Annotated in this window: 51 protein-coding genes (2 of these 51 running past the window's edge); 7 read left to right on the top strand and 44 right to left on the bottom strand. The window is 61.9% G+C overall.

Going from position 1 to position 57,510, the window contains the following annotated elements; genetic code table 11:
• A protein-coding gene (guaB, locus tag IMX17_RS21275; protein ID WP_004941460.1) for an IMP dehydrogenase crosses the window boundary here: on the bottom strand, positions 1-3 show its 5' end (the start). 1,461 nt of this gene lie to the left of the window's left edge; only the first 3 of its 1,464 coding nucleotides appear in the window; its start codon is at positions 1-3; its stop codon lies beyond the left edge, outside the window.
• Between the two features lie 170 nt (positions 4-173).
• On the opposite strand from guaB, the gene xseA reads away from it, so the two are divergent.
• Positions 174-1,550 carry an exodeoxyribonuclease VII large subunit gene (xseA, locus tag IMX17_RS21280; protein ID WP_193550201.1) on the top strand — a complete coding sequence of 459 codons (1,377 nt, stop codon included), beginning with the start codon at positions 174-176 and terminating at the stop codon, positions 1,548-1,550.
• Between the two features lie 3 nt (positions 1,551-1,553).
• Here the strand turns inward: xseA and IMX17_RS21285 are convergent, their stop codons facing one another.
• Positions 1,554-3,920: a TIM-barrel domain-containing protein gene (locus IMX17_RS21285; RefSeq protein WP_046897745.1), complete on the bottom strand. Its 2,367-nt coding sequence runs from the start codon at positions 3,918-3,920 to the stop codon at positions 1,554-1,556.
• 11 nt (positions 3,921-3,931) lie between these two features.
• Positions 3,932-5,242, bottom strand: a complete 1,311-nt coding sequence (locus IMX17_RS21290) for an MFS transporter (protein WP_046897746.1) — start codon at positions 5,240-5,242, stop codon at positions 3,932-3,934.
• Positions 5,243-5,601: 359 nt separating this feature from the next.
• On the opposite strand from IMX17_RS21290, the gene IMX17_RS21295 reads away from it, so the two are divergent.
• The 3 genes from IMX17_RS21295 to IMX17_RS21305 all read left to right on the top strand — a co-directional run bounded on the left by IMX17_RS21295 (position 5,602) and on the right by IMX17_RS21305 (position 8,101).
• Complete coding sequence (locus IMX17_RS21295; RefSeq protein ID WP_193550202.1) at positions 5,602-6,672, top strand: LacI family DNA-binding transcriptional regulator; 1,071 nt, start codon at positions 5,602-5,604, stop codon at positions 6,670-6,672.
• A gap of 62 nt (positions 6,673-6,734) precedes the next feature.
• Complete coding sequence (locus IMX17_RS21300) at positions 6,735-7,760, top strand: M4 family metallopeptidase (protein ID WP_046897748.1); 1,026 nt, start codon at positions 6,735-6,737, stop codon at positions 7,758-7,760.
• Complete coding sequence (locus IMX17_RS21305) at positions 7,760-8,101, top strand: protealysin inhibitor emfourin (RefSeq protein ID WP_016929750.1); 342 nt, start codon at positions 7,760-7,762, stop codon at positions 8,099-8,101. Before IMX17_RS21300 ends, IMX17_RS21305 begins: the two co-directional genes overlap by 1 nt.
• A 4-nt stretch (positions 8,102-8,105) precedes the next feature.
• On the opposite strand, the gene IMX17_RS21310 is transcribed toward IMX17_RS21305, so the two are convergent.
• The 22 genes from IMX17_RS21310 to trmJ all read right to left on the bottom strand — a co-directional run bounded on the left by IMX17_RS21310 (position 8,106) and on the right by trmJ (position 28,219).
• The gene (locus IMX17_RS21310; RefSeq protein ID WP_004941446.1) at positions 8,106-8,327 is read right to left on the bottom strand and encodes a zinc ribbon domain-containing protein; all 222 of its coding nucleotides are present in this window, start codon (positions 8,325-8,327) and stop codon (positions 8,106-8,108) included.
• A gap of 13 nt (positions 8,328-8,340) precedes the next feature.
• Positions 8,341-9,297 carry an AEC family transporter gene (locus IMX17_RS21315; protein ID WP_193550203.1) on the bottom strand — a complete coding sequence of 319 codons (957 nt, stop codon included), beginning with the start codon at positions 9,295-9,297 and terminating at the stop codon, positions 8,341-8,343.
• 99 nt (positions 9,298-9,396) lie between these two features.
• Positions 9,397-10,887 (bottom strand): ribosome biogenesis GTPase Der, encoded by a 1,491-nt coding sequence (gene der, locus IMX17_RS21320; protein WP_046897750.1) that lies wholly within the window; start codon positions 10,885-10,887, stop codon positions 9,397-9,399.
• Between the two features lie 131 nt (positions 10,888-11,018).
• On the bottom strand, positions 11,019-12,200 hold the full coding sequence (bamB, locus tag IMX17_RS21325) for an outer membrane protein assembly factor BamB (protein WP_046897751.1): 1,182 nt from the start codon (positions 12,198-12,200) through the stop codon (positions 11,019-11,021).
• Positions 12,201-12,211: 11 nt separating this feature from the next.
• A complete protein-coding gene (locus IMX17_RS21330; RefSeq protein WP_033635592.1) occupies positions 12,212-12,832 on the bottom strand; it encodes a YfgM family protein in 621 nt (206 codons plus the stop codon).
• Between the two features lie 13 nt (positions 12,833-12,845).
• Positions 12,846-14,120 carry a histidine--tRNA ligase gene (gene hisS / locus IMX17_RS21335; RefSeq protein ID WP_004941437.1) on the bottom strand — a complete coding sequence of 425 codons (1,275 nt, stop codon included), beginning with the start codon at positions 14,118-14,120 and terminating at the stop codon, positions 12,846-12,848.
• Between the two features lie 139 nt (positions 14,121-14,259).
• Positions 14,260-15,381 (bottom strand): flavodoxin-dependent (E)-4-hydroxy-3-methylbut-2-enyl-diphosphate synthase, encoded by a 1,122-nt coding sequence (ispG, locus tag IMX17_RS21340; protein ID WP_016929756.1) that lies wholly within the window; start codon positions 15,379-15,381, stop codon positions 14,260-14,262.
• A gap of 47 nt (positions 15,382-15,428) precedes the next feature.
• Entirely contained in the window at positions 15,429-16,409 is a 981-nt protein-coding gene (rodZ, locus tag IMX17_RS21345; RefSeq protein ID WP_046897752.1) for a cytoskeleton protein RodZ, read from the bottom strand.
• Complete coding sequence (gene pilW, locus IMX17_RS21350) at positions 16,399-17,148, bottom strand: type IV pilus biogenesis/stability protein PilW (protein ID WP_046897868.1); 750 nt, start codon at positions 17,146-17,148, stop codon at positions 16,399-16,401. Before pilW ends, rodZ begins: the two co-directional genes overlap by 11 nt.
• 97 nt (positions 17,149-17,245) lie before the next feature.
• Positions 17,246-18,442, bottom strand: a complete 1,197-nt coding sequence (locus IMX17_RS21355; protein ID WP_004941426.1) for a bifunctional tRNA (adenosine(37)-C2)-methyltransferase TrmG/ribosomal RNA large subunit methyltransferase RlmN — start codon at positions 18,440-18,442, stop codon at positions 17,246-17,248.
• A gap of 232 nt (positions 18,443-18,674) precedes the next feature.
• Positions 18,675-19,100, bottom strand: a complete 426-nt coding sequence (gene ndk, locus IMX17_RS21360; protein WP_004941424.1) for a nucleoside-diphosphate kinase — start codon at positions 19,098-19,100, stop codon at positions 18,675-18,677.
• Positions 19,101-19,261: 161 nt separating this feature from the next.
• Positions 19,262-20,092, bottom strand: coding sequence for an enhanced serine sensitivity protein SseB (gene sseB, locus IMX17_RS21365; RefSeq protein WP_033644091.1), 831 nt, complete (start codon positions 20,090-20,092; stop codon positions 19,262-19,264).
• Positions 20,093-20,181: 89 nt separating this feature from the next.
• The gene (gene pepB / locus IMX17_RS21370) at positions 20,182-21,477 is read right to left on the bottom strand and encodes an aminopeptidase PepB (RefSeq protein ID WP_046897753.1); all 1,296 of its coding nucleotides are present in this window, start codon (positions 21,475-21,477) and stop codon (positions 20,182-20,184) included.
• A 223-nt stretch (positions 21,478-21,700) separates the two neighbouring features.
• Positions 21,701-21,901, bottom strand: coding sequence for a Fe-S cluster assembly protein IscX (iscX, locus tag IMX17_RS21375; protein WP_006327336.1), 201 nt, complete (start codon positions 21,899-21,901; stop codon positions 21,701-21,703).
• A 32-nt stretch (positions 21,902-21,933) separates the two neighbouring features.
• Positions 21,934-22,269 carry an ISC system 2Fe-2S type ferredoxin gene (fdx, locus tag IMX17_RS21380; RefSeq protein WP_046897754.1) on the bottom strand — a complete coding sequence of 112 codons (336 nt, stop codon included), beginning with the start codon at positions 22,267-22,269 and terminating at the stop codon, positions 21,934-21,936.
• A 2-nt stretch (positions 22,270-22,271) separates the two neighbouring features.
• Entirely contained in the window at positions 22,272-24,122 is a 1,851-nt protein-coding gene (hscA, locus tag IMX17_RS21385) for a Fe-S protein assembly chaperone HscA (RefSeq protein ID WP_193550204.1), read from the bottom strand.
• Positions 24,123-24,154: 32 nt separating this feature from the next.
• Positions 24,155-24,676: a co-chaperone HscB gene (gene hscB / locus IMX17_RS21390; protein ID WP_033644094.1), complete on the bottom strand. Its 522-nt coding sequence runs from the start codon at positions 24,674-24,676 to the stop codon at positions 24,155-24,157.
• A gap of 62 nt (positions 24,677-24,738) precedes the next feature.
• Positions 24,739-25,062, bottom strand: a complete 324-nt coding sequence (gene iscA, locus IMX17_RS21395; RefSeq protein WP_004941410.1) for an iron-sulfur cluster assembly protein IscA — start codon at positions 25,060-25,062, stop codon at positions 24,739-24,741.
• Positions 25,063-25,116: 54 nt separating this feature from the next.
• Positions 25,117-25,503: a Fe-S cluster assembly scaffold IscU gene (gene iscU, locus IMX17_RS21400; RefSeq protein WP_004941408.1), complete on the bottom strand. Its 387-nt coding sequence runs from the start codon at positions 25,501-25,503 to the stop codon at positions 25,117-25,119.
• A 24-nt stretch (positions 25,504-25,527) separates the two neighbouring features.
• The gene (iscS, locus tag IMX17_RS21405) at positions 25,528-26,742 is read right to left on the bottom strand and encodes a cysteine desulfurase (RefSeq protein WP_046897756.1); all 1,215 of its coding nucleotides are present in this window, start codon (positions 26,740-26,742) and stop codon (positions 25,528-25,530) included.
• Positions 26,743-26,796: 54 nt separating this feature from the next.
• Positions 26,797-27,291: a Fe-S cluster assembly transcriptional regulator IscR gene (gene iscR, locus IMX17_RS21410; protein WP_004941404.1), complete on the bottom strand. Its 495-nt coding sequence runs from the start codon at positions 27,289-27,291 to the stop codon at positions 26,797-26,799.
• A gap of 193 nt (positions 27,292-27,484) precedes the next feature.
• Complete coding sequence (gene trmJ / locus IMX17_RS21415; RefSeq protein WP_025303916.1) at positions 27,485-28,219, bottom strand: tRNA (cytosine(32)/uridine(32)-2'-O)-methyltransferase TrmJ; 735 nt, start codon at positions 28,217-28,219, stop codon at positions 27,485-27,487.
• Positions 28,220-28,338: 119 nt separating this feature from the next.
• Here trmJ and suhB point away from each other — a divergent pair, with 119 nt between their 5' ends.
• Complete coding sequence (gene suhB / locus IMX17_RS21420) at positions 28,339-29,142, top strand: inositol-1-monophosphatase (protein ID WP_033644096.1); 804 nt, start codon at positions 28,339-28,341, stop codon at positions 29,140-29,142.
• Between the two features lie 57 nt (positions 29,143-29,199).
• Here the strand turns inward: suhB and IMX17_RS21425 are convergent, their stop codons facing one another.
• On the bottom strand, positions 29,200-30,222 hold the full coding sequence (locus IMX17_RS21425) for a nickel/cobalt transporter (RefSeq protein WP_193550205.1): 1,023 nt from the start codon (positions 30,220-30,222) through the stop codon (positions 29,200-29,202).
• Positions 30,213-30,848: a DUF1007 family protein gene (locus IMX17_RS21430; RefSeq protein ID WP_193550206.1), complete on the bottom strand. Its 636-nt coding sequence runs from the start codon at positions 30,846-30,848 to the stop codon at positions 30,213-30,215. The genes IMX17_RS21425 and IMX17_RS21430 overlap by 10 nt, the downstream gene beginning before the upstream one ends.
• Positions 30,849-31,029: 181 nt before the next feature.
• Here IMX17_RS21430 and csiE point away from each other — a divergent pair, with 181 nt between their 5' ends.
• The gene (gene csiE / locus IMX17_RS21435) at positions 31,030-32,295 is read left to right on the top strand and encodes a stationary phase inducible protein CsiE (RefSeq protein ID WP_046897759.1); all 1,266 of its coding nucleotides are present in this window, start codon (positions 31,030-31,032) and stop codon (positions 32,293-32,295) included.
• On the opposite strand, the gene IMX17_RS21440 is transcribed toward csiE, so the two are convergent.
• Together IMX17_RS21440 and glyA are read right to left on the bottom strand one after the other, a co-directional pair.
• Complete coding sequence (locus IMX17_RS21440; RefSeq protein ID WP_046897760.1) at positions 32,296-33,441, bottom strand: 3-phenylpropionate MFS transporter; 1,146 nt, start codon at positions 33,439-33,441, stop codon at positions 32,296-32,298.
• Positions 33,442-33,597: 156 nt separating this feature from the next.
• Complete coding sequence (glyA, locus tag IMX17_RS21445) at positions 33,598-34,851, bottom strand: serine hydroxymethyltransferase (RefSeq protein WP_025303922.1); 1,254 nt, start codon at positions 34,849-34,851, stop codon at positions 33,598-33,600.
• A gap of 357 nt (positions 34,852-35,208) precedes the next feature.
• On the opposite strand from glyA, the gene hmpA reads away from it, so the two are divergent.
• Positions 35,209-36,399, top strand: a complete 1,191-nt coding sequence (gene hmpA, locus IMX17_RS21450; protein ID WP_193550207.1) for an NO-inducible flavohemoprotein — start codon at positions 35,209-35,211, stop codon at positions 36,397-36,399.
• A 37-nt stretch (positions 36,400-36,436) separates the two neighbouring features.
• Here the strand turns inward: hmpA and IMX17_RS21455 are convergent, their stop codons facing one another.
• From IMX17_RS21455 to purL, 15 genes are all read right to left on the bottom strand, one after another.
• Positions 36,437-37,621 carry a cytochrome c gene (locus tag IMX17_RS21455; RefSeq protein WP_193550208.1) on the bottom strand — a complete coding sequence of 395 codons (1,185 nt, stop codon included), beginning with the start codon at positions 37,619-37,621 and terminating at the stop codon, positions 36,437-36,439.
• Entirely contained in the window at positions 37,618-39,528 is a 1,911-nt protein-coding gene (locus IMX17_RS21460; protein WP_193550209.1) for an FAD/NAD(P)-binding protein, read from the bottom strand. Before IMX17_RS21460 ends, IMX17_RS21455 begins: the two co-directional genes overlap by 4 nt.
• Before the next feature lie 85 nt (positions 39,529-39,613).
• On the bottom strand, positions 39,614-41,038 hold the full coding sequence (gene patD, locus IMX17_RS21465; protein ID WP_015378788.1) for an aminobutyraldehyde dehydrogenase: 1,425 nt from the start codon (positions 41,036-41,038) through the stop codon (positions 39,614-39,616).
• A gap of 35 nt (positions 41,039-41,073) precedes the next feature.
• Entirely contained in the window at positions 41,074-41,880 is an 807-nt protein-coding gene (locus IMX17_RS21470) for an ABC transporter permease (protein ID WP_004941378.1), read from the bottom strand.
• Positions 41,870-42,814 (bottom strand): ABC transporter permease, encoded by a 945-nt coding sequence (locus tag IMX17_RS21475; RefSeq protein WP_021504515.1) that lies wholly within the window; start codon positions 42,812-42,814, stop codon positions 41,870-41,872. Before IMX17_RS21475 ends, IMX17_RS21470 begins: the two co-directional genes overlap by 11 nt.
• A gap of 1 nt (position 42,815) precedes the next feature.
• Positions 42,816-43,844, bottom strand: a complete 1,029-nt coding sequence (locus tag IMX17_RS21480; protein WP_015378790.1) for an ABC transporter ATP-binding protein — start codon at positions 43,842-43,844, stop codon at positions 42,816-42,818.
• Between the two features lie 53 nt (positions 43,845-43,897).
• Positions 43,898-45,052 carry a putative ABC transporter substrate-binding protein YdcS gene (ydcS, locus tag IMX17_RS21485; protein WP_025303928.1) on the bottom strand — a complete coding sequence of 385 codons (1,155 nt, stop codon included), beginning with the start codon at positions 45,050-45,052 and terminating at the stop codon, positions 43,898-43,900.
• Positions 45,053-45,125: 73 nt separating this feature from the next.
• Complete coding sequence (locus IMX17_RS21490; RefSeq protein ID WP_193550210.1) at positions 45,126-46,589, bottom strand: gamma-aminobutyraldehyde dehydrogenase; 1,464 nt, start codon at positions 46,587-46,589, stop codon at positions 45,126-45,128.
• Between the two features lie 115 nt (positions 46,590-46,704).
• A complete protein-coding gene (locus IMX17_RS21495; protein ID WP_015378793.1) occupies positions 46,705-47,628 on the bottom strand; it encodes a LysR substrate-binding domain-containing protein in 924 nt (307 codons plus the stop codon).
• A gap of 217 nt (positions 47,629-47,845) precedes the next feature.
• The gene (glnB, locus tag IMX17_RS21500) at positions 47,846-48,184 is read right to left on the bottom strand and encodes a nitrogen regulatory protein P-II (protein WP_004847623.1); all 339 of its coding nucleotides are present in this window, start codon (positions 48,182-48,184) and stop codon (positions 47,846-47,848) included.
• Positions 48,185-48,196: 12 nt separating this feature from the next.
• Positions 48,197-49,819 carry an NAD+ synthase gene (locus IMX17_RS21505; RefSeq protein ID WP_033644110.1) on the bottom strand — a complete coding sequence of 541 codons (1,623 nt, stop codon included), beginning with the start codon at positions 49,817-49,819 and terminating at the stop codon, positions 48,197-48,199.
• A 130-nt stretch (positions 49,820-49,949) separates the two neighbouring features.
• A complete protein-coding gene (gene glrR, locus IMX17_RS21510) occupies positions 49,950-51,290 on the bottom strand; it encodes a two-component system response regulator GlrR (RefSeq protein ID WP_033644111.1) in 1,341 nt (446 codons plus the stop codon).
• Positions 51,287-52,159 carry a two-component system QseEF-associated lipoprotein QseG gene (gene qseG, locus IMX17_RS21515; RefSeq protein ID WP_052759931.1) on the bottom strand — a complete coding sequence of 291 codons (873 nt, stop codon included), beginning with the start codon at positions 52,157-52,159 and terminating at the stop codon, positions 51,287-51,289. Before qseG ends, glrR begins: the two co-directional genes overlap by 4 nt.
• 3 nt (positions 52,160-52,162) lie before the next feature.
• On the bottom strand, positions 52,163-53,599 hold the full coding sequence (locus IMX17_RS21520) for a HAMP domain-containing sensor histidine kinase (RefSeq protein ID WP_046897768.1): 1,437 nt from the start codon (positions 53,597-53,599) through the stop codon (positions 52,163-52,165).
• 882 nt (positions 53,600-54,481) lie between these two features.
• A protein-coding gene (gene purL, locus IMX17_RS21525) for a phosphoribosylformylglycinamidine synthase (RefSeq protein ID WP_193550228.1) crosses the window boundary here: on the bottom strand, positions 54,482-57,510 show its 3' portion. It continues 865 nt past the right edge of the window; the window shows 3,029 of its 3,894 coding nt (coding positions 866-3,894); its start codon lies beyond the right edge, outside the window; its stop codon occupies positions 54,482-54,484.

The raw sequence follows: 57,510 nt of genomic DNA on the forward strand, positions 1-57,510 counted from the left end.
CATGGGCAATATCTCACCAGGGTGGGCTGTGAAAAAGATAAAATATTGCCGCGGCATTATACAGAGCGGAATCGGTTGCCTCCAGCACTTTCTTACAAAAAGTCTTGATTACCTTTTTCAGCCATGTAGTATCGACCAATTAAGTGATTGTTTTGAAATTTGATCTGGGTCACATGTCGCTACCTGTTTCGCCTTCCATTTTTACCGTAAGCCGCCTGAATCAGACGGTTCGCCAACTGCTGGAAAGGGAAATGGGGCAGATTTGGCTCTCCGCCGAGATCTCCAACCTCTCCCAGCCCGCCTCCGGCCACTGGTATTTCACGCTGAAAGATGACCGCGCCCAGGTGCGCTGCGCGATGTTCCGCAACAGCAACCGCCGCGTCACCTTCCGGCCGCAAAACGGCCAGCAGGTCTTGGTGCGCGCCAGCATCACGCTGTATGAACCGCGCGGCGACTACCAGCTGATCGCCGAGAGCATGCAGCCCGCCGGCGACGGCCTGCTGCAGCAACAGTTCGAGCAGTTGAAACAGCGCCTGAGCGCCGAAGGGCTGTTCGATCAGCAGTTCAAGCAGCCGCTGCCCGCCCCGGCCAAACGCGTCGGGGTAATCACCTCCGCCAGCGGCGCGGCGCTGCACGATATCCTGCAGGTGTTGCAGCGGCGCGATCCGTCGCTGCCGATCGTCATCTACCCCACCTCGGTGCAGGGCGCGGAAGCGCCGATGCAGATCGTGCGCGCCATCGAGACCGCCAACCGCCGCGACGAATGCGACGTGCTGATCGTCGGCCGCGGCGGCGGTTCGCTGGAAGATCTGTGGAGCTTCAACGACGAACGCGTGGCGCGAGCGATCTTCGCCAGCCGCATTCCGATCGTCAGCGCCGTCGGCCACGAAACCGACGTCACCATCGCCGACTTCGTCGCCGACCTGCGCGCGCCGACCCCTTCCGCCGCCGCCGAACTGGTGAGCCGCAATCAGCTCGAGCTGTTGCGCCAGCTGCAGTCGCAGCAGCAACGGCTAGAGATGGCGATGGATTACTACCTGGCGCAGCGTCAGCAGCAGTTCACCCGCATTCATCACCGTTTACAACAGCAGCATCCGCATCTGCGCCTGGCGCGCCAGCAGACGCTGCTGTTCAAGCTGCAGCGCCGAATGGAAGACGGCATGCAGCAGCTGCTGCGCCTGGCCGCCCGCCGCAGCGAACGCGTCCAGCAGCGGCTGGCGCAGGTACAGCCGCAGGGCCGCATTCACCGCTATCAACAGCGCGTGCAGCAGCAGGAATACCGTCTGCAGCAGGCGATGGAGCGCCAGCTCAACGCCTACCGCCAGCGTTTCGGCGTGGCCTGCAGCCAGCTGGAGACCGTCAGCCCGCTGGCGACGCTGGCGCGCGGCTACAGCGTGACGCAAACTCCGCGCGGCGAACTGCTGAAAACCACCAAGCAGGCGCAGGTCGGCGAACTGCTGAAAACCCGCCTGCAGGATGGTTGGGTGGAAAGCGAGGTGAAAACCATCACCGTCGCTAAAAAGCCGCGCAAGAAGCGCGCGGCCGAGTAAGCCCTACTCCAGCGTAAAACGCTCGCCCGGTTCGCCGTTCACCCACAGTGCGCGCGTTTCGCCTTCCGGCAGGCTGAGCGTCAGCGTGCGCCAGGCCGGGCGGAAACGCCCTTCCGTCGTGATATCCAGCATGATGCGCTGATTGTCGCAGCGCATTTCCCAGCGCAGCCACAGCGCATCGCCCTGCCGCCAGCCGTCGCTTTCACCGTCGTCCTCAAACAGCAGCCCACTGCTTGCACCACCGCCCTTGAGCGGAAACAGCCGCAACTCGCGCCGATCGTCGGCGGCCACGTCCACATGCGCCAGCCGCTGCGACAGCGGCAGCGCCGCCCCGGCGCGCACCAGCAGCGGCAGACGCTCCAACGGCGCCGCCAGCGTCACCGTCTGCCCGCCGCCGAACCACTGGCCGCTGTAGAAGCAGTACCAGCCTTCGCCGTTATCCGGCAGATACACCGATCGGCGACGCTGCCCCGGCTCCACCACGCTGGCCACCAGCAGATCGCGACCGATCAGAAAATCGTCGTTTTCGCCAAAGGTGCGCGCATCCTGTTCGTGATCGAGAAAAGTCGGGCGCAGCATTGGCTCGTCGTCGGCGCAGGCCTGCCACAGCAGAGTGTAGAAATACGGCAGCAGCCGGTAACGCAGGTTGATCGCCTCGCGCACCGCCGGGGTAGCGGCCGGGTACATCCAGGGTTCGTTGACCGTGGCGTCGTCGTTCCAGGAGTGGATGGTGAAACGCGGGTGCATCACGCCGTTTTGCACCCAGCGCACCAGCAGCTCCGCGTCCGGTTTGTCGCCGGAGAAGCCGCCGACGTCGTGGCCGAGGTTATACAAGCCGGACAGGCTCATGCCCAACCCCATGCGAATGTTGTAGCGCAGCGTCTGCCAGCTGGTGCGGTTGTCGCCGCTCCAGGTCTGCACATAGCGCTGCATGCCGGCGCAGCCGGAGCGCGAGATCAGGTACGGGCGTTTCTGCGGCGCGAAGCGCTGCTGGGCCTCCATCGAGGCGCGCATCATCAGCAGCGGCATCACCGGGCGGATATGCTTGATGGCGATCGGCCGCCCGAAGCCATGGCAGCGCGCTTCGCCGTCCCACACTTCGTATTCGTTGTTGTCGTTCCAGGTCGAATCGATGCCCATCTCCAGCAGCTGCTGCGTGACGCCCGCCTGCCACCAGCGCACCGTCGCCGGATTGGTGAAGTCGAGGTGCGATCCTTCGTCGTCCCAGAAGCTGGAGCGTTCCGGCGCGTCGCTTTGCGAATCGCGGATAAACAGCCCCTGCGCCGCCACCTCTTGATACTGCGGATGATCCTGCAGCAGGCACGGCTTGATGTTGGCCGCCAGCTTGAGGCCGGCGTCGTGAAACGCCTGGCTGAGCAGCTTGGGCTGCGGCACCTTGTCATAGTTCCAGTTAAACACGTAGCGTTTGTTGTTGATCGAGGTGTAGCCCGACGACAGCTGGAAAGAGTCGCAGGGGATGGCGTGTTGGCGGCACAGCGCAATGAACTGTTGCAGCTGCTGCTGGGCGTCCGGCGCGTCGGTGTAGTGCATGGTCGAACCGCTGTAGCCCAGGCTCCACTTCGGCCCGAAGTGGGTGCGCCCGGTCAGGCGCACGAACGCCTTGGTGACGTCCAGCACCCGGGGGCCGAGGAACAGGTAGTAATCCAGATCGCCCGCCTCGGCCTGATAGCGGCGGTAGGCCGTATGATAGTTGTCGATCTCGTTGCCCAGATCCAGCCAGCAGCTGCTCAGGTTGTCGTAGAACAGGCCGAAGCTCGCCTCCGGCCCACGGGTAATGGTAAACGGAATGTGCTTGTACAGCGGATCGGTGCTGGCGGCGTTGTAGCCCATCGCGTCCAGATTGCGCATCTCGAAGCGGCGGCCGGTGCGTTCCAGATCGCCGGTCTTCTCCCCCAGGCCGTAATAGCGCTCATCGGCGAAACGCCGCTGATAATGCGCCACGCCGTCGCCGTGCGCATTGAGCAGGTAGGCGCTGGTCGGCCGATCCGACGCCAGCGGCCGCCACTCGCCGTCGGCGGTGCAATGCTCCCACGCCAGCCACAGCGGCTGATGCACCGTCACGCGCAGCAGCGGCGTGCTGACCACCAGCCGATCGCCCTCCCGGCGCAGCTGATAGCCCGGCAGGCTGAAACCGGCGACGCTGAGCCGATCGCGCCCCTCCCAAGGCACATCGTTCTGCGGCGCGATGCTCCAGGTGCGATCCAGCGCCAGCTCGCCCTCACGTTTGATCAACACGCGGAACAGACCGTCTTCCAGCACGTACAGGCAGAAACGGTGACGTTCATCGACCAGCAGCTCGACGTGGTCGGCATGCTGCGCCGCCAGCGTCCAATTTTTCAACGTTTTCATACATATTCCACTTAGCTGTGTGAAGGGGTTTTCTTACCGCCGCGCTCGGCAATCAGGGCGATCAGGAACAGGGCGCCGATCAAATCGAAGAAGCCCATCGCGATGAACAGCGGGTTAAAGCCGATGGTGTCGGATACCGCGCCGATCAGGAGCGTGAACAGGAAGCTGGCGATCCAGGCGCTGGAGCCGCGCATGCCGTTGACCGTCGCCATTTGGTTTTTATCGAACGATTCCACCACCAGGGCGCTGAGCATGCAGGAGATCACCTGATGGCCGAACCCGCCGATCGAGATCAGCGCGATCGCCACATAGGGATCTTTGGTGATCGCCACGAACGCCAGCGACACCATCAGGAAAGCGCCGGTCACCGAGCTGGCGACCACCGAGTTGACGCGGCTGCAGCCGAACCATTTGCGGTACAGAGTGGTGAGATAGCCGCTGGCGACGCTGCCGATATCCGCCGCCAGGAACGGCAGCCAGGCGAACATCGCGATCTGCTTCAGATCCATGCCGCGTTCGGTGGCCAGGTACAGCGGCACCCAGAAACTGAAGACCGCCCAGGCCGGCTCGGCGAGAAAAGCCGGGATGGCGATGCCATAGAATTTCTTGTTCTTGCACAGGCTGGCCAGCGAAGCGAAGAACGGCAGCTTCGGCAGCACCGGCTCGTTGTCTTCGCGGATCAGGTCCAGCTCTTGCTGGCTGAGGTTCGGGTGCTGCTGGGGCGAGTGGTAGAACAGCCACCACAGCACGACCCAGATCAGCGCCAGCCCGCCGGAGAACAGGAATGCGCCCTGCCAGCCGAAGGAAACGTGGGCGATGACGATGATCGGCGGCGCCAGCATGGCGCCGATGGAGAAACCGACGCCCGCCCAGCCGGCGGCGATCGGACGCTCCTTCTTCGGGAACCAGTCGGAGATCGCCTTGGCGTTGGCCGGGGTGGCCGCCGCCTCCGCGCCCCCCATGAAGAAGCGCAAAATGGCCAGTTGCAGCCAGCTGCCGGCGCCGGCGTGCAGCATGCACACCACCGCCCAAATGCCCGCGCAGATCAGAAAGCCCATCTTCAGGCCGATGACGTCGATCAGCCAGCCGCAGATCGGCTGAAATACCGTATAGGCCAACTGGAACGACGCCACCACCCAGGCATATTGCTCGGTGCTCATGTTCAGGCTGGTTTTCAGTTCCGGCGCCAGAATGCCCAGCGAGTTGCGGGTAATGTAGTTGACCGTGACGCCCAACAAGAACAGCGCCAGCATCCACCAGCGTAGCGATTTGAACTTGCGCCGGCCGCTCTGCGCGACCGTCTGATTGATCTCCACACTCATCGGTTATCTCCCCGCGGCCGCCTGTGACAGCGACGCGCGCATTGGTAAGGTACGTTGCGCTATCAAAAGGGGACGGTGAACACGGGCCAACGCTCGCATAACAGACCGGCAGTCCATCACAACCCCATGATTTATTTTTTGTTTTCTTCTTTGCACACCGTTAAAATTGGACTGACAAGTCGTTAAAATTGGTGTACCAATGCAGACTACTCAGCGATCACGCACAGCGAAACGGGGTTTTTTGCAAAGATTTTCACGGGTGGATGAAAAAATAGTCATAATGGCCGCAGGATCCAGTCAAAGCGCTGAAAAGCCGCAGTGAAAATTTTCTCATGGACGAATTTGAAGGAGATCACAAAATGAACGGAAAGCTGAAAATCCAGCAGATCGCCCGCCAAACCGGGCTGTCGATCAGCACCGTTTCCCGCGTGCTGGCGGGCAAGGCCAACACCAGCGCCGAGGCGCGCCGCAAGGTGCTGGAATGCGCGCAGCAAAACGGCATTCTGCAGGGCATTTCCAGCGGCCGACTGATGTTAAACAACGTGATGGTGTTCGCGCCGCAGCGCGCGTTCGACGTGCGCACCGATATCTTCTACTACAAGGTCATACAGGGCATCGCCGCCGCACTGATGCAGCACGAGGTGCGCATCCGTTACTGCGGCCTGGAAGAGCAGCACAGCGACGGCGCGCTGTTTCTGGAAAAGATGAGCGATCCGCACACCGAAGCGGCGCTGATCATCGGCATCGACGACGAACATATCCACACCCTGGCGGCCGATCTGCCCAAGCCCTGCGTGCTGATCAACTGCACCGATCGGCAGATGCGGCTGGACAGCGTCTCGCCGGATCATCAGCTGATCGGCGACTATTCCGCCAGCTATCTGTTCCAGCAGGGGCACAGCCATATCCTCAACCTGCAGTGTCTGCGCCGCCACACCATGGAGCTGCGGCTGGCGGGCATCCGGCAGGCCTACGCGCGGCATCATCTGCCGTTCGACGACGGCCGCCATCTGGTGACCACTTCCGGCTTCGGCAGCGAAGAGGCCGAACAGGCGCTGACCACCTACCTGAACTGTGCCCCGCTGCCGACGGCGATCCTGGCCGGCGGCGACTACATGGCGGTCGGGGCGGTCAAGGCGCTCAACAAGCTGGGGCTGGACGTACCAGGCGACGTGTCGGTGATGAGCACCGATGGCTTCAACCTGGCGGAAATCCACGATGTGCCGCTGACCTCGGTACAGGTGCCGCGCGATGAGCTGGGCTACGAGGCGATCCAGCTGCTGCAGCGGCGCATGCTGCGCGCCGACGCGCCGCCGTGCAACCTGCTGCTGCATGGCCGGTTGGCGGTACGCGCCTCGGTGCGACGCATCAGTCCTCACAAGACCACCCCGGCGGTGAGCACGCATAACCACAGGCTTTATGACGAGTAGACTACACTTAGGCTCAGTGCATTCATTCGATGAGGTAAATTTTTTGCCTAAGGAGAGCCACTATGCCAGCCCAGCGCATGCGTTCCGTTATTCCTCCCTACATGCTGCGCCGCATTATTGAACACGGTAACGCCCCACAGCGCGACTGCGCGCTGCACACCCTGAACCACGTGCAAAGCCTGCTCGGCAACAAGCCGCTGCGTTCGCCGACCGAGAAAAACGCCCGAGCCGGCGAAGCGCTCCGCGATATCTACGACGCCCAGAACGGCACCCAACTGCCAGGCAAACAGGTGCGCAAGGAGGGGCAGCCCAGCAACCACGACGTGGCGGTGGACGAGGCCTACGACTATCTCGGCGTCACCTACGATTTCTTCTGGCAGGCCTATCGGCGCAATTCGCTGGATAATAAAGGGCTGCCGCTGGTCGGCAGCGTGCACTACGGCCAGGAGTACCAGAACGCTTTCTGGAACGGCCAGCAGATGGTGTTCGGTGACGGCGACGGCGAGATCTTCAACCGTTTCACCATCGCCATCGACGTGGTGGGCCACGAGCTGGCGCACGGCGTGACCGAGAGCGAAGCCGGGCTGATCTACTACCAGCAGTCCGGCGCGCTCAACGAATCGCTGTCTGACGTGTTCGGTTCGTTGGTCAAGCAATACCACCTGCAGCAAACCGCCGATAAAGCCGACTGGCTGATCGGCGCCGGGCTGCTCGCCAAGGGCATCAAAGGCAAAGGGTTACGCTCGATGTCAGCGCCCGGCACTGCCTACGACGACCCGCTGCTGGGCAAAGACCCGCAGCCCGCCAGCATGAAGGATTACATCCAGACCAAGGAAGACAACGGCGGCGTGCACCTCAACTCCGGCATTCCCAACCGCGCGTTCTACCTGGCGGCAACCGCGCTGGGCGGCTTCGCCTGGGAAAAAGCCGGCTACGTCTGGTATGACACGGTGTGCGACAAAGCGCTGCCGCAAAACGCCGACTTTGCCACCTTCGCCCGCGCCACGGTGAAACACGCGCAGGCGCGTTTCGATCAAAGCGTGGCGGACAAGGTGCAACAGGCCTGGCATCAGGTGGGGGTGGAGTAATGAAACCGCTGCCGACGCTCAATCAGGATACGGTCATTGAGCTGGCGCGCGAGGGAGGCTTCGCCTACATTCCCAAACTGGCGGGCCAGCGCCGCATTGCGCTGGCCGATATCACGCCGGAGCAACGGCAGCGCCTGAATCAGTTGCTGAATCAGACGCTGCCGTACGCCCAGGAAGAGGGCCAACCCAACTCCCCCGGCTGCGGCGACCAGCGCTACTACCGCGTACAGATCAACTACACCAGCCCCACCCTGAGCACCGAGATCGTGCTGTTAATCCCGGAAAGCAGCGCGCCGCAGGCGCTGGTGGATTTGTGGAAAACCGGCCAGGTGGATGAGTGAGGGCTTACAGCGGCTGATAGCTGAAATTCACCCGTTTTTTGGAGATCAGCCCGTGCCCGTTCTGGCACAGGTAATCCACCGCCCCGCAGGCCTTCAACTCTTGCAGCGGCTGCCCGCACTCCGGGCAGCTCGCCAGCTGCCGATAATCGCGCTGACAGGCGGCACAATGGTAGTGACCCGCTACCCAATTCATGGTCTGACGACAGTGCGGACAATGCGCATCCATAACGGCTCCCAGGTTAAATCGCGCCCCATGAGCGCAAGAAATAGATCCCCAACGCGGTGGTGAAGAACGACCCGACAGTGGTGATAGCGATAATGTTGGCCGCCAGCGTGGCGTTGCCGCCCATAGCGCGCGTCATCACATAGCTGCCCGAAGCGGTGGGCGTGGCGGAAAACAGGAAGATAATGCCCAGCGCCGCCCCCTGAAACCCGCACAGCCAGCCGGCCAGCGTCATCAGGAACGGCACCAGAAACAGCTTGGCCGCCGACGACAGCGCCGCCACGTTGGACGAGCGGAACATGGCGCAGAAATCCAGGCTGGCGCCGGTGCACAGCAGCGCCAACGGCAGCGACAGCGCGGAGATATAGCTGCCGGTCTGGCGGATCACGGCCGGGATGCCCAGCCCGGTTTGCGCATACAGCAGCCCGCACACCAGGCCGATGATCAGCGGATTGGTGACGATGCTGCGCAGCAGCGACAAGTGGCTGATTTTCTTGCCCTGCCCGCCCTGCAGGCTGCGCGTGAGGGTGATGACCGACAGTATGTTGAACAGGATCACCGTCACGGTCAGGTACAGCGAGGCGAGCGCAATGCCTTCGCTGCCGTAGGCGGTCATGGCGTAGGCCAGACCGACGATGGCGGTGTTGGCGCGAAACCCGCCCTGTACGAACACCCCGCGCTCACGCGGTTCTTTCACCACCCACCTGGCCGCCAGCTCCAGCAGCAGGAAGGTCGCCAGCGTGCCGACCGCGCCGAACAGCACCAGCGGCAGATTGCCGAGCAGCTGCGGATGGTTGGTGGCGATGCTGAAAAACAGCAGGCACGGCAGCGCCAGATTGAACACCAGGCGGGTCGCGCCGTCGACGAAGCGGTCATCCATCAGGCGCCAATGGCGCAACAGGATCCCAAGCAGCATCATCAGCAGATTCGGCACGGTGACGTCGAATGCAAAACTCCAGGTTTCCCAGGACATGGTGTACCTTCAGACAGGCGAGGTAATCTTCAGATAATAAAACGATTTCGGGCCAATAAAAAAGAGGCGCGGCATCACTGCCGCGCCCCTCATGAGCGATTACTTGCTCTTTTTCAGGTGGCTCATCAGGCGTTTGCGCTTACGCATCTGGGTCGGCGTCAGCAGGTTGCGTTTGCCGGCGAACGGGTTGTCGCCCTCTTTGAACTGGATGCGGATCGGCGTCCCCATCACGTTCAGCGAGCGACGGAAGTAGTTCATCAGGTAGCGCTTGTACGAATCGGCCAGATCGCTGACCTGGTTGCCGTGGATCACCACGATCGGCGGGTTGTAACCGCCGGCGTGGGCGTATTTCAGCTTCACGCGGCGGCCGCGCACCAATGGCGGCTGGTGATCGTCAACCGCCATCTGCATGATTTTGGTCAGCATCGAGGTGTTTACGCGACGGGTTGCGCACTCGTAGGCTTCCTGTACCGATTCGAACAGGTTGCCGACGCCGCTGCCGTGCAGGGCGGAAATAAAGTGCACGCGCGCGAAGTCGACGAAGCCCAGACGCAGATCGAGCATCTCTTTCACGTGCTCGCGATCTTCTTCGCTCATGCCGTCCCACTTGTTGACCGCAATCACCAGTGAGCGCCCACTATTGAGGATAAAGCCGAGCAGCGAGAGATCCTGATCGGAGATGCCTTCACGCGCGTCAATCACCAGCAGCACCACGTTGGCGTCTTCAATCGCCTGCAGGGTCTTGATCACCGAGAATTTCTCGACGGTTTCGGTCACCTTGCCGCGTTTGCGCACCCCGGCGGTGTCGATCAGCACGTATTCGCGTTCGTCGCGCACCATCGGAATGTAGATGCTGTCGCGGGTGGTGCCCGGCATGTCATACACCACCACGCGCTCCTCGCCGAGGATACGGTTAGTGAGCGTAGACTTACCTACGTTCGGGCGGCCGACGATCGCCAGTTTGATCGGCAGATCCTGCGGATTGAACGCTTCTTCCGGCTCTTCGTCTTCTTCGCCTTCCAGCGTTTCACCGTTTTGCTCGGCCCAGTAAGCGGCATTGGCCTCTTCCTCGGTCAGCTCGACGTCTTCCGGTTTTTCCGGCACGAACGGCACCAGCACGTGTTCAATCAGCTGGGTCACGCCGCGGCCGTGAGAAGCGGCAATGGCGTAAACTTCACCCAGGCCGAGCGAGTAGAAATCGGCGGTGGCGGTGTCCGGATCCAGACCGTCGGTCTTGTTGGCCACCAGGAAGGTCGCCTTCTGGCGGCTGCGCAGGTGCTGGGCGATGCCCTGATCCGCCGGCATCAGACCGGCGCGGGCGTCGACCATGAACAGCACGATGTCCGCTTCTTCGATCGCCAGCAGCGACTGGCCGGCCATGCGCGTTTCGACGCCGTCTTCAGTGCCGTCGATGCCGCCGGTATCGACGATGATAAATTCATTGCCTTCGATTTCAGCACGACCATACTTGCGGTCACGCGTCAGCCCCGGGAAATCCGCCACCAGCGCATCACGCGTATGGGTTAAACGGTTGAACAAGGTGGATTTACCCACATTCGGGCGCCCGACCAGCGCGACGACAGGTATCATTGTTGAAGCCTCATTACTTAATAATCAATGCGTTACTGCACTGCGGATAGACACCGGCGGTGCAGCTTATAAAAATACGAAACGGCCCCTGAACATTCAGGAGCCGTTTTCAAGCCATGCGACGAGCGGCGTTAGCGGGTGAAAGCGTAAACTTTCCCGCCGCGAGCCTGGATCACCAGCTTGTCGCCGGCCACCATCGGCGCAGACAGGAAGCCGGAGCTGTCCACTTCCTGCTGGGCGACAAAACGGCCATCGGTGGTGTTGACCCAGTGCAGATAGCCTTCGGCGTCACCGGTCACCAGATAACCATTATACATCACCGGCGGCGTCAGGTTGCGGTGCAGCAGATCGCTTTGCGTCCACACGGTCACGCCGCCTTCGGTGCTGAGCGCCACCACGCGATCGTTCTGGTCGATCAGGTAGATGCGGCCCGCGTCGACGATGAAATCATTCACCGAACCCAGCTCGCGTTTCCAGATGATCTGACCGGAACGCAGATCCAGCGCCGTCAGGTTGCCGTTGTAACCCAGCGCGTAGACCACGCCGTCAACGATCACCGGCGTGGTGTCCACGTCGTTCAGGCGATCGATTTCGGTTGCGCCGCTCGGCTGAGAGATGCGCTGTTGCCAGATAATCTGGCCCTGCTGCATCAGCACGGCGCTGACGCGGCCGTTGTCACCGCCGACGATGGCGGCACCAAAGGCGACGGCCGGCGCGGACTCACCGCGCAGCGACAGCGAAGGCATGTCCAGGTTAACCGTCCACTTCACCGCGCCGTCGGCTTCGTTCAGCGCCTGCAGCATGCCGTTGGAGGTATGCACCAACACCATGCCGTCGCTGACAACCGGACGGGAGATCGCTTCGCCGGCCACTTTGGTCTGCCAGGCGATGGCGCCGTCGGCGGTGTTCAATGCGTAAACCACCGCTTTTTCGCTGCCGACGTAAACCTTGTCACCCGCAACCGTCAGGCCGCCCGACAGCAGCGCAGACAGGTTGCTGGAGAAGAAGCCGGTCTTCTCGGAGAGATTGACCTTCCACTTCTCGTTGCCGCTGTCGGCGTCCATCGCTTTCACGATGCCGAAGCGATCGGCGGCGTAAATGGTGCTGTCCTGATAGGCCGGGCGCAGGTGGGAGTAATACTCACCGATACCGTCGCCCACCGAGGTGCTCCACGCCTTGTTCGGCGTAAACTGATTTTCAACTTTCGGCAACGGCGACATGGTAACCACGTCTTCTTCGCTGTTAAACAGCGAGCAACCACTCAGCAAGGCAGCGGAAACCAGTCCGACCAAGAGTGTTTTACGCAATTGCATGGGAATTCCCCTTAGCTGGACAAGTTATTCAATTTCATGCGCAGCAGAACCTGCAGCGCTTGAGAAGCGTTGGACTCAATGCCTTTGCTGTAAGCTTCGCGCGCGCCCTTGGCGTCGCCCTTCGCCAGCAGCACATCGCCGCGCACATCCTGCATCATCGCCGCCCAGCCTTCGCCTTTCACGCCATCCAGCGTTTTCAGCGCTTCATCCAGCTTTTTCTCCTGCAGCTGGACGCGCGCCAGACGCAGGTCGATCATCGCCAACAGGTTGTCGTCTTTGGTCTGGCCCTGCGCCAGCGCCAATTGTTGTTCCGCCTTGGCGAAATCATTCTGTTCGACAAAGTGCTTGGCCAACTGCAGCGCAGCCAGTACGCCGTAGCTGTTGCCGTTGGCCTGGACAAATTTCTCTGCGGCAGCCACGTCATCCGGCTTGCCGGCCGCCAGACGATCGCTGGCTTCCTGATAGGATTGCGATGCCGCCATCATGTTGGAGTTTTCATGGCTCTGCCAGTAACGCCAGCCAACCAGGGCACCAATTCCGAGCACCACGCCCACCGCCAGCGCTTTGCCGTTCTCGGCAAAGAACCGACGCAGTGCGTCGACTTGTTCGTTTTCAGTGGTATAGACTTCCACGGTGTCCTTCTCCTTAACCTAACATCAAAGCCAGACGCGCAGCGACTTCGCTTTGCGCCAGCGTTTCTTGTTCACCACTGCGCAGGTCTTTCACCACCACCTGCTGCGCCGCCACTTCGCTCTCGCCCAGGATCAGCGCGATGCGCGCGCCCCATTTGTCCGCACGGGTGATCTGCTTCTTGAAGTTGCCGCCGCCGTAATTGGTCATCAGCTTCAGCTGCGGCGCCGCGTCGCGCACCTGTTCAGCCAGCCGCATCGCCGCGCTCTGGGTGCCCGCGCCGGAAGAGATGACGTAGACGTCGATAGCCGACGGCGCCTTGAATTCCGGGTTGACCGCCTGCACCAGCAGCACCAGACGCTCCAGGCCCATGGCGAAACCGACCGCCGGGGTGGCGCGGCCGCCCAACTGCTCGACCAGACCGTCGTAACGGCCGCCCGCGCAGACGGTGCCCTGCGCGCCCAGGCTGGTGGTCACCCACTCAAACACGGTGCGGTTGTAGTAATCCAGACCGCGCACCAGGCGCTCGTTAACGGTATATGGGATACCTGCCTGCGCCAAAAGTTCACACAGACCGGCGAAGTGAGCACGGGATTCTTCATCCAGGTACTCGGACAGGCGCGGCGCGTCGTTCAGCAGCGCCTGCACCTCAGGATTTTTGGAGTCCAGCACGCGCAGCGGGTTGCTGTACATGCGGCGTTTGCAGTCTTCGTCCAGCACCTCGACGTGCTGCTCCAGGAACGCCACCAGCGCGTCGCGGTAGTTGGCGCGCGCCTCCAGCGAACCGATGGAGTTCAGCTCCAGCGTGACGTGCTCGGCGATGCCCAGCGCTTTCCACCAGCGGGCGGTCAGCAGGATCAGCTCGGCGTCGATATCCGGGCCTTGCAGGCCGAACACTTCCGCGCCCAGCTGATGGAACTGGCGATAGCGGCCCTTTTGCGGGCGCTCGTAGCGGAACATCGGGCCGATGTACCACAGACGCTGTTCCTGATTGTACAGCAGACCATGTTCGATGCCGGCGCGCACGCAGCCGGCCGTCCCTTCCGGACGCAGCGTCAGGCTTTCGCCGTTGCGGTCTTCGAAGGTATACATCTCTTTTTCCACGACGTCGGTCACTTCGCCGATCGCGCGTTTGAATAACGGGGTCTGCTCTACAATCGGCAACCGGATTTCGCTGTAACCGTAGCCGCCCAGCACCTGCTTGAGGGTGCCTTCAATACGCTGCCATAATGCCGTTTCTTCCGGCAGGTAGTCGTTCATGCCGCGGATGGCTTGAATGTTCTTTGCCACGTGAGTTCTCTGTCCGTTGTCTGTAAAAATGAACCTGATTATAGGGACTTTGCCGCCCGGTATTCAACGCGGATGCGGTTTTCCGCCCTTCAGGTGCATAAACAAGCGGGCCAACAGGCCCGCCGTGTAGCGATAACGCTTATTTTTCCAGCAGGTTGACCGTGATACGGTTGCTTTCGTCCATCATCGCGGCCTTGGCGCGAATCTTCGCTTCCAGCTGGTCGATCATCTGTTCGTTGTCGAAACGCTCTTTCTGGCGCACGCCGTCTTCGTAGAAGCCGCTCTTCTTGTGGCCGCCGGTCACGCCCATGGTGGACACCAGCGCTTCGCCCGGGCCGTTCACCACGCAACCGATGATCGAGACGTCCATCGGGGTGATGATGTCTTCCAGGCGCTGCTCCAGCGCGTTCACCGTGCCGATCACGTCGAACTCCTGACGCGAACAGGTCGGGCAGGCGATGAAGTTGATGCCGCGCGCGCGGATGCGCAGCGACTTCAGAATGTCGAAACCGACCTTCACCTCTTCGACCGGATCCGCCGCCAGCGAGATGCGCAGGGTGTCGCCGATGCCTTCAGACAGCAGCATGCCCAGGCCGATGGCCGATTTGACCGACCCGCTGCGCGCGCCGCCGGCTTCGGTGATGCCCAGATGCAGCGGCTGATCGATGCGCGACGCCAGCAGACGGTAGGATTGCACCGCCAGGAACACGTCCGACGCCTTGACGCTGACCTTGAACTGGTCGAAGTTGAGGCGATCGAGGATATCCACGTGGCGCATGGCGGATTCCAGCAGCGCTTCCGGCGTAGGTTCGCCGTACTTTTCCTGCAGATCTTTCTCCAGCGAACCGCCGTTGACGCCGATGCGAATCGGGATGTTCTTGTCGCGGGCGCAGTCCACCACCGAGCGAATGCGCGATTCGTTGCCGATGTTGCCCGGGTTGATGCGCAGGCAGTCCACGCCGTATTCGGCCACCTGCAGCGCGATGCGATAATCGAAGTGGATATCGGCGACCAGAGGCACGTTGACCTGCTGCTTGATCAGCTTGAACGCCTCGGCGGCGTCCATGGTAGGAACCGAAACGCGGACGATGTCGACGCCCACGCGCTCCAGCGCTTTAATCTGATTAACCGTTGCTTCAACATCGGTGGTACGGGTGTTGGTCATCGACTGCACGGCAATCGGCGCGCCATCACCAATAGGCACCTTGCCGACGTAAATGCGTGTAGATTTTCGACGGTTGATGGGCGCTTGGTTATGCATTACTTACTCTCCATTGCTGCTCTGACATCACGACCGGGGCCGCGCGATTACTGCGCGGCGACGGTCAGGCGAGCAACACGGTTTGACTTAACGAACCGGCTCAAATCAACCGGTTTACCCTGATACTGGATCTGTACTGCCGCCGGCGCGCCGATAGTCAGTTTGTACGGCGCAGTGCCGGTCAGGTTCAGCTTGCTGCCCTGCTTCTGGGTGCCGCTGAACAGCGTTTTACCGCTCGCGTCGGTCACCTGCAGCCAGCAGTCGGCGGAGAAATCCATCACCAGCGCGTTCGGATCGGCCGCCGGCGCAGCAACGCCCGCATCGGCGGTCGGCAGCGGCGATTGTGCCGCCGGCGCGGTTTCCGGCAAGGTGGTCTGGCTTGGTGACACCACGGCAGGCTGTTGCTGAGCCGCGCCCGGCGTCTGGGCGGTCGCCGCCGGCGCCTGAGCCGCTGCGCCGGTATCGGCCGGCGCGGCGCTGTTGTCGGTCAACGGCACGTTGGTGCCGGTGCCGGCGTCGGCGTTGCCGTCGGTCAGCGGCACGGACTGCCCTTCGTTATTCTGTGAAAGCTGTGCCGAGGATTGATCGGCCATGGTGGCGATCTCTTCCTGCTGCGCCTTGTGGTTTTGCCACCACCAGGCACCGGTCAGGCCGATCACCACGAACACGATAAGCCAGGTGAAGCTCATCAGCCAGCCGTCGCGTTTCTTGCGGCGCTTGCCCAGCGAGAAGCTTTGCATCGGCGCCACTTTCGCCATCTTCAACGGCGCCTGCTTGGCCAGCATCGGCAGCAGTTCGTCTTCCGGCAAATGCACCAGCTTGGCGTAGGAACGGATGTAGCCGCGCACGAAGGTGGACGCGAGGTCAGCGGAAATGCTGTCTTCCTCGATATCGCGCACGGTGGACATTTTGAGACACAGGCGTTCTGCAACGGTCTGTTGGCTCAGCCCGAGTTGCTCACGGGCCTGACGCAGGCGCTGGCCCGTCGTCATGGATACGGTTTTATCTTGGGAGGCTTCAGTATTCATTAGCTAAGAACTGCTGGTACTGTTTGGATTGTGGAAAACTTCGCGCTAGCTGCTTGCCATAGCGTTGAACGCTATCCTGACGGCCGGCTAACGCGGCGAAACGAATCTGTAACCATAAGCTGCTGGCGCTGGCCGGCAGAACATGCTGATAAACATCCAATAAAAGTTGCGACTGGGCGCGCTTCCCTTCTCCAAATTGCTTTTCGGCCTCCGCCAACAGCGGAGTGCCTTTGTCCGGATCGACCTTCAGCGCGCGGCTCAACAGCGTGCGCGCTTCATCGTTTTGTCCGGCCTTGAGAAAACAGTAACCTGCGTTTTCCAGGCTGTCGGCGACCTGACCATAATCGGGCGCCAGCGCCGCAGCGCTAAACTGCTGTTGCGCCGGTACATACTGCCCTAAACTGCAAAGAAACGCACCGTAATTATTCAGTACGGTGCCATTGCCCGGCGCAAGTTTGAGCGCTTGCCGATAACGCTGTTCGGCCGCGGCGTTTTCACCGATCCGCTGCGCGTAGAGCGCCATGCCCAACTGCGTGCGGTAATCCTGCGGGGCCGCGTCCAGCGCCTTTTCGAGGTTCTGGCGCGCGGCGTCCATGTCACCTTGCTGCAGGTACTCCAGCCCCAGCTGCAACCGCGTCTGGCCCGCCTCAGCGACCTGTGCTTCCTTTTCCGGCGATGAGCCGGAACACCCGGCCAACAACCCGGCCGCCAGCCACACACCCCACAGTTTCAGCTTCATGCCCGCATTCATTTCCTTATCGGCCGTCAGCTAACGCCCATTAGCGTCAACATCTCGCATAACAGGCTGTTAGATAACAAAAAAGGTGCTATAGGATTCAGACCGCCCGTACGTTGATAGGTTCCCCGGCCATTTTCTTTTTCAGGGTACGCTTGGTACGGTCGATCACTTCACCCGCCAGTTGCCCGCAGGCGGCATCGATATCGTCACCACGGGTTTTACGAACAATAGTCGTAAAGCCGTATTCCATCAACACCTTGGAGAAACGATCCACCCGGCTGTTGGAGCTGCGGCCGTAAGGGGCGCCCGGGAACGGGTTCCATGGGATCAGGTTGATCTTGCACGGCGTGTCTTTCAGCACTTCCGCCAGCTGATGCGCATCGTCGGTGCTGTCGTTGATATGATCCAGCATCACGTACTCGACGGTGACGCGCCCCTGGTTGGCGTTGGATTTCTCCAGGTAGCGACGCACCGCGGACAGGAAGGTCTCGATGTTGTACTTGCGGTTGATCGGCACGATCTCATCGCGGATGGTATCGTTCGGCGCGTGCAGCGAAATGGCCAGCGCCACGTCGATCATGTCGCCCAGCTTGTCCAGCGCCGGCACCACGCCGGAGGTAGACAGGGTCACGCGGCGTTTGGACAGGCCAAAGCCGAAGTCGTCCAGCATGATTTCCATCGCCGGCACCACGTTATTCAGGTTAAGCAGCGGTTCGCCCATGCCCATCATCACCACGTTGGTGATTGGGCGTTGGCCGGTCACCTTCAGCGCGCCGATGATTTTCGCCGCGCGCCACACCTGGCCGATGATTTCCGACACGCGCAGGTTGCGGTTGAAGCCCTGCTGCGCCGTCGAACAGAATTTGCACTCCAGCGCGCAACCCACCTGCGAGGAGACGCACAGCGTCGCGCGGTCGGCTTCCGGGATGTACACGGTTTCGACCTGCTGATCGCCCACCTTGATCGCCCATTTGATGGTGCCGTCGGCCGAGCGCTGTTCTTCCGCCACTTCCGGCGCGCGGATTTCCGCCACGCGCTGCAGCTTGCCGCGCAGGACTTTGTTGATGTCGGTCATCTGCTCAAAATCGTCGCAGCAGTAGTGGTAAATCCACTTCATCACCTGATCGGCGCGGAACGGTTTCTCGCCCATTTCGGCGAAGAACTCGCGCATTTGCTGGCGGTTCAGATCCAGCAGGTTGATTTTGGCCGCAGCCGGTTGCTCCACGTTAACGGAGGGGGTAGTCAGCGAATTATTTTCAGACACGGTGTGCTCGGACGTGATGGGTTCTAACATAATGATCTCTGGCCTCGTTATTACACGTTATGGCGCTAAAGAATGGAAAGTAAGTTGTGCATTTCAGCCCGCGAGATTCGGGTGGCGGCACTAAAAACACGCCCCTGACAAGTCGTCTTATCAGGGGCGCGGCATTGTACAAATTTTAGTAGCGGGTTTCTATGGCTGAAAGGCATTCAGGGCATTTTTATTGTTTCAGCCGGTGAATGCCTGGCTATCAGCAACGGCACGATTAACGTGCGCAGATTTCGCTTTCGTTGAAGAAGTAAGCGATTTCACGCTGTGCGGATTCAACGGAGTCGGAACCGTGAACGGCGTTAGCGGTGAAGCTGTCCGCGTAGTCGGCGCGCAGGGTGCCGGCCAGTGCGTTGTCCGGGTTGGTTGCGCCCATAATGTCGCGGTTGCGTTGCACGGCGTTTTCAGATTCCAGAACCTGCACCATGATTGGGCCGGAGGTCATGAACTCAACCAGACCGTCGAAGAATGGGCGGCCTTTGTGCTCAGCGTAGAAGCCTTCAGCTTGCTCGCGAGTCAGACGCAGCATTTTAGCGGCGATGATTTTGAAACCGGCGCGCTCGAAACGCGCGTAGATAGCGCCGATGTCGTTGTTGGCTACAGCGTTTGGTTTAACGATGGAAAAGGTACGTTCTACGGTCATGATGGCCTCTGTATGACTTCCAAAACAGGCCGGTCTGCAATGTTGCCGGCCTTCTCAAGTGGCGCAGATTATATGTGCGCCGTTAACGCTTGCCTACGGGAAAATCAACATTTCATTAAAAAAATATGATCTTCCAGCGGCATTTCCGACAACGCACCGCGTTACTGGGTTTTGTCGGTGGACGGGATCAAATTGCGCAGCCAGCTGCCCCAGCGGCGCTGATAAAACGGCTGCGTATGGGCGATCAGGTAGTGGCTGATGCCGCGCTCTTTCTCCGACACCAGGCAGAAATCGACCGGTTCGTCATTCGGCGCCGTTTCGCTGGCGACGCTGCCGGCCTCGTTGATCAACGCCTCGATCTCCGCCGGTTCTGCATCCACTTCCAGCCCGATCAGCAGATTCGGCTTCTCGTCCGCCGCCTGGTCGTGCATCAGCGCCAGAAACGCGCGGCGCACCGGCTTGCGCTGGCTGAACAGCGTGGTCAGCGCATCCACCATCGCCGACGGGTACTCTTCGGGCTGCCCCAACAGGATTTGGGTCTCTTTGTCGACGTAATGCTCCACCGGTTTGACGACGCCGCCGGTCGCCAGCAGCATCGCCACCTCTTCCGGGTAGAACTCTTTGCCGTATTCCGCCTTCGGGTTGAGGAACAGATCCGCGCCCTGGGTGATTTCAAACAGCACCCGCGCCGGCATGGCGATGAACGGCTGTTCGTCCTCAACGGCCTTCTGCAACGCTTCCAGCGAGGTGAAGAACGGAATGATGCTGCCGCCGTCCTGCTTTTCCCAATGCTGGATATTGACCGGCGTATCCGCGTTCAGCGTAATGTCGCCGTCCTGCTGCACCTGCTCGCTGTCGCCGAGGATCAGCACCGTGGCGTCGAGCAGTTCACGGAAGAACGCCGGACGGTGGGCCGGCTCCGTCACCGCCAGCTTCAGCAGGCGTTCAAGCTCGTTCTCGCTCGGGGCGGCATCGTGATGATGGGAACTCATGGCAAACTCCAGGGATCAAATAGCGAGGCCCAGCATGCTGGGCCCCGAAGATAATGCGCATTCTAGCGCCCGCCGCGGCGGGCGTTCAATTATTTGGCTTTGCTCAGCAACAGATTGGCCAGGGTGCGCACGCCCAAACCGGTCGCGCCGGCCGACCACTGATCCACCGCGCCTTTGCGGTAGGTGGCGGAGCAGTCGATGTGCAGCCAGCCCTGTTGGTAATTCTTGACGAAGTGCGACAGGAAGGCCGCCGCAGTGCTGGCGCCGGCGGTATAAGCCGGGCCGGCCACGTTGTTCAGCTCGGCGAAGTTGGACGGCAGCTGGCTGCGGTGGAATTCGGCCAGCGGCAGACGCCAGAACGGCTCTTGCTCGGCGGCGGCGCTGCTCAGCAATTCCTGCGCCAGCGCATCGTCGAAGCTGAACAGCGCGTGATAGTCGTTGCCTACCGCGGTTTTGGCCGCGCCGGTCAGGGTGGCGCAGTCGATAATCAGCTGCGGGTTCTGCTCAGAAGCGTCGATCAGGCCATCGGCCAGCACCAGGCGACCTTCCGCATCGGTGTTCATCACCTCAACAGTTTTGCCGTTGCGGTAACGAATGATGTCGCCCAGTTTGAAGGCGTTGCCGCTGACCATGTTGTCGGCGCAGCACAGGTACAGCTTCACGCGCTGCTTCAGGCCGCGCGCCGCCGCCAGCGCCAGGGCGCCGGTGATGGTGGCCGCGCCGCCCATGTCGGATTTCATCGAATCCATGAAGGCGCTCTGCTTGAGGCTGTAGCCGCCGCTGTCGAAGGTGATGCCCTTGCCGACCAGGCAAGCGAACACCGGCGCATCCGGGTTACCGGTCGGGTTGAAGTCCAATGCCAACAGCACCGGCGGGCGCTCGGAACCGCGGCCGACGGTGTGGATGCCGGCATAGTTCTGCTCGCGCAGATCTTCCCCCTTGGTAATGCGGTAGCTGACGGCATCGCAGCCGACGTCGCACATCAGATCAACGGCGCGGGTCGCCAGTTGCTCCGGCCCCAGCTCTTCCGCCGGCATGTTGATGGTGTCACGCACCCAGTCGACGATCTTCAGGCGCTTATCCAGCTCCTGACGCGCGGCTTCCGGCAGTTCGGCCCATTCGACGTTGCGCTGCCCTTTCGGCCCGCGGTAGCCCTGCCAAAACGCCCAGCTGTTTTCCAAATCCCAACCGTCGCCGGCCAGCTTGACGTTTTTGATGCCCTGGCCGTCAATTTTGCGGCCCGCGCGCTGGATCGCGCCCAGCTTGTCGGCGCCGGTCAGGTGGATGGTCATTCCTTCGCCGTTGGTGCTGAGCAGCGCTTTCTCGCCCCAGCGGGCGTCGGCAGGTTGTTGCGACAGCGTGACCTGCATGAATTCTGTTGTCATAGCCTTCTTACTCCGGATGTTCCCTTTATTATTTCATTAGGGCTTTATTGCATACCCTATGGATTTCAAATTGCAGCTAGGCGCCCAGCGATCTCATCCCCAGGAGCTTACTCAGGTAAGTGACTGGGGTGTGATCGTGCAGGTAACAACGCTGCGGTTTGAAAGACGACGGGTATGTCGGATACAAAATAAACGGGCCGCCCATGGCAGCCCGTTACGCTATTTACTCCGCTTCATCTAACCAGACCAGCAGGATCGCTTCCAGTATTTTTTCGTTGGAAGCCTGTGGATCGTCATCGAACTCTTCCAGATCGCAGATCCACTGATGCATGTCGGTAAAACGCACGGTTTTCGGATCGGTGTCCGGGTATTGGTCGTACAGGGCTTCGCCGATTTCACGGCTGTCGGTCCACTTCAGTCCCATTATGATCTCCTGGTTGGCGCCGCGGCTAACAATTAATGCTCACGCGCGTGGTTGACGGTATAACGCGGCATTTCGACCACCAGATCTTCGTCGGCGACCAGCGCCTGGCAGCTCAGACGGCTTTCCGGCTCCAGCCCCCAGGCCTTGTCCAGCATGTCGTCTTCCAGCTCGCTGCTCTCTTCCAGCGAATCGAAGCCTTCACGCACGATGCAGTGGCAGGTGGTGCAGGCGCAGGATTTCTCGCAGGCGTGCTCGATTTCAATGCCGTTGCGCAGCGCAACGTTGAGGATCGACTCCCCTTTTTCGGCGTCCAGAACCGCCCCTTCCGGGCACAGATCTTGATGGGGCAGGAAAACAATTTTAGGCATGGTTAAACCTCATCCACAGAATGGCCAGCCAGCGCGCGGCGAATGGAAGCGTCCATGCGGCGCGCGGCAAAATCTTGCGTTTGTGCATCTAATGTTTTGATGGCGTCTTCGATAGCGGCGGGGTCTTCACCCTGCGCCGCCTGCTGCAACGCCTGGGTCGCGGCGGCGATCGCCTGGCTTTCCGCCTCGCTCAGCAGCGCGGCGTCGGTGGCCAGCGCGCCCTGCAGGCTTTCCAGCACCCGCGCGGCTTCCACGCGTTGCTCCGCCAGCTTGCGCGCGCCCACGTCGTTTTGCGCGTTGGCCATCGAATCCTTGATCATGCCGGCGATTTCGCTGTCCGACAGGCCGTACGACGGCTTGACCTGAATAGAGGCTTCCACGCCGGTGGATTTCTCCATCGCGGTGACGCTCAGCAGGCCGTCCGCATCCACCTGGAAGGTGACGCGAATGTGCGCGCCCCCGGCAGGCAATGGCGGCAGGCCGCGCAGCGTGAAGCGCGCCAGCGAACGGCAATCCTGCACCAGCTCGCGCTCACCCTGCAGCACGTGGATCATCATCGCGCTCTGGCCGTCTTTAAAGGTGGTGAACTCCTGCGCGCGCGCCACCGGAATGGTGGTGTTGCGCGGGATCACTTTCTCCACCAGGCCGCCCATGGTTTCGAGGCCCAGCGACAGCGGGATCACGTCCAGCAGCAGCATGTCGCTGTCCGGCTTGTTGCCCACCAGAATGTCGGCCTGGATCGCGGCGCCGATGGCGACCACTTTATCCGGATCGATCGCCGTCAGCGGCGTACGGCCGAAGAAGGCGCCCACTTGCTCACGCACCAACGGCACGCGGGTGGAGCCGCCGACCATCACCACTTCCAGCACCTCGTCGGCGGCGACGCCGGCGTCTTTCAGCGCGCGGCGGCAGGCCATCAGCGTGCGCTTCACCAGCGGAGCGATCAGCGCTTCAAACTGGGCGCGGGTCACCTCGCCCTGCCAGCCGGCCACCTCGACGCGCACGCTGTCGGCATCGCTCAACGCGATTTTGGCGGCGATGGCGGCATCCAGCAGTTGGCGCTGCACGCCGTGGTCGCTGCGATCGGCCACGCCGGCCTGTTCGCGCAGCCAGTCGGCCAACAGGTGATCGAAGTCGTCGCCGCCCAGCGCGGAATCGCCGCCAGTGGCCAGCACTTCGAACACGCCGCGGCTGAGACGCAGAATGGAGATATCAAAGGTGCCGCCGCCCAGATCGTAAACCGCGATCACCCCTTCCTGGCCGGAATCCAGCCCGTAGGCGATCGCGGCCGCGGTCGGTTCGTTCAGCAGACGCAGGACGTGCAGGCCGGCCAGACGCGCCGCGTCTTTGGTGCCCTGGCGCTGCGCGTCGTCAAAGTAAGCGGGAACGGTGATCACCACGCCGTCCAGCTCGCCTTCCAGCGCCGCTTGCGCGCGCGCGGACAGGGCCCGCAGGATATCGGCGGAAACGCCGACCGGGTTAACCGCGCCGGCGGCGGTGACGATCAGCGGCAGGCCGTTGTCGCTGGCCTGGAATTGGTACGGCAGGTTCGGGTAACGTTGCTGCACGTCCGCCAACGAGCGGCCCATCATGCGTTTGATGGAGCTGACGGTATTGGCCGGATCCTGCGCCGCCTGTTGGCGCGCCTCCCAGCCGACGCGCTGCGCGTCCGCCTGATAATGCACTACCGAAGGCAGCAAATGGCGACCCTGTTCGTCGGCCAGCGTTTCCGCTTGCCCGCTGCGCACCGTGGCGACCAGCGAGTTGGTGGTGCCCAAGTCGATGCCGGCGGCCAGACGTCGCTGGTGCGGCGCGGCGCTGAGGCCAGGCTCACTAATTTGTAATAAGGCCATGTTGAAGCTTCCACAATCAGAATCAGAAGGTGTTACTCAAAACCCAGCAGTTTTTCTTCGAGTTGTTCAACCTGTTGCTGGAGTTTGTCCAAGAAGCGCAGCTTGCGCACGGTGTCGGCGGCGTCCGCCCACTGCTCACTGTCCAACTGCTGCAGCATCAGCGCGCTGCGCTGTTTGACCGAAGCGGCCAGCCGCGCGCCGAAATCGGCCAGCAGGCTTTCCGCCTCCGGCTTGCGCTCAATGGCGTCGAGCTCTTCGCGCAGTTCCAGCTGTTCCATCAGGAACGCGGTGTCGCGCATCGTATGCTGTTCGTTGCCCAGATCGAAGCCGTGCAACGATAGCATATACTCCGCGCGTTTTAACGGGTGCTTCAGCGCCTGGTAGGCTTCGTTGATGGTCGCCGCCTGCTGCAACGCCATCAGGCGTTCGCGCTCCGGCTGGTTGGCGAAACGATCGGGGTGGAATTGGCGCTGCAGATCCTGGAAGCGGGACGCAAGCAGGCTGCCGTCCACGGTGTAGCGAACTGGCAGCCCGAATAAAGTAAAGTAATCCATAGCGTGCTCTGGGCGTTAGCGGATGAAGTTCCCCCGCCGAAACGGGGGAGCACGATGGACTGTCAGACGTTGAAACTCTCGCCGCAGCCGCACTCGCTTGAGACGTTCGGGTTGTTGAACTTGAAGCCTTCGTTCAGGCCTTCCTTAACGAAATCAAGCTCGGTGCCGTCAAGGTAGACCAGGCTCTTGCCGTCGATGATCACCTTGATGCCTTTGTCTTCAAACACGATGTCGTCATCGTTGGCTTCGTCAACAAATTCCAGCACGTACGCCATCCCGGAGCAGCCGGAAGTTCGCACTCCCAGACGCAGGCCGAGACCTTTGCCGCGGTTCGTCAAAAACGCCTGAACACGCTGCGCAGCGCTGTCGCTCATGGTAATAGACATCACAACCTCACACTTCACATCAAAGCCCGGCGCGGCCGGGCCGACTCAGACAAATTACTTGGCGCTATGCTTGCTCTTATAGTCGGCAATCGCTGCTTTGATGGCGTCTTCAGCCAGGATCGAGCAGTGAATTTTGACCGGCGGCAATTCCAGCTCTTCGGCGATCTGGGTGTTTTTGATCGCTTCAGCCTGATCGAGCGACTTGCCTTTCATCCATTCGGTCACCAGCGAGCTGGAGGCGATGGCGGAACCGCAGCCGTAAGTTTTAAAGCGCGCGTCTTCGATGATGCCTTCATCGTTAACCTTGATTTGCAGCTTCATCACGTCGCCGCAAGCCGGCGCCCCTACCATGCCGCTGCCGACGGTAGGATCTTCGTTGTCGAAAGAACCCACGTTGCGCGGGTTTTCATAATGATCGATTACTTTTTCGCTGTAAGCCATGACCTTGCTCCTGAAACCTGAGAATTAATGATGCGCCCATTCGATGCTGTTGATGTCCACGCCCTGCTTGAACATCTCCCACAGCGGGGACAGATCGCGCAGACGGCCGATGGATTTACGCACCAGTTGAATGGTGTAGTCGATCTCTTCTTCCGTGGTGAAACGCCCCAGGGAGAAACGGATCGAGCTGTGCGCCAATTCATCGCTCATGCCCAGCGCGCGCAGCACGTAGGACGGCTCGAGGCTGGCGGAGGTACAGGCTGAACCGGAAGAAACGGCCAGGTCTTTCAGCGCCATGATCAGCGACTCGCCTTCAACGTAGTTGAAGCTGACGTTCAGGATGTTCGGTGCGCCGTGCTCCAGATCGCCGTTCAGATACACTTCTTCCATATCTTTCACGCCGTTCCACAGACGATCGCGCAGAGTGCGCAGACGCGCCATCTCTTCGGTCATCTCTTCTTTGGCGATGCGATAAGCTTCGCCCATGCCGACGATCTGGTGGACAGGCAGGGTGCCGGAACGCATGCCGCGCTCGTGACCGCCGCCGTGTACCTGCGCTTCGATGCGGATGCGCGGCTTGCGACGCACGTACAGCGCGCCGATGCCTTTCGGGCCATAGATTTTGTGGCCGGAGAACGACATCAGGTCGACTTTCAGCTTGCTCAGATCGATAGGCAGTTTGCCCACGCTCTGGGTGGCGTCAACGTGGTAGATGATACCGCGCGCACGGCACATTTCGCCGATCGCGTCGATATCCTGCACCACGCCGATTTCGTTGTTGACGTGCATGATGGAGACCAGGATGGTGTCATCGCGCATCGCCGCTTCGAGATCCTGCAGGCTGATGATGCCGTTGCTCTGCGGCGCCAGGTAGGTGACTTCAAACCCTTCGCGCTCCAGCTGACGGCAGGTGTCGAGCACGGCTTTATGTTCGGTTTTGCTGGTGATGATGTGCTTGCCTTTTTTCTGGTAGAAATTGGCAGCGCCTTTGATCGCCAGGTTGTCGGATTCGGTCGCCCCGGAGGTGAAGACGATTTCGCGCGGATCGGCGCCCACCAGTTCGGCGATTTGGTTACGGGCGATGTCTACCGCCTCTTCCGCCTGCCAACCGAAACGGTGGGAACGGGAAGCCGGGTTGCCGAAAGTGCCGTCCAGGGTCAAAAACTGCATCATCTTCTCAGCAACGCGCGGATCAACCGGCGTCGTTGCTGAGTAATCCAGATAAATCGGTAATTTCATTGCTCTTGTGCTCCGTACATCACTTCCAAAAACTAAAATAATTTCGCCAGCTGCTTATGCGCGCAGATTAACGTTGATAGTTTCTTGCGGACGACCGTTGGCCGTGCGGCGCGTATCGTTGTTTTGACGATCCGCCACCACCAGCACTTCCTGGTTGTTGACCAGTTCAGCCAGCGTAATGTTGTTCAGGAACCCGCTGATGCGCTCGCTCAGATCGCGCCACAGGGCGTGGGTCAAGCAGCGATCGCCGCCCTGACAGCCTTCTTTGCCCTGGCAACGGGTTGCATCTACCGATTCATCGACGGCAGTGATGACAGCGCCAACGGCGATCTCACCCGCGTCTTTACCCAGCAGATAACCACCGCCCGGACCGCGCACGCTGGCCACCAGGCCATTCTTGCGCAGACGGGAGAATAATTGTTCCAGATAAGAGAGCGAAATACCCTGGCGTTCGGAAATGTCCGCCAGTGGCACCGGCCCTTCCTGGGAATGCAGCGCTACGTCGAGCATAGCGGTTACGGCATAACGGCCTTTGGATGTCAGTCTCATAGCTCAATGGTTACCTGTTGGTCAAATATGGCCGAAAGTCTGACATTCCTGAGTAAAACAGTCAACTATTTAACCTAGTAATTAACTCAAGTATTAGCACGTTTTGAACTTAGCAAGAGCAAAGGTATATAAAATACATGTTATAACCTTTGGATAACTAATACTATTGTCGCCCACCGTTATGCCGCATCAATTAATTACCTTGATGTTTATCCTGTTTCTCGATCGAAGTCAGCATGCCGCGCAGGATATTCAGCTCCTGCCCTTCCGGGCGCGCGCGGGTGAACAGCCGACGCAGGCGGCTCATCACCTGGCCCGGATGGGACGGGCGAATGAAGCCGGTACGCTGCAGCGTCTGCTCCAGGTGCTGATAGAAACGCTCGAGGTCGTCCACCAGCGGATACGGCGTCTCTTCCAGCTGCGGCGCGCCCGCCTGTTGGCGATCGAGGTAAGCCACGCGCACTTCGTACGCCAGGATCTGCACCGCCATCGCCAGGTTCAGCGAGCTGTAGTCCGGGTTGGCCGGAATGGCGACGTGGTAGTGGCACTTCTGCAATTCATCGTTGGTCAGCCCGACGCGTTCACGGCCGAACACCAGCGCCACCGGCGCGTGCTCGCCCTCGTGCACCGCGCGCACGCCGCATTCGCGCGGCTCCAGCATCGGCCACGGCAGGGTGCGAGAGCGCGCGCTGGTGCCCACCACCAGGCTACAGCCGGCGATGGCGTCATCGAGGGTATCGACGATGGTGGCGTTGCCGATCACGTCGCTGGCGCCGGCGGCCAGGGCGATGGCCTGAGAATCGGGTTTGATCAGCGGATTAACCAGATAAAGGTTGGTTAACCCCATGGTTTTCATGGCTCTGGCGGTCGAGCCCATGTTGCCGGTATGTGAAGTCTCTACCAGAACAATGCGGATATTGTGCAGCATACAAACTCTGAGCGTGGCGGAAAATCGCAGCATCTTAACACAGCCGTAGGCAATTTGCCGAACAGCTGCTATACTTCGCGCCGTTTCCTGTTCTTTAACATCCTAGTTGGAAGATACCCATGCATCCGATGCTGACTATCGCCGTGCGCGCTGCGCGCAAGGCCGGTAACCTGATTGCCAAAAACTACGAAACCCCGGACGCTGTAGAAGCGAGCCAGAAAGGGACCAATGACTTCGTCACCAACGTCGATCGCGATGCAGAGCATCTGATCATCGACGTCATCCGCAAGTCTTATCCGCAACACAGTATCGTGAGCGAAGAACGCGGTGAGCTGATCGGCGAAGATCGCGATGTGCAATGGGTGATCGATCCACTGGATGGCACTGCAAACTTCATCAAACGTTTCCCTCATTTCTCCGTTTCCATCGCCGTACGCATCAAAGGCCGCACTGAAGTGGCCGTGGTTTACGATCCGATGCGCAACGAACTGTTCACCGCCACGCGCGGTCAGGGCGCCCAGCTCAACGGTTACCGTCTGCGCGGCACCAACGCCAAAGATCTGGATGGCACCATCCTGGCGACCGGCTTCCCGTTCAAAGTCAAACAGCACGCAACGCCTTACATCAACATCGTCGGCAAGCTGTTCACCCAGTGCGCGGACTTCCGCCGCACCGGTTCCGCTGCGCTGGATCTGGCCTATGTGGCCGCCGGCCGCGTAGACGGTTTCTTCGAAATCGGCCTGAAGCCGTGGGACTTCGCTGCGGGCGAACTGCTGGTGCGTGAATCCGGCGGCCTGGTCACCGACTTCGTCGGCGGCCACAACCACTTCAGCTCCGGCAACGTGGTCGCAGGCAACCCGCGCGTGGTGAAAGCCATGCTGGCCACCATGCGTGAAGAACTGAGCGAAGCGCTGAAGCGTTAATCGCCAGAAGCGAATCGAAAAAAAAGCGCTGCCGATGCAGCGCTTTTTTTATGCCAGTCAGCGGGAGAAGGGGCGGATACCGCCGCCGAATTCCGGCTGCGCGCTGACGTACAGCAACAGCCCGGCGGCCAACAGGATCAGCCCCCCGGCCAGCGCCAACGCCCCCCAGGCCACCGCGCTCCAGGCGGCGGGCGCGCGCGAACGGCTGAGGCGCACCGCCAGCCGGCGGCTGTAATGCACCAGCAGCGCCAGCATGGAGATGGTCAACGAGGTGCCGAACGCCATCGCCAGCGCGGAGATCACTCCCCAGCCAAACACGCCGATCACCTTGGAAAACAGCAGCACCAAAATCGCCCCCGAACAGGGACGAATGCCCATCGCCAGCACGATGGCGGTCTGGGTGCGCCAATCGCTTCCCGCCTGCAGCTCGCTGTCGCTCGGCAGATGCCGGTGGCCGCAGCCGCAATCGGCGCTGTGCACATGCTCCGCCGCCAGCGGCGTCAGGCTGTTGATGCGCAGCGCCGGCGCCGGGCGCATCGCCTTGATCGCCGCAAACAGACGTTTCAGCGCGCGCCAACTCAGCAACACGCCAAGCAACATCACCAGAATAAAGCTGCCCTTCTCCAGCCAGAAGCTGCTTTGGTGCAGCTGGCGCGAAGAGAGCTGCAATACCACCAGCATCAGCGTGACCAGCGCGATCGCCACCCCGCCCTGCACCAGCGAAGCGGCAAAGGTCAGCTTCAGGCTGCTTTTCAGCCGCGCCGGGTGAGTGGCCAGATAGGTGGCGATCACCACTTTGCCGTGGCCGGGGCCGAGCGCATGCAAAACGCCATAGCCGAGGCTGAACAGCACCAGCGCCAACCCTGCCTGCTGCGGCGCGGCCTTCACCTGCTGCAACAACCCCGCCATCTGCTGGTGCAGCGCTTTTTGCCATACCACGCTCTGCATCAGCAGCTGCGGCCAATAGTGCCACGCCAGCAGCGCGGCGGCCGCCAGCGCCAGCGTGAACGGCAGCAGCGGCCACAGGCCGAAAGCCCAGTGGCGCCGGTTTATCGTCGGTTGCGAGAGATTCAGCGACATTGCAGCGTCACCCGCTGGGCGAACTGCTGCCCCAGCGCCAGGTCTTCACCGGGCGAGTCGTTCTTGTCGAGCGACAGCGCATAGGCCTGCAGCGACGCATTCGGCTTCGGCGTCATCAGCTTGTAGCTGCACTGCTGCGCCATCTCCGGCGGCAAATGCAGCGCATTTTGGTCTTTATAGGTCATATCCACGAAATAAGTCGGATCGTAAGTAGAAAGCTCGAACGGCTTGCCCGCCAGCGGCTGCGGCTCGGCCAACGGCAGCACGAACTCCAGCACCGCCTGGTTGCCCTGGCGCGACAGGTGATATTCGCTGGGCAAGTTCAGGTATTTCACCGGTTTACCGCCGCGGTAAAGGTCGGTGAAATAGTGCTGCCCCAGCACGTTGGCCATCACTTCCGCCGCCAGCTTTTTCCACACTTCCGAATCGCTCTTGGCGTTTTTCGCATCGTAGAGCAGATCCGCCGAGGTGATTTCATCCATCACCCACATCATTTTCAGGCCGACCAACCGCTGGTCCTTGGCGACGAAGGTAGTGTTCATATCGATAAAGCTGTGCGGATGAGCGATCGCACCGGCGCTGAACACGGCGCCAAAGGCAGCCAAAAGTCGACGTAACTTCATCATTATCCTGCTTTACCTATATTTGTTATAACGTAACACAAATAAATGTCGAACGGCCCGCCTCTGCCGGCGATATTTGTGACGAAAGTTGTAAGCCGAAGTAAAAGCCGCGCGTTAACCCTGCCGGCACAAAGCCTTTTGCTATGCTTAGGCATAATCGCAACCTTTTATGCCGGAAGGTGATATGAGCCTGGACACCTCTCCCGTGCCTGAGCTCTCCGGACAACAACGGCGCTGCCATCTGCTGCTGATGCTGTACACGCCGGAGCCCGAGTTACAGCTGGAGACCCTCAGCCGAATCAATGGCGTCGCCCCCCCGATAACCCGGCAAGATATAGCCGAGGTGGCCAGTGAAATCCAGCGTTTCCACCATCTGGAGATCGCCGTCGATCCCGACCATGGCTACCGATTGAGGGGCAGCGCGCTCAACCAACGCCTGTGCCTGCTCCATTGGCTAAGGCGTACCCTGCGCTGCAGCCCGCGGTTCGTCGAAGACGATTTCGCCCCGCGCCTGCGGCAAGCGCTGGCGGCCGATGCCGAGTCGATATCGCTGTTGGCCCAGGCGCTCGACGCCTGCGAGCCGCTGCTCAATCGTCACTTTGACGCGCGCGACCGCCAATTCCTGCAGCATTATCTGCTCTACTGCGCCTGGCAAAACCGCCTGCAGCAACACCCGCGTTTCGACGCCGTTCAGCGCGACTGGCTGCGGCAAAAACCGGAGCAGCAAGCCGCCGCCTGGCTGCATCAGACCTGCAACCGGCTGTTTAACCAGCCGCTGCACGCGGACGAGCGCGATTTCCTGGCGCTGACCTTCACCCTGTTGAAAAGCCACAGCTACCACAGCAACGACTCGGCGCATGAGCAGCGGTTGATGACGGCGATCGACAGCATGGTCGAGCGATTCCAGCAGCTGTCCGGCATGGCTTTCAGCAGCAAAGCGGAGCTGGTCAGCCAGCTGTTCGCCCATCTGGCGCCGGCGCTGGAGCGCTGCCGTTTCGCCATCGGCATCGACAATATGCTGCTGGAAGAAGTGGTGCGCAAATACCCGCGGCTGATGCGCACCACGCAGGAAGCGTTGAAACCGCTGGAGCAGGAGTACGGCGTGCATTTTTCCAACGAAGAGGCGGGCCTGGTGGCCATCAGCTTCGGCGCCTGGCTGATGCAGGACAACGCGCTGCAGGAAAAACAGGTGCTGCTGCTGACGCTGGATAACCCGCAGTTGGAAGAGGAAGTGGAATATCAGATCCGCGAGCTCACGCTGCTGCCGCTGAACATCAAGTATCTGCCGCTGAGCGACTATCTGTGCGGCGGAGCGCCGCAGGGCGTCACGCTGGTGATCACCCCCTACGCGGCGGTGCACAGCGCTCCGCACCCGCCGCTGATCTATACCGAACTGCCGCTGGAAAACCGCCAGCGCCAGGCCATCCGCGCGCTGCTGGAAGCCCCTTAATCACCGGCTGACGCTGACCGCCGGCGGCCGGATGAACAAGGCCGGCACCGCGACCGCCGCCATCACCCAGAACACCCCGCCCTGCCAATGTTCGAACAGGAACCCGGCAATGACCGTCATGACGGCGATACCGCCGCCCATCGCCAGCGCCGAATACACCGCCTGCAGTTGGATCACCTCTTGCCCCTGGCGCGCGGCGATAAAGCGCATCGCCGCCAGATGGCAGACGGTGAAGGTGCCGCAGTGCAGGATCTGGATCAGCAGCAGCCAACCCAGCTCGGTGCTGTAGGCCATCAGGCTCCAACGCAACACGCCGCAACAGGCGGAAAGCAGCAGCAGGTTGCGCGCATTCCAGCGGCGGAACAGCACGTTGCTGCTGGCGAAAATAATCACTTCCGCCACCACGCCCAGCGACCACAGATAACCGATGGTCGAGGCCGAATAGCCCGCCTCCTGCCAGTAAATGGAGCCGAAGCTGTAGTAACCGGCGTGCGCGCCCTGCAGCAGCGTGACGCACAACAGGAAGCGCCACACCGGCCCTTCTTTCAACAGCGCCCACAGCGAACGCTCGGCCCCACCGTGCGTGCGCGCTTCGCCCTGCGGCATCACGCTCGGCTTCAGCAGCATGCCCAGCAGCATCGCCAGCACGCTTAGGATCAGGCTGTAGAGAATGGCGTTATGGCCCCACACCGCCACCAGTTGCCCGGTCAGCGCCGAGCCGATGACGAACGCCAGCGAGCCCCACAGCCGCACCCGGCCGTAGTCCATGCGGATTTGCTTTTGCCAGGTGGCGGCCAGCGCGTCGGTCAGCGGCACCAGCGGCGAGAAGAACAGGTTGAACCCCGCTATCACCAGCATCAGCCAGCCCCAGCCGTTGCCGAAGCAGAAGCCAACTGCGAAAGCCAGGGTCAGCAGCGCCAGCAGGCGCAGCGCGGAAACCAGATGAGAGGGATCTTTAACGCGGGGAGCAATCAGTAAACTGCCGAGGAAGCGGGCCACCAAACCGGCGCCGAGCAATATGCCGATGGTTTCGGGCGCGATGCCCTCGCCTTTCAGCCACACGCCCCAGAACGGTAAGAAGATGCCATAGGAAAAGAAGTAGGTGAAATAACTGAGCGCGAGCCAACGCGTGGATTGCAGAACCATGATCCCTCCGGAGTGAGGGCAATACTTTGACAGAGCTCACACCTGCCCGCAATCTTCATTCCACGTCAATGCGTTAGAGTGCCAGACAGCTCACAGTTTGCCGCGAGCGGCCACAAAAAAACCCGCCGCAGCGGGTTTTTTCAGGCAAAAGCGGGATTAGGCGTAAACCGGCAGGCGGGCGCAGATATCCAGCACTTTCTTCTTGGTGCGTTCGATGGTGGCTTCATCGTTGATGTTGTCCAGCACATCACAGATCCAACCGGCCAGTTCGCGCACGTCGGCCTCTTTGAAGCCGCGACGGGTCACGGCCGGGGTGCCGATACGCACGCCGGAGGTGACGAACGGGCTCTTCGGATCGTTCGGCACGCTGTTTTTGTTGACGGTGATGTTGGCACGGCCCAGGGCGGCGTCCGCTTCTTTACCGGTCAGGTTTTTGTCGACCAGATCCAGCAGGAACAGGTGGTTATGTGTGCCGCCGGAGACCACTTTGTAGCCGCGCTGCAGGAACACGTCCACCATCGCCTTGGCGTTGACCGCCACTTGCTGCTGGTAAACCTTGAACTCAGGCTCCATCGCTTCTTTCAGCGCCACCGCCTTGCCGGCGATCACGTGCATCAGCGGGCCGCCCTGGCCGCCAGGGAACACGGCGGAGTTCAGCTTCTTGTACAGCTCTTCGTCGCCGCCCTTCGCCAGGATCAGGCCGCCGCGCGGGCCCGCCAGGGTTTTGTGGGTGGTGGTGGTGACGATGTGCGCGTGCGGTACCGGGTTCGGGTACACGCCGGCGGCGATCAGGCCGGCCACGTGCGCCATGTCGACGAACAGATAAGCGCCGATGCTGTCGGCGATTTCGCGCATTTTGGCCCAGTCAACCACGCCGGAGTAAGCGGAGAAGCCGCCGATGATCATTTTCGGCTTGTGGGTTTGCGCCTGTTTGGCCAGATCGTCATAGTCGATTTGACCTTTGTCGTCGATGCCGTAAGGCACCACGTTATACAGTTTGCCGGACAGGTTAACCGGGGAACCGTGGGTCAGGTGGCCGCCGTGCGCCAGGTTCATGCCCAGAATGGTGTCGCCCGGCTGCAGCAGCGCGGTGTAAACGGCGAAGTTAGCCTGGGAGCCGGAGTGCGGCTGCACGTTGGCGTAATCGGCGCCGAACAATTCTTTGGCGCGGTCGATAGCCAGCTGCTCAACGATATCCACGTATTCGCAGCCGCCGTAGTAACGCTTGCCCGGATAGCCTTCAGCGTATTTGTTGGTCAGCTGGGAACCCTGAGCCTGCATCACGCGCGGGCTGGTGTAGTTCTCAGACGCGATCAGCTCGATGTGCTCTTCCTGACGCACCACTTCCTGCTCCATGGCACGCCACAGTTCCGCATCGTAATCGGCAATGTTCATTTCACGCTTTAACATCCGGCATCTCCTGACTTAAATCAGCTAACTAAAAAATCACCAAATAACTACCCGTTTGGGTTCTGGGCCACAGTGTAAACCGTTTCGCCCTACCGAAGATAGGTCTTGACAGAGGTTTTTACGCAAACGATTGGCATAAGGCGGCGCAAGGCTTTGATCCGCGAAACGCTGCCGTTTATCAACGGACATTTCCTCATGCGAACAATGCGCTTTTTTCATGTTCTGTGAGCGCGATCGACGCCCGAAGAACACCGCAACGAAAACAAGGGTATTTACAAGCGGCGTGCAACCCAATAAGATGCATTTAAAATACATCATTAAGATTCTCGTCAAGATCCCAACCCAAGGAGAGCTCCCATGCTGGATAGCCAAACCATCGCCACCGTGAAATCCACCATCCCCCTGCTGGCTGCAACCGGGCCGAAGCTGACCGCCCACTTTTACGATCGCATGTTCGCGCACAACCCGGAATTGAAAGACATTTTCAACATGAGCAATCAGCGCAACGGCGATCAGCGTCAGGCGCTGTTCGACGCCATCTGCGCCTATGCCGCCAACATCGAGAACCTGGCGGCGCTGCTGCCGGCGGTGGAGCGCATCGCGCAGAAGCACACCAGCTTCAATATTCAGCCGGAGCAGTACCAAATCGTCGGCGGCCACCTGCTGGCGACGCTGGACGAAATGTTCAGCCCGGGCCAGGAAGTGTTGGACGCCTGGGGCAAAGCCTACGGCGTGTTGGCCAACGTATTTATCCAGCGTGAAGAGCAGATTTATCAGCAGAGCGAAACCGACAACGGCGGCTGGCGCGATCTGCGCGCATTCCGCATCCTGAAGAAACAGCCGCAGAGCGACGTGATCTGCAGCTTCGTGCTGGCGCCGGTGGACGGCGGCCGGGTGGCGGACTTCAAACCGGGGCAATACCTGGCGGTCTACATCAAGCACGACAGCCTGGAACATCAGGAAATTCGCCAGTACTCGCTGACCGCCTCGCCGAACGGCGAGTTCTACCGCATCGCGGTGAAGCGTGAAGATCAGGGGAAAGTGTCCAACTACCTGCACCGGCAGGCGCAGGAAGGCGACGTGATCGACATCGCCCCGCCGCACGGCGACTTCTTCCTCGACGTGGCGCCGACCACGCCGGTGGCGCTGATCTCCGCCGGCGTCGGCCAAACCCCGATGCTCGGCATGCTCAACAGCCTGCACGACAATCAACACCAGGCGCCGGTCCACTGGCTGCACGCGGCGGAAAACGGCAGCGTGCATGCCTTTGCCGAGGAAGTGGCGGATATTGCCGGGCGCATGCCGAATCTTAGCCGCCATGTGTGGTACCGCGAGCCTGGCGCCGATGACGTGGAAGGCCGCGACTACCACAGCCGCGGATTGATGGATTTGAGCGCGCTGCGCGCCAGCCTGGCCGATCCGCAGATGCACTATTACTTCTGCGGCCCGGTGGCCTTCATGCAGTTCGTGGGCAAACAGCTGCAGGAAATGGGCGTAGAGGCCGAACGCATCCACTACGAATGCTTCGGCCCGCATAAGGTGCTGTAATGCTTGCGGAGCGCGGCCGTCAGACCGCGCTCCCTCTTCATTTCGCCTGCAGTTGGCGCGCGTCCTGCACCTGCTGCACCGTTACCGGCGCCGCCTGGTTGCCCCAGCTTCCCCGCAGATAGCTCATCAGGTCGGCCGCCTGCCGGTCGTTCAACGCCCAGCCGTAAGCCGGCATCCCGAGCGCCATCGCCTGCTGCGTGATCGGGGTATGCGCCCCTTCCAGCACCACCCGCAGCGCGGTCAGCGGATTGTCCGCCGTTACCGTGGCGTTGCCCGCCAGCGCCGGGATGATGAAGTCGGTGCCCTCTCCCTTATTGCCGTGGCAGGTAGAGCAGTACATCGCATAGGTCGCCTTGCCGCTCGGGTTATCCGCCTGCGCAGCCTTCGAGGCGGCCCCGGTGACGGTGTCCGGCGTCAGGCTGCGCAGGTACACCGCGATGGCGTTCAGATCGCCGGCGCTGAGGTACTGCGTACTGTGTGTCACCACCTCGCTCATCGGCCCGGCGACCGCCGCATGGCGGCTGCGGCCGGTTTTCAGCAGCGCCGTCACCTCTTCCGGCGGCAGGCCGCGCAGGTTGGAAGCGTACCAACCGTCCAGCTCGGCGCCGCTCAGAAATACCGGTTCCTTGCCGTCCAGTCCCTTCTCCTGCATCGCCCAACCGCGCGGCGTATGGCAGCTGCCGCAGTGGCCCGCGCCCTGCACCAGGTAGGCGCCGCGGTTCCACTCGGCGCTTTGCTGCGGATCGGCCTGATACGGCTGGTCGTCGTGGAACAGCTGGTTCCACACCGCCAGCGGCCAGCGCATCGACAGCGGCCAAGTGATATCGCTGTCGCGGTTGGCGACGTTCTGCGCCGGCACCTCGTTCATCAGATAGTCATACAGCGCGCGCATGTCTTCCGTGCTCATTTTGGCGTACGAGGTGTACGGCATCGCCGGATAAAGCCGGTGACCGTCTTTGGCGATCCCCTGACGCATGGCGCGATCGAACTCTTCGAATGAGTAAGCGCCGATGCCGTGCAGCTTGTCCGGCGTGATGTTGGTGGCGTAGATAGCCCCGAGCGGCGTCGGGAACCTCATGCCGCCCGCCAATTCGGCGCCGCCCGGCGCGGTATGGCAGGCGGTGCAGTCACCGGCTTTGGCGACGTATTCCCCGGCCGACATCGCCTGGGCCGAGCCGCCGGCGGCCAACAGGCTCAACAGGTACAGTGAACGCAGACTCATGCTCCCTCCTTGGCGGCAACCTTGCCGTAGGCCAGTTCGTTAACCGCGCGCCACGCCTGATCGATCGCCGAGTTGGCGTACGGGCTCCAGTCGGCATCGGAGTTGGCGATAGCGATCTTGCCGATCGGCTGCCGCGCCGTTTCGATGATTTTCTTGGCTTCGTCTTCGTCGTCAAACAACCCGTTGAGGAAGTAGGAGTAACCGTGCGACCAGCGGTTGACGGTGATCGCCTGAATGTCGCGCTGATGATCGAAACCGGCCTCGCCCAGCATGCCCTGCAGCTGTTCGCGGATCATCTGCTCGTGCACTTCGAACGGCGTGCCCAGCAGCAGCGCGCGCCCTTTGCGCGACTGTTCGCGCGTGCTGAGGCCGCTGCCCGGCAGCGTCGGCACATACACCATATGCAGGCCGATCGGCCGATCCGGATCGCGCGGGTGCTGATAGCCGCCCATGCTCACCGGATAATCCAGCTTCACGCGGCTGTACGGCGCGGCCGGCGAATAGACCTCGTGCACGCCCAGCTTGATGAACGGCTGCCAGTTGCGGATCACCACCTTGCTGTACACCAGCGGCGCCTTGACGTTCTGCTTCAGCGCCTCCTGCTGCTCGTGCGCCATCTCCGGCACCAGATACGGGATCATCATGTTGTAGCCGGCCATCACCACCTGCCCGGCGCGCACTTTGGTCATCTTCTCGCCGGTCATGTAGGTGACTTCCACCTTGTCGCCGACGTTGGCCGCGTGCAGCCCGGTGCTGTTCAAGCGCAGCTTCACCGGCGATTCCGGCCGATCGAGCTGGCTGTAGTCGAATTTAGCCAGCACCACGTCGTTCATGTCCTTGCCGGCCGGCGCCACCGCCGGGATCAGCTGGCGCACCATCAGGCGCGCCAGCGTGGCGTTGCCGTCCGGGAAGTGGAACACGTAAGGATCGTCGAGATCTGCCTGCGACTCTTCGTCCAGCGGCGGCAGACTCATGCCGTTCAGGCCCGGCAGATCGCAAATGCGCGCATCGCTGCACGAGGTGCCATCGATGCCCACCGCCTGGAAATCGTTGGTGGTCTGCTGGAAATAACGGATCGCCAGCTCGCTCAGCCCAACCTTCTCGCGCAGGAACTGGGTGTAGCTGTGGGTGTCGAGCCATTCGACCTTCTGCTCCAGCGTCATCTCCGGCAGATAATCCTTCTCCACCGTGTGCAGCGCGATCAGCGCCTGGCGATCGCTTTCCGGCAGCGGGAAATCGCCGATGAACGCTTCATAAGAGCGGCCGTTGAGGCGATCGCGCGGGATGTCGTCCGCCACCGTGCGGCCCGGATCGCCGCTCACCACCTTGTCGACGCCGAAGTTCTTGCGATCGAAGTAAACGCCGCGGCTCAAATTCAAATCCGGGTAGAAGGTGGTGTCGAAAGCCTGTTCCAGTTGGTCTATATCGACGCCGAGCTTGCGCAGCAGCCCCATCGCCACCGGGCTGAAGTTGGAGCGCGGCGACTGCAGCGATTCGCTGCCGCCGTAGCCGAGCAGCATGCCGTCGTCGCTGTTGAACTCGTTGCGCTTGGCGTGGCCGCCGAAGTCGTCGTGGTTGTCGATCAAAAGAATGCGCTGCTGCTCGCCCTTCAGCTGCTGCCAGAAACAGGCGGCCGCCAGCCCGCTGATGCCGGCGCCCACCACCACCAGATCGAACTCTTCAACGGCGGGCACGCTGCCGAAATCAAAGGTTTTGCCGTCGCGCCCCAGCTGGTGCGCATGCTCGAACGAGCCCGGATGGTTACCCCGCAGCCCGGTCAGCGCCGGCGGGTAGTACAGGGTTTGATTGGCGGTTTGCGGCGACGCGCGCAAGATTTGCAGCGGCGTCAACCCAGCGGCGATGGTGATCGCCACCCCGTTGAGAAAATCGCGTCTGGTGATACCCATATAGGCTTCCTTTCAATTTTTATTATCATCGGCCGGCCGGGGCCGGCCCAAAGGCCGCGCTATTGTGCGGATAATTATTGTAAAATCAATGTTTGAACATCACATGACGAATGGCCGTGTAATCCTCCAGCCCGTACATCGACATATCCTTGCCGTAGCCGGACAGTTTCTGGCCGCCGTGCGGCATCTCGCTCACCAGCATGAAGTGGGTGTTCACCCAGGTACAGCCGTATTGCAGGCGGGCGCTTAAGCGATGTGCGCGGCCCACGTCGCGGGTCCATACGGACGACGCCAGCCCGTAGTTGGATTCGTTCGCCCAGGCCAGTACCTGCTCTTCGTCGTCGAACGGCGTCACCGTCACCACCGGGCCGAACACTTCGCGCTGCACGATCTCGTCTTCCTGGCGCGCGCCGGCCAGCAGCGTCGGCTGGAAATAGTAGCCCGGCCCCTTCACCTTCTCGCCGCCGGTGACCACCTGCACATGCGGCAACGCTTTGGCTCGCTCGACAAAACCGGCCACCCGCTCCAGATGCTGGGCGGTAATCAACGGCCCCAGCTCGGTGCTCTCGTCGTCCGGCGCGCCGATCTTCAGGCTGGCCACCGCCTCGCCCAGCCGCTTCACCAGCTCGGGATAAATGCTTTTCTGCGCGTAGATGCGGCAGGCGGCTGTGCAATCCTGGCCGGCGTTGTAGAACCCAAAACCGCGAATGCCGTCCACCACCTGCTGAAGATCGGCATCGTCGAACACCAGCACCGGCGCCTTGCCGCCCAGCTCCATATGGGTGCGTTTAATGCCGGCGGCGGTGTGGGCGATGATGTGCTCGCCGGTGGCGATCGACCCGGTCAGCGACACCATGCGCACCTTGTCATGTCCGGTCAGCCGATCGCCGACGCTGGCGCCGCGCCCGAACAGCACGTTGAGCACGCCCGGCGGGAACAGCCCGGCGGCCAGTTCGGCCAATTTGAAGGTGGTCAGCGGCGTCTGCTCCGAAGGCTTGATCACCACGCAGTTGCCCGCCGCCAAGGCCGGCGCCAGTTTCCAGGCCGCCATCATCAGCGGGTAGTTCCACGGCGCGATCGAGGCCACCACGCCGAGCGGATCGCGGCGGATCATCGAGGTGTGCCCGGCCAGATACTCACCGGCCGCCATGCCGGTCAGGCAGCGGCTGGCGCCGGCGAAGAAGCGAAATACGTCGGCCACCGCCGGCAGCTCGTCGTTCAGCACGCAGTGATAAGGCTTGCCGCAGTTGAGCGACTCCAGCCTGGCGAAGGTCTCGGCATGCTCGTCGATCAGATCCGCCAGCTTGAGCAGATGCTCGGCGCGCTCCTTCGGCGTGGTTTGCCCCCAGGCGGCGAACGCGGCGTCCGCCGCCAGCACCGCACGATCGACCTGCTCCGGGCTGGCCTCCGCCACCTGCGCGATCACTTCGCCGGTCGCCGGGTTATACACCGGCTGGGTCGCGCCCTGGCCATTCACCAGTTGGCCGTCAATCAACAGTTGGCTTTGCATAGGGTTATCCTTTTGTCAGAGGTCGGGTAAGGAAATTATTTGCCGCTGCCGGCGACGCTTTCCCCACCTTTGGTCAGGTAGTAAGCGCCGAGGATCGGCAGCATGGTCAACAGCATCACCGACAGCGCCACCACGTTGGTGATCGGCACGTCGCGCGGGCGACCGAGCTGGTTCAGCAGCCACAGCGGCAGCGTGCGCTCGTGGCCGGCGGTAAAGGTGGTCACGATGATTTCATCGAACGACAGCGCGAACGCCAGCATGCCGCCGGCCAGCAGCGCCGAGCCGAGGTTCGGCAAGATCACGTAACGGAAGGTTTGCCAGCCGTCGGCGCCGAGATCCATCGAAGCCTCGATCAGGCTGTACGAGGTGCGGCGGAATCGGGCGATGACGTTGTTGAACACGATCACCACGCAGAACGTCGCATGGCCGACGACGATGGTCAGGATGCCGGGCTCGATGTTCAGCGCCTTGAACGCCGCCAGCAGCGCCAGGCCGGTGACGATCCCCGGCAGCGCGATCGGCAGCAGCAGCAGCAGCGAAATGCTGTCCTTGCCGAAGAAATCGCGCCGATACAGCGCCGCCGCCGCCAGGGTGCCGAGCACCAGCGCGATGGCGGTCGCCAGGCAGGCGATCTGCGCCGACAGCAGCACCGCATCGAGGATGTCCTGCCGCCCGGCGGCGACGTTGAACCAGTGCAGCGTAAAGCCCTTCGGCGGGAAGCTGAAGGCCGCGTCTTCGGTGTTGAAGGCATAGATGGCGATGATCGCCAACGGGAAATGCAGGAAGACAAGTCCGCCCCAGGCGGCCAGCTTCAGCCCTAAGGGCGCGCGTTCAGAGTGCATCGAAAGCCCCCAGACGTTTGACGATGGAAAGGTAGATGGCGATCAGGACGATCGGCACCAGCGTAAAGGCCGCGGCCATCGGCATATTGCCGATCGCGCCCTGCTGGGCGTAGACCATGCTGCCGATGAAATAACCCGGCGGCCCCACCAGCTGCGGCACGATGAAATCGCCCAGCGTCAGCGAAAAGGTGAAGATCGACCCGGCGGCGATGCCCGGCACCGCCAGCGGCAAAATGACGTGGCGGAAGGTCTGCGCCGGCCGGGCGCCCAGATCCGCCGAAGCATGCAGCAGCGAGGGCGGCAGGCGCTCCAGCGCCGCCTGGATCGGCAGGATCATGAACGGCAGCCAGATATAAACGAACACCAGAAAACGCCCCAGCCCCGAGGTCGACAGCGTGTTGCCGCCGACGCCGGGCACCGTCAGCAGCGAAGCCAACAGCGGCTCCAGCCCCAGGTGCTGCAGGAACCACTGCGCCACGCCGTCTTTCGCCAGCAGCAGGGTCCAGGCATAGGCTTTAACGATATAGCTGGCCCACATCGGCATCATCACCGCAATGTAAAAGAACGCCTTGACGCGGCCGCTGGTGTAACGCGCCATGTAATAGGCGATCGGGAACGCCAGTACCGCGCTGGCCAGCGACACCAGCACCGCCATGGTCAGCGTGCGCAGGATGATGTCGTAGTTGGCCGGGTTGAACAGCGCCGCCAGGTTGGCGAAGGTCAGATCCGGCGTCACCGCCATGGTGAAATCGTCGAAGGTGTAGAACCCCTGCCACAGCAGCGTCAGCAGCGAGCCGAGGTACACCGCGCCGAACCACAGCAGCGGCGGCACCAGCAGTAACAGCAGATACAGCGTCGGCCGGCGATAGAGCCAGGTCGACAGCGCGCGCACGCTACCGCCGCGCGCCGGGGGGGAATCGATGCTCATGTCCATCTCACCTCTCCTCCAGCAGCGGCACCATCGCCGCGCGCGGCCAGCAGGCGACGATCGGCTGGCCGATCTGCCGCTGTTGCCCTTCGGCGATCCACTGTGGATTGGCCTGGCTGACCAGCAGCTTTTCGCCGCCGTTCAGCGCGATCTCATAGCGCGTGGCCGCGCCCTGGTAGTGGATTTCCTGCAGCGTGCCCTGCACCTGGATTTCGTCCTGCGCCGCGCCGCCTTGCTCCAGCAGGCGAATATGCTCCGGCCGGATCGAGAAGGTTCGGCTTTCGCCGAGCAGGCGCTGCGCCAGCTCGCTGCGCACCACGTTGGAGGTGCCGACGAACTCGGCGACGAACGGCGTCTTCGGCCGCATGTAAAGCTCGCGCGGCGTATCCACCTGCTCGATGCGGCCGTTATTGAATACCGCCACCCGATCGGACATCGACAGCGCTTCGCTTTGATCGTGGGTGACGAAGATAAAGGTGATGCCCAGCTGGCGCTGCAGCTTCTTCAGCTCGCCCTGCATCTGCTCGCGCAGCTTGAGATCCAGCGCGCCGAGCGGTTCGTCCAGCAGCAGCACCCGTGGCCGATTGACCAGCGCGCGCGCCAGCGCCACGCGCTGCCGCTGGCCGCCCGACAGGTGCGCCGGCTTGCGTTCGGCGACGAAACCGAGCGCCACGCTCTCCAGCGCCTCTTGCGCCCGCGCCAGCCGCTCGCGTTTGGCGACGCCCTTCACCATCAGGCCGTAGGCGACGTTTTCCAGCACCGACATGTGCGGAAACAGCGCGTAATCCTGAAACACGGTATTCACGTCGCGCTGATACGGCGGCAGGTTGGCGGCTTCCTGGCCGTGAATGCGAATCGAGCCGGAAGTGAGCTGTTCAAAGCCGGCGATCAGGCGCAGGCAGGTGGTTTTGCCCGAGCCGGACGGCCCGAGCATGGAGAAGAATTCCCCGTCCTGAATGTCGATGGATACCCGATCCACGGCGCGAACATCGCCGAAAGTCCGCGAAACATCGATGAATTGCACGGCAATGGTCATTTTCTGTGCTCCATTCTGATGTAATTCGGGCGCAGCGGGCTGCGCCCCGCGGCTTAGCGGCCGCCCATGATGGCGATGTAATCCTGGGTCCAGCGGCTGTACGGCACGAACTTGCCGCCCTGCGCCTGAGGCGTTTTCCAGAAGGCGATTTTGTCAAACTGGTTGAAACCGTTGGTTTCGCAGCCCTTCTCACCCAGCAGCGCGCTGGCCTTGCAGCCCGCCGGCGAAGCCGGCACCGATCCGAACCAGGCCGCCACGTCACCCTGCACCTTCGGCTCCAGCGACCAGTTCATCCACTGGTAGGCGCAGCTCGGGTGTTTGGCGTCGCTGTGCAACATGGTGGTATCCGCCCAGCCGGTCACGCCCTCTTTCGGGAACACGGTGGCGATCGGCTGCCCCTCGCCCTTCAGGGCGTTGGCCTGATACGGCCAGGCGCTGGAAGCCACCACGCCTTCGTTTTTAAAGTCGCTCATCTGCACCGAGGTATCGTGCCAGTAGCGGTGGATCAGCGCGTGCTGGCTGCGCAGCAGCTTCAGCGCCGCCTGATACTGCTCTTCGTTGAGCTGGTAAGGATCGCTGATGCCGAGCTGCGGCTGGGTGGCCTTCAGGAACAGCGCCGCGTCGGCGATGTAGATCGGGCCGTCGTAAGCCTGCACCCGGCCCTGGTTGCTCTTGCCGTCCGGCAGGTTCTGCTGCTGGAAGATCACCGCCCAGCTGTCCGGCGGCGTCGGGAAGGTTTTGGTGTTGTACATCAGCAGGTTCGGCCCCCACTGGTACGGCGTGCCGTAGGTTTTGCCGTCCACGGTGTACCAGGCGCCGTTCAGCAAGCGCGGGTCGATGTTCTTCCAGTTCGGGATCAGCGCGGTGTTGATCGGCTGCACCCGCTTGCCGAAGATCAGGCGCAGCGAGGCGTCGCCGGAGGCGGTCACCAGATCGTAGCCGCCTTTGGCCATCAGGCTGACCATTTCATCGGAGGTGGCGGCGGTCTTCACGTTCACCGCGCAGCCGGTTTGCTTCTCAAACTGGGTGACCCAGTCGTAGTTTTTGTCGGACTGGCCGCGTTCGATGTAGCCGGGCCAGGCGATGATGTCCAGCCGGCCTTCGCCTTTGCCCAGCGACTGCGGCAGATCGGCCGCCTGAGCCAGGCCGCACAGCACGGTGAGACAGAGCGCGGAGACGGTGGTGGTGACTGCGGTAGTTTTTCTCATCGTAATTACCCCTGTGTTGCGTATCTGTGTGCGGCAGGGAACGGCTGCCGCCCGATTTTGCTTTATGGAACCGCTAGAAGCTGGCTTTGAACTTCGCCATTACGTGCCTGACAACGCTGTAATCCTGCAGCGAATCGCTGGACAGATCCTTGCCGTAGCCGGAGCGTTTCAGGCCGCCGTGCGGCATTTCGCTCGCCAAGGTGAAATGGGTGTTGATCCAGGTGCTGCCGTACTGCAAATGGGCGGCGATGTGCAGCGCCCGATCGATATTTTGCGTCCACACCGACGAAGCCAGCCCATATTCCGAGTCGTTGGCCCACTCGACCGCCTGCGCCAGATGCTCGAAGCGCGTGACGCTGACCACCGGGCCAAACACCTCGCGCTGCACGATCTCGTCGCTTTGCAGGCAGCCCGCCAGCAGGGTCGGCTGATAGTAGAATCCCGGCCCGGAGTGCGCCGCGGCGCCGGTGATCAATTCGATATGCGGTTGGCTGAGCGCGCGCTCGACAAAGCTGGCGACGCGATCGCGCTGGCGGCTGCTTATCAGCGGGCCGATCTCGTTGTCCTGATCGCGCTTGCGGGCAAAGCGCAGGCTGGCGACCGCCTCGCCCAGCGCGTCCACCAGTTTGGGATAGATGCCGGCCTGCGCGTAGATGCGGCAGGCGGCGGTGCAGTCCTGGCCGGCGTTGTAATAGCCATAGGTGCGAATGCCGTTGACCACTTCGTCGAGATCGGCGTCGTCGCAGACGATCACCGGCGCTTTGCCCCCCAGCTCCAGATGAGTGCGCTTGACGCTTTTGGCCGCCGCCTGGAGAATTTTTTGCCCGGTGACGATATCGCCGGTGACCGACACCAGCCGCACCTGCGGGTGCCCCACCAGCTGGCTGCCGACCCCTTCCCCGCCGCCGTAGACGATGTTCAGCACGCCCGGCGGCAGGATCTCCTGCAGCGCCGGCACCAGCGCCAGAATAGTCAGCGGCGTGTGCTCGGACGGTTTGAATACCACGGTATTGCCCGCCGCCAACGCCGGCGCGATCTTCCACGCCGCCATCATCAGCGGATAGTTCCAGGGGGCGATCGAGGCGACTACGCCGATCGGATCGCGACGGATCATCGAGGTGTGGCCCGGCACATACTCACCGGCCAGTTGCCCTTGTTGAGCGCGCACCGCGCCGGCGAAGAAGCGGAACACGTCGACCGCCGCCGGCAGATCGTCATTGAGCGCCTGATGCAGCGGTTTGCCGCAGTTGAGGGCCTCCAGCTGCGCCAGCTGCGGCGCCTGCCGCTCGATGGCATCGGCGATGCGCAGCAACAGCGTGGCGCGCTGGGCCGGCGTGGTGCGCGACCAGTGGCTGAACGCCTGCTGCGCGGCTTTTACCGCGCTGCCGACCTGCGCCGAAGAGGCTTCGGTCAGGGCGATCAGCGTCTCGCCGTTGGCCGGATTGACGATGCATTCCTGCTGGCCTTCGCCGTCGATAAGCTGACCGTTAATGAACTGCTGACAGGACAAACCTGAGAGAACCTGCACATCCGCCATCGCCTGACGCCCCTAAGTGACAAAAACGTTAACCAAATGTGAATAAGTTAGTTTTAATCAGCCTAAGCGAGCCTCTGGCGGGCAACAAATTCTAAATACTGAACGCCGCGTTCGATTAAATCGAATGCTTAAGCCCGGCGGCGTGTTTGCTGCCGTTCTCGCGCGCGATGGTGAGGAACGGCGTCACCAGCTCTGGCCGCGCGCTGCCGCGCCGCCATGCCAGCCCGATATCCAGCGGTTCCAGCAGATCGTCCAGCTTGCGCGCCTCGATCATGTTGCCCTCCAGCGACCAGGCGCGGTACGCCATGTCCGGCTGGATGGAGACTCCCATCCCCGCCGCCACCAGGCTGCGCACCGCCTCGGTCGAGGCGGTCTTCATGGCGATCTCCGGCTTCAGCCCGGCGCGCGCCCAGATGCGCCGCGCGTGCACGTCCATTTCATCGGCGTTGAGCTGGATCAGCGGCTGTTTGGCCACGTCCGCCAGGCTGATGCTCTCGTGCTCCAGCAGCGGGTGCAGCGGCGGCAGCCACAGGCGGTACGGCGAGTGCATCAGCACCTCGGTCTGCAGCGCGTCTCGGTCCTCGATGTTCGACAAGATCAGCACGCCGATGTCGATCTCGCCGCTGACCAGCAGATGCTCGATGTACGGGCGTTCGTCTTCAACCACCTGCACGGTGACATTGGGATAAGCCGATTTAAAGCGCGTGAGCAGTTCCACCAGGAAGTAGCCGGCCACCAGGCTGGTGACGCCGATGGTCAGCTTGCCGGTCAGGCTTTCTGTGCCGATCTGCAGGCTGCGCTTGGCGTTGTCCACCGTCGCCAGGATCAGATACGACTGGCGCAAAAACTGGTGCCCCTGATGGGTCAGCGTCATGCCCTTGGCGTGGCGATCGAACAGCCGCACGCCGATCTCGGTTTCCAGCTGCTGGATAGCGAGCGTCAGCGAAGACTGGGAGACAAACACCGCCTGGGCGCCGGCGGAGATCGACCCGGTTTCCGCCACGGCGATGAAGTGGCGAATTTGGCGTAACGTCATCATGGGGAATGATTCCTCAAGCAAAAACATTGCGTTGAGTGTAGACGCCGGCCGTGAAGCGATCGGGAAAAGTATCAAAAACGCGATAGCGTTCGCTTTTTTAGAATGCCGACAGGCAAAAATGAGGAGAACAATGAGGCGAAGAAGTGCGATGTGCGGGGGACAGAAATGACAAGGGCGCAGCAAGCTGCGCCCTGATGGCCGAGGACCCTTGTGAGGATCAGATCGCTTCTTCGTCCTGCTCGCCGGTACGGATGCGCACCACGCGCGCCACGTCGAAGACGAAGATCTTGCCGTCGCCGATCTTGCCGGTCTGCGCCGTCTGCATGATGGTTTCTACGCAGGTGTCGACGATGTCGTCGGCAACCACGATCTCTATCTTCACCTTCGGCAGAAAGTCGACCATGTACTCGGCGCCGCGGTACAGCTCGGTGTGGCCCTTCTGGCGGCCGAAGCCTTTGACTTCGGTGACCGTCATGCCGGTGATGCCCACTTCGGCCAGCGCTTCGCGGACGTCATCCAGTTTGAACGGCTTGATAATCGCGTCGATCTTTTTCATCTTCTTTCCTTATTACCAATTTTTGCGGCCAAAACCGGATGTGATGGGATAACGGCGGTCTTTGCCGAAGTTACGGGCGGTGATGCGCGGCCCGACGGCGGCCTGACGCCGCTTGTATTCGTTGATGTCCACCAGGCGGATCACCTTGCGCACGATCGCTTCATCGAAGCCTTCGGCCACCAGATCGGCGACCGACTTGTCGCGCTCAACGTAGCCTTCCAGGATCGCATCCAGGATATCGTACGGCGGCAGGCTGTCCTGATCGACCTGATCCGGCGCCAGCTCGGCGGACGGCGGACGATCGATTACCCGCTGCGGGATCACGTAGGAGACGGTGTTGCGGTATTCGGACAGCTTGAACACCAGCGTTTTCGGTACGTCCTTCAGCACGTCGAAACCGCCGGCCATATCGCCGTACAGCGTGGCGTAACCGACCGCCATTTCGCTCTTGTTGCCGGTGGTCAGCACGATGCTGCGGCGTTTGTTGGACAGCGCCATCAGCACCACCCCGCGGCAACGCGCCTGCAGGTTCTCTTCGGTGGTGTCGCGCTCGGTGCCGGCGAACATCGGCGACAGCTGGCCCATAAAGGCATCGAACATCGGCTCGATGGACACGATATCGAACTCCACGCCGAGGATTTCCGCCTCTTCCTTGGCGTCGGCGATGCTGATGTCCGCGGTATAGCGGAACGGCATCATCAGCGCCTGCACCTTGTCTTTACCTAACGCATCCACGGCGATCGCCAGCGTCAGCGCCGAGTCGATGCCGCCGGACAGCCCCAGCACCGCGCCTTTGAAACCGTTCTTGGTCACGTAGTCGCGCACCGCCAGCACCAGCGCCTGATACACCTGCGCCAGCTGCGGCAGTTCGGCGGCCGGATCGGCCATCGGCACCACGTCCAGCTCGTTGAATTCCAGGCGAGTGACCTGCTCGTCGAAGGCCGCCAGACGGTGGGTCATGGTGCCGGCGGCGTCGAAGACCTTGGAGCAGCCGTCGAAGATCAGCTCATCCTGGCCGCCGACCTGGTTGAGGTACACCAGCGGCAGCTGGGTGCGCTGGCAGTGGCCAGCCATCAGCGTTTTGCGGATATACGGTTTTTCGCGGTTATACGGCGAGGCGTTGATCGACAGGATAATCTCCGCACCGGCGGCCTTGGCGGCGTCGATCGGCTCCGGGAACCACAGATCTTCGCAAATCAGCAGCCCAAGACGGTAGCCTTTCAGTTCCACCACGCAGGTGTCGTTGCCGGCGTGGAAATAGCGCTTCTCATCGAACACGCCGTAGTTCGGCAACTGCTGTTTGAAGTAGCGGGTCAGCAGGCGGCCTTCGGCAAACAGCGACAGCGCGTTGTACAGTTTGTCGCCTTCGCGCCACGGGTGGCCGACCAGGATCGCCGTCTCGGCTGAAGCCTGCTGCAGGCGCAGCAGCTGCGCATCACAGCGCTGATAGAAATCATTGCGGTACAGCAGGTCTTCCGGCGGGTAGCCGGACAGCGCCAGTTCGGTGAACATGACCAGATCGGCTCCCGCCTTCTGCTGCTCCTGCACGATTTGCAACATGCGTTCGGTGTTGCCTTCAATGTCGCCGACCAGCAGGTTCAGCTGGGCCAGGGCGATGGAAAGTGATCTGCTCATTTGTGTACGATCCCGCTTAATACGTTCCATGGTGCTCTACGCCGGGGCGCGCCGCGGCAAAGAGAACGGAGTGTAAATCATTCCGCCGGATTTGTTGAGAACCTGCGTGGCAGGCACCGGCGGAAATCTGTCATTCTTTGAAATCGTTGGCGTCCAGCTCGTGGCGCGACAGCAATTTGTAAAACTCGGTGCGGTTGCGGCCCGCCATGCGCGCGGCCTGGGTTACGTTGCCCTTGGTGATCTGCAGCAGTTTGCGCAGATAGTGCAACTCAAACTGGTTGCGCGCTTCGGCGAAAGTCGGCAGCGCGGTGTTTTCCCCTTCCAGCGCCTGTTCCACCAGCGCTTCGCTGATCACCGGCGCCGAGGTCAGCGCCACGCACTGCTCGATGACGTTGACCAACTGACGCACGTTGCCCGGCCAGCTGGCGGTCATCAGCCGCTTCATGGCGTCGGTCGAGAAGCTGCGCACGAACGGCTTGTGCCGCTGAGCCGCTTCGCGCAACAGGTGATTGGCCAGCAGCGGAATGTCTTCGGCGCGCTCGTTGAGCGCCGGGATCTTCAGGTTTACCACGTTGAGGCGGTAGTAAAGGTCTTCGCGGAACTCGTTCTTCGCCATCGCCTTTTGCAGATCGCGGTGGGTGGCGGAGATGATGCGCACGTCGATGTCCAGATCGCGGTTGCTGCCCAGCGGCCGCACCTTGCGCTCCTGCAGCACGCGCAGCAGTTTCACCTGCAGCGACAGCGGCATGTCGCCGATCTCGTCGAGGAACAGCGTGCCGCCCGCCGCCGCCTGGAACAGCCCTTCGCGGCTGCTGACCGCGCCGGTGAAGGCGCCCTTGGCGTGGCCGAACAGTTCGGATTCCAGCAGTTGCTCCGGCAACGCGCCGCAGTTGATGGCGATGAACGCCTTGCCGGCGCGCGGGCTGGCGGCGTGGATCGCCTGCGCCAACACCTCTTTACCGGTGCCGCTCTGGCCGTTGATCAATACGCTGACGTCGGACTGGGCCACCATTTTCACCTGCTCCAGCAGGCGCAGCATCAACGGGCTGCGGGTGACGATGTCTTCGCGCCAGGCGTCGTCACCCGCGGGGGAGGCCGACAGCGACAGCGCCTCGTCGATGGCCTTATAGAGCGCATCGCGATCCACCGGCTTGGTGAGGAAGCTGAACACCCCCTGCTGGGTGGCGGCCACCGCATCGGGAATCGAACCGTGCGCGGTAAGAATGATCACCGGCATGCCCGGCTGATGCTTTTGGATTTCGGCGAACAGCGCCATGCCGTCCATCTCATCCATGCGCAGATCGCTGATCACCAGATCGATCTGTTCGCGCGCCAACAGGCGCAGCGCTTCCTGGCCGCTTTCGGCGGTGGTGACGTGAAAACCTTCGCTGGTCAGGCGCATGCCCAGCAGCTTCAGCAGGCTGGGATCGTCGTCAACCAATAACAGGTTGGCCGGTTTGCGAGCGGTCATTGCGCGTGGGACTCCTTATTGGCGGGATGCGGCGTATAGGTGTCTTCCGGTTCAACCGGCAGCGCGGTGCCTTTTTCCGGTTCGTCCTGCGTTTCAGCGCCTTTGGCGGCCGCGCCGCTTTTACCGGCGGCTTCGCCCTTCTGCTGGCCCGCGCCGTTTTCCGGGATTTCCCCTTGCAGCTGCTTGCGCGATGAGAGCTGGCGCTCGATATCGGTCAGGTTTTCCAGCTTGCGTGAGGTGTCCTGCAGCTGCGACTGCAGGCGCGCCTGATTCTGGCGCAGCGAATCGATCTGGCTGTCGCTGCTCTCCTGCAGATGCTGATAGCGCGCTTTCTCATCGAACAACGTGATCTGCAGCATCTGCTGCTGGCGCCACAGCTGCGTCAACGGACGCAGCGAACCGGGGAACTCCATCCGGTAACTGTTGATCCTGTCGAGCATCTGGCGGCGTTCACCGGAGGTCGGCTGTGCGCTCCCCAGCAGGATGCTCTGTTTGAAAACGCCGGACCAGCTATCGCCCGGCACCGTTTTCGCCAGCGCACGCGCCTGGGTCGAGCCGATGCGATCGGCGCAGTCCATCGCGCGCAGCCAGTAGAGCGCGTTATCCAGCGCGTCCTTCTCGTCCAATTGCCACAGGGTATCGCAAGCCGCGGTGCGGTAATCGATCACCTTGGTATCCGGGATCGCCTCTTGCTGCTGAGCGCTCAATCCGCCGCTGACGGCGCGATCGACGCAGCCCGCCAGCAACAGCGGCATAAAGAAAACGGCGCCCAGCCAGCTGATCGGGCGTTTGCCGAGCGGCGCTCTGTGCGTGGCACGCGGTGAACGTTCGGTCTGTGAAAGACGAAGGCGTTTAGACCATGTGTACATTATTTATTCATTCTCGGCGGTTAACGGCAGTTCAATGCGGAAGCAGACGTCTGCACCGGCGACCGTCGCCAGTTGCAGCTCACCGCGCATGCGACGGATACAGTCCTGAGCGATGCTCAACCCCAGTCCGCTTCCTTTTACCGCCCCTTTTCGCTGGTGACTACCCTGGAAAAAAGGCTCGAAAATCATGGCTCTTTCAGCCTCGGGGATCGGCGTGCCGGTATTGGCGACGTCGATTTGCACCCGTTGTCCAACCTGACGGCTGCGGATCCAAATGTTACCGGATTCCTTGCCGTAGTGCACCGCATTGGAGTAGAGATTATCCAGCACGCGCATTAATAGCGTAGGCTCTGCCCAGCAGATTTCCGCTTCCAGTGCGATTTCGGTGGAAATCATCTTCGCCCGCGCCGGTAAACTGTGCGCGGCGACCACCAAATCGACCATCTCGCGCAGCTCGACGTTCTCGTGCTCCGCCGGGCCATCGGCCAGTTTGCGGTTGTAATCCAGCAGTTGTTCAATCAGCTGCTGCAGGTGGCGGCTGCTGTTGTCGAGGATCGCCACCACCTCTTTCTGGTCGGAAGTCAGCGGCCCCGCCACCTCGTCGGCCAGCAGTTCGGTGCCTTCGCGCATGCTGGCCAACGGCGTTTTCAATTCGTGCGAGATATGGCGCAGGAACTCGTGGCGCTGCGACTCCAGCCACGCCAGCCGTTCGCTCAGCCAGATGATGCGCTGCGCCAGCGAACGCAGCTCGCGCGGCCCTTTGAACGATGCGGTGCTGCCCAACGCACGCCCTTCCCCCAGGCGATTGATCATCCGCTCCACGGCCTTGACCGGCCCGATGATCATGCGGGTGAACAGCACCACCAGCAGCACGCTGACCAGGAACAGCAGCAGCGCCTGCCAGCCGAAGAACTGGCCGCGCTCGGCGATGGCCTGCTGCAGCTGCTGGCCGCGCGAGAACACCACCGCGCGCGTGGCCTGCACCATTTCGGCATTGGAGCGCGAGAACGACTCGAGCAAAGCGGAGGCTTCTTGATCAGGCCCGCTGTTATGGCACTTGATCGCCGCCAGCTGGGTCAGCAACTGACGCAACGTTTGGTAGTAGCGCTCGTCCGGCAAGATCGGCGCGTGGGCGTCCAGCATCTGCGAATACTGCTTGCGCTGATTTTGGTACAGCTTCTGCAGCGTGGGCTCAACCAGCACGCAGTACTGACGATAGCTGCGCTCCATCTCCAGCGCCACGCTGGTCATCGCCTCGCTGCGCCGCGCGTCCACCAGCGTGGTGCGGTTGATGTCCGCCGCCTGCGCGCTCAGGTGATCCAGACTCTGGTAGGCCTGATAGGCCAGCACCAACAGCGGCAGCAGCACCAACAGGAACGCCAGCAGCACCAATTGCCGCAGCGAACGTGGGAATAAACGCCATTTTTTCAACGAAATCATCTCATTCTCTCAGGCCTGTCACGATGCTAACTGACTCGCCGGAAAGAGAAAAGCCCGGCAAGGGAGAATCCTGAACGCAAAAGGAAAAAGCCGCGGGATCGGTGAAACGTGCGCAGAAGCGCACCGACGACACGCGGCAGCAATACGGTAAACGGGAACGAAAGCGATACGGTTTGGACAACGTCTGTGTTCGCGGGCATAGGCAACGAAACAGGAGTAAGCGCAGCGTTGAGAATTGACGCCGGGGCAATAAGCTTGCCCCGCCGCAAGGAAAGTGTGGATGCCCTTGAACCTCGTCCCCAGGGTGATGTAGCGCAGCGGCTGGCATCGAACAGGACGAATAGCATCCGTAAGTATCCAGGATTGATGAACCCTTCATCACAGTTGGATACAGGCGGTGCCTCACTCCACGTGTCGCCCGATGCTTGATAAAGCCGCTTGCGCGGTCTGTTATCGGTTTGGTTGGACGATAGGCACCATTTCTTTGGCATCATTCGGAGGCTTATGAGGCGATGTGCCGTTTAATTACGGCGCCGTCATAAAAAGGTGAATGAGCAACCGCAGAGAATAATGCACGTTACGTGCCAACTTTGCAAACAAATTAACAACCAATTGATTTTAATAAAAAATAAATAAAATCCTGTAGTTTGATTCACCGATTCCGCGCCGGCCAGTGATGAAATAAACGCCGCTCTGTCGCCAAACGCCGACAACTAAAGTCAAACCTGTTTACCGATAATAAAATCAATGGGTTAAATGTCTCCATTTAGCGACAAGCAAACCAGCGCTTGTCGCAAAATGCAGACACTGCCGCCAGTCGGCGAACGCCGACCATAAAAAAGGGCGCAATTGCTTGCGCCCTCTGTACGGTGGTGGCCGTTTTTAGCCCAGCTGCTTACGGGCGTTGCGGAACATGCGCATCCACGGGCTGTCCTCGCCCCACTCTTCCGGGTGCCAGGAGTTGCTGACCGTGCGGAACACGCGTTCCGGGTGCGGCATCATCACCGTGGCACGTCCGTTGGCGCTGGTCACGGCGGTAATGCCGTTCGGCGAACCGTTCGGGTTAGCCGGGTAAGCTTCCGTCACCTGACCGGCGTTGTTGACGAAACGCAGCGCCACCAAACCGTGGCTTTCCAGCGCCGCCAGATGCGCCGCATCGCGCACTTCGACATGCCCTTCGCCATGGGAAACGGCGATCGGCATGCGCGAGCCGGTCATGCCCTGCATGAACAGCGACGGGCTGGCCGCCACTTCCACCAGGCTGAAGCGCGCCTCGAAGCGATCCGACAGGTTGCGCACGAAGCGCGGCCAGTGTTCGGCGCCCGGGATCAGCTCACGCAGGTTGGACATCATCTGGCAGCCGTTGCACACGCCCAGCGCCAGCGTCTGCGGACGGTGGAAGAACGCCTCGAACTCGTCGCGCACCCGCTCGTTGAACAGGATAGACTTCGCCCAGCCTTCGCCGGCGCCCAGAACGTCGCCGTAGGAGAAGCCGCCGCAGGCCACCAGCGTGTGGAAGTCCTGCAGATCGCGGCGCCCGGCCAGCAGATCGCTCATGTGCACGTCCACGGCGTCAAAGCCGGCGCGGTGGAACGCCGCCGCCATTTCAACGTGGGAGTTCACCCCCTGCTCGCGCAGCACCGCCACTTTCGGGCGAGCGCCCTTGGCGATGTACGGCGCGGCGATGTCTTCCTCGGGGGCGAAGGTCAGCTTCACGTTCAGGCCGGGATCTTGTTCATCCTGCTTGGCCTGATGTTCCTGATCGGCGCACGCCGGGTTGTCGCGCAGACGCTGCATCTGCCAGGTCGTTTCCGCCCACCAGATGCGCAGGGTATTGCGGCTTTCGCTGTACAACGCTTTGCCGTGCTGATTGATGACGAAACGATCGCCGGCCTGTACGCTGCCGATGTGATGCACGTTGTCGGTCAGACCGTGCTGCGCGAACGCCCGCTTCACGTCGTCGAGACGTTCGGCGCTCACCTGGATCACCGCGCCCAGCTCTTCGTTGAACAGCACCGCCAGCGCATCGTCGTCGAGGCCATCGAGGTTAACCTCTACGCCGCAGTGACCGGCGAAGGCCATCTCCGCCAGCGTCACCAGCAGGCCGCCGTCAGCGCGGTCGTGATAAGCCAGCAGCGCGCGATCGGCCACCAGCTGCTGCATGGCGTTGAAGAAGCCCGCCAGCTGCGCGACATCGCGCACATCGGCCGGTTTGTCGCCCAGTTGGCGATAAACCTGCGCCAGCGCGGTAGCACCCAGTGCGTTATGGCCGTTGCCCAGGTCGATCAACAGCAGCGCGCTGTCGCCCTTATCGGTGCGCAATTGCGGCGTCACGGTGTGGCGCACGTCTTCCACGCGGGCGAAGGCGGTGATGACCAGCGACAGCGGCGAGGTCATTTCACGCTGTTCATTGCCCTCCTGCCAGCGGGTTTTCATCGACATGGAGTCTTTGCCCACCGGAATGGTGATGCCCAGCGCCGGGCACAGCTCTTCGCCCACCGCTTTCACCGCTTCGTACAGGCCGGCGTCTTCACCCGGGTGGCCCGCGGCGGCCATCCAGTTGGCGGACAGCTTCACGCGCTTCAGGCTGCCGATTTCCGTGGCGGCCAGGTTGGTCAGCGCTTCCCCGACCGCCAGGCGGCCGGAGGCGGCGAAGTCCAGCAGCGCCACCGGCGCGCGTTCGCCGAGCGACATCGCTTCGCCATAATAGCTGTCCAGACTGGCGGTGGTGACCGCGCAGTCGGCCACCGGGATCTGCCACGGGCCGACCATTTGGTCGCGCGCCACCATGCCGGTAACGGTGCGGTCGCCGATGGTGATCAGGAAGGTTTTCTCCGCCACGGCCGGCAGATGCAGCACGCGCTTCACCGCGTCGGCCAGCGTGATGTTCTCACGCTGTACCGCCTGGCCCTGCGCCTGCAGACGGGTCACGTCGCGGGTCATCTTCGGCGTCTTGCCGAGCAGCACGTCCAGCGGCATGTCGATCGGCTGATTGTCGAAGTGACGATCGTTCAACGTCAGATGTTGCTCTTCGGTCGCTTCGCCGATCACCGCGTAAGGCGCGCGCTCGCGGCGGCAGATCTCGTCGAACTGCGCCATCTGCGCCGGGGCGATCGCCATCACGTAACGTTCCTGCGATTCGTTGCACCATACTTCCAGCGGGCTCATGCCCGGCTCGTCGTTGAGGATGTCGCGCAGTTCGAAACGGCCGCCGCGGCCGCCGTCGCTCACCAGCTCCGGCATCGCGTTGGACAGGCCGCCGGCGCCGACGTCATGGATAAACAGGATCGGGTTCTGGTCGCCCAGCTGCCAGCAGCGGTCGATCACTTCCTGACAGCGGCGTTCCATTTCCGGGTTGTCGCGCTGCACCGACGCGAAGTCCAGATCGGCATCGGACTGGCCGGACGCCATCGATGACGCCGCGCCGCCGCCCAGACCGATATTCATCGCCGGGCCGCCCAGCACCACCAGCTTGGCGCCGACGGTGATTTCCCCTTTCTGCACGTGATCGGCGCGGATGTTGCCGATGCCGCCCGCCAGCATGATAGGTTTGTGGTAGCCGCGCAGCTCGACGCCGTTATGGCTGTTGACACGCTCTTCATAGGTGCGGAAGTAGCCCAGCAGCGCCGGGCGACCGAATTCGTTGTTGAACGCCGCGCCGCCCAGCGGGCCTTCGGTCATGATGTCCAGCGCGGTGACGATGCGCTCCGGTTTGCCGAAGTCCTGCTCCCACGGCTGTTCAAAGCCGGGAATCCGCAGGTTGGATACCGAGAACCCCACCAGGCCGGCCTTCGGCTTGGCGCCGCGGCCGGTGGCGCCTTCGTCGCGGATCTCGCCGCCGGAGCCGGTCGCGGCGCCCGGCCACGGCGAGATCGCCGTCGGGTGGTTGTGGGTTTCCACCTTCATCAGGA

This window comes from Serratia sp. X3 (assembly GCF_014982455.1).
In the GTDB taxonomy this organism is placed as follows: Bacteria; Pseudomonadota; Gammaproteobacteria; order Enterobacterales; family Enterobacteriaceae; genus Serratia; species Serratia ureilytica.

Excerpts from the sequence above, each read along its gene's own strand:
- xseA (WP_193550201.1), top strand. The coding sequence starts at position 174 with ATGTCGCTACCTGTTTCGCCTTCCATTTTTACCGTAAGCCGCCTGAAT.
- IMX17_RS21285 (WP_046897745.1), bottom strand. The coding sequence starts at position 3,920 with ATGAAAACGTTGAAAAATTGGACGCTGGCGGCGCAGCATGCCGACCAC.
- IMX17_RS21290 (WP_046897746.1), bottom strand. The coding sequence starts at position 5,242 with ATGAGTGTGGAGATCAATCAGACGGTCGCGCAGAGCGGCCGGCGCAAG.
- IMX17_RS21295 (WP_193550202.1), top strand. The coding sequence starts at position 5,602 with ATGAACGGAAAGCTGAAAATCCAGCAGATCGCCCGCCAAACCGGGCTG.
- IMX17_RS21300 (WP_046897748.1), top strand. The coding sequence starts at position 6,735 with ATGCCAGCCCAGCGCATGCGTTCCGTTATTCCTCCCTACATGCTGCGC.
- IMX17_RS21305 (WP_016929750.1), top strand. The coding sequence starts at position 7,760 with ATGAAACCGCTGCCGACGCTCAATCAGGATACGGTCATTGAGCTGGCG.
- IMX17_RS21310 (WP_004941446.1), bottom strand. The coding sequence starts at position 8,327 with ATGGATGCGCATTGTCCGCACTGTCGTCAGACCATGAATTGGGTAGCG.
- IMX17_RS21315 (WP_193550203.1), bottom strand. The coding sequence starts at position 9,297 with ATGTCCTGGGAAACCTGGAGTTTTGCATTCGACGTCACCGTGCCGAAT.
- der (WP_046897750.1), bottom strand. The coding sequence starts at position 10,887 with ATGATACCTGTCGTCGCGCTGGTCGGGCGCCCGAATGTGGGTAAATCC.
- bamB (WP_046897751.1), bottom strand. The coding sequence starts at position 12,200 with ATGCAATTGCGTAAAACACTCTTGGTCGGACTGGTTTCCGCTGCCTTG.
- ispG (WP_016929756.1), bottom strand. The coding sequence starts at position 15,381 with ATGCATAACCAAGCGCCCATCAACCGTCGAAAATCTACACGCATTTAC.
- rodZ (WP_046897752.1), bottom strand. The coding sequence starts at position 16,409 with ATGAATACTGAAGCCTCCCAAGATAAAACCGTATCCATGACGACGGGC.
- pilW (WP_046897868.1), bottom strand. The coding sequence starts at position 17,148 with ATGAAGCTGAAACTGTGGGGTGTGTGGCTGGCGGCCGGGTTGTTGGCC.
- IMX17_RS21355 (WP_004941426.1), bottom strand. The coding sequence starts at position 18,442 with ATGTTAGAACCCATCACGTCCGAGCACACCGTGTCTGAAAATAATTCG.
- ndk (WP_004941424.1), bottom strand. The coding sequence starts at position 19,100 with ATGACCGTAGAACGTACCTTTTCCATCGTTAAACCAAACGCTGTAGCC.
- sseB (WP_033644091.1), bottom strand. The coding sequence starts at position 20,092 with ATGAGTTCCCATCATCACGATGCCGCCCCGAGCGAGAACGAGCTTGAA.
- pepB (WP_046897753.1), bottom strand. The coding sequence starts at position 21,477 with ATGACAACAGAATTCATGCAGGTCACGCTGTCGCAACAACCTGCCGAC.
- iscX (WP_006327336.1), bottom strand. The coding sequence starts at position 21,901 with ATGGGACTGAAGTGGACCGACAGCCGTGAAATCGGCGAAGCCCTGTAC.
- fdx (WP_046897754.1), bottom strand. The coding sequence starts at position 22,269 with ATGCCTAAAATTGTTTTCCTGCCCCATCAAGATCTGTGCCCGGAAGGG.
- hscA (WP_193550204.1), bottom strand. The coding sequence starts at position 24,122 with ATGGCCTTATTACAAATTAGTGAGCCTGGCCTCAGCGCCGCGCCGCAC.
- hscB (WP_033644094.1), bottom strand. The coding sequence starts at position 24,676 with ATGGATTACTTTACTTTATTCGGGCTGCCAGTTCGCTACACCGTGGAC.
- iscA (WP_004941410.1), bottom strand. The coding sequence starts at position 25,062 with ATGTCTATTACCATGAGCGACAGCGCTGCGCAGCGTGTTCAGGCGTTT.
- iscU (WP_004941408.1), bottom strand. The coding sequence starts at position 25,503 with ATGGCTTACAGCGAAAAAGTAATCGATCATTATGAAAACCCGCGCAAC.
- iscS (WP_046897756.1), bottom strand. The coding sequence starts at position 26,742 with ATGAAATTACCGATTTATCTGGATTACTCAGCAACGACGCCGGTTGAT.
- iscR (WP_004941404.1), bottom strand. The coding sequence starts at position 27,291 with ATGAGACTGACATCCAAAGGCCGTTATGCCGTAACCGCTATGCTCGAC.
- trmJ (WP_025303916.1), bottom strand. The coding sequence starts at position 28,219 with ATGCTGCACAATATCCGCATTGTTCTGGTAGAGACTTCACATACCGGC.
- suhB (WP_033644096.1), top strand. The coding sequence starts at position 28,339 with ATGCATCCGATGCTGACTATCGCCGTGCGCGCTGCGCGCAAGGCCGGT.
- IMX17_RS21425 (WP_193550205.1), bottom strand. The coding sequence starts at position 30,222 with ATGTCGCTGAATCTCTCGCAACCGACGATAAACCGGCGCCACTGGGCT.
- IMX17_RS21430 (WP_193550206.1), bottom strand. The coding sequence starts at position 30,848 with ATGATGAAGTTACGTCGACTTTTGGCTGCCTTTGGCGCCGTGTTCAGC.
- csiE (WP_046897759.1), top strand. The coding sequence starts at position 31,030 with ATGAGCCTGGACACCTCTCCCGTGCCTGAGCTCTCCGGACAACAACGG.
- IMX17_RS21440 (WP_046897760.1), bottom strand. The coding sequence starts at position 33,441 with ATGGTTCTGCAATCCACGCGTTGGCTCGCGCTCAGTTATTTCACCTAC.
- glyA (WP_025303922.1), bottom strand. The coding sequence starts at position 34,851 with ATGTTAAAGCGTGAAATGAACATTGCCGATTACGATGCGGAACTGTGG.
- hmpA (WP_193550207.1), top strand. The coding sequence starts at position 35,209 with ATGCTGGATAGCCAAACCATCGCCACCGTGAAATCCACCATCCCCCTG.
- IMX17_RS21455 (WP_193550208.1), bottom strand. The coding sequence starts at position 37,621 with ATGAGTCTGCGTTCACTGTACCTGTTGAGCCTGTTGGCCGCCGGCGGC.
- IMX17_RS21460 (WP_193550209.1), bottom strand. The coding sequence starts at position 39,528 with ATGGGTATCACCAGACGCGATTTTCTCAACGGGGTGGCGATCACCATC.
- patD (WP_015378788.1), bottom strand. The coding sequence starts at position 41,038 with ATGCAAAGCCAACTGTTGATTGACGGCCAACTGGTGAATGGCCAGGGC.
- IMX17_RS21470 (WP_004941378.1), bottom strand. The coding sequence starts at position 41,880 with ATGCACTCTGAACGCGCGCCCTTAGGGCTGAAGCTGGCCGCCTGGGGC.
- IMX17_RS21475 (WP_021504515.1), bottom strand. The coding sequence starts at position 42,814 with ATGGACATGAGCATCGATTCCCCCCCGGCGCGCGGCGGTAGCGTGCGC.
- IMX17_RS21480 (WP_015378790.1), bottom strand. The coding sequence starts at position 43,844 with ATGACCATTGCCGTGCAATTCATCGATGTTTCGCGGACTTTCGGCGAT.
- ydcS (WP_025303928.1), bottom strand. The coding sequence starts at position 45,052 with ATGAGAAAAACTACCGCAGTCACCACCACCGTCTCCGCGCTCTGTCTC.
- IMX17_RS21490 (WP_193550210.1), bottom strand. The coding sequence starts at position 46,589 with ATGGCGGATGTGCAGGTTCTCTCAGGTTTGTCCTGTCAGCAGTTCATT.
- IMX17_RS21495 (WP_015378793.1), bottom strand. The coding sequence starts at position 47,628 with ATGATGACGTTACGCCAAATTCGCCACTTCATCGCCGTGGCGGAAACC.
- glnB (WP_004847623.1), bottom strand. The coding sequence starts at position 48,184 with ATGAAAAAGATCGACGCGATTATCAAGCCGTTCAAACTGGATGACGTC.
- IMX17_RS21505 (WP_033644110.1), bottom strand. The coding sequence starts at position 49,819 with ATGAGCAGATCACTTTCCATCGCCCTGGCCCAGCTGAACCTGCTGGTC.
- glrR (WP_033644111.1), bottom strand. The coding sequence starts at position 51,290 with ATGACCGCTCGCAAACCGGCCAACCTGTTATTGGTTGACGACGATCCC.
- qseG (WP_052759931.1), bottom strand. The coding sequence starts at position 52,159 with ATGTACACATGGTCTAAACGCCTTCGTCTTTCACAGACCGAACGTTCA.
- IMX17_RS21520 (WP_046897768.1), bottom strand. The coding sequence starts at position 53,599 with ATGATTTCGTTGAAAAAATGGCGTTTATTCCCACGTTCGCTGCGGCAA.